Origin of the sequence: Burkholderia sp. BCC0397 (assembly GCF_902832865.1) — a bacterium.
GTDB lineage: Bacteria > Pseudomonadota > Gammaproteobacteria > Burkholderiales > Burkholderiaceae > Burkholderia.
In genome coordinates this window covers 57,672-113,873 of the sequence record NZ_CADFDL010000020.1, presented here as the reverse complement: position 1 = coordinate 113,873, position 56,202 = coordinate 57,672, and the positions used below count along the sequence as shown (strand labels likewise).

General features: G+C 66.0%; 52 protein-coding genes, 4 pseudogenes and 1 riboswitch (1 of these 57 cut by a window edge). Of the genes and pseudogenes, 23 read left to right on the top strand and 33 right to left on the bottom strand.

The window, feature by feature from the left end; all coding sequences use genetic code 11:
- The 11 genes from HWX03_RS35040 to HWX03_RS34990 all read right to left on the bottom strand — a co-directional run.
- A protein-coding gene (locus tag HWX03_RS35040) for a MipA/OmpV family protein (protein ID WP_175874443.1) crosses the window boundary here: on the bottom strand, positions 1–161 show its 5' end (the start). 655 nt of this gene lie to the left of the window's left edge; 161 of the gene's 816 nt are visible here — the first part of the coding sequence; its start codon is at positions 159–161; the stop codon falls past the left edge of the window.
- A 184-nt stretch (positions 162–345) separates the two neighbouring features.
- The gene (locus HWX03_RS35035; protein ID WP_175818820.1) at positions 346–1,434 is read right to left on the bottom strand and encodes a porin; all 1,089 of its coding nucleotides are present in this window, start codon (positions 1,432–1,434) and stop codon (positions 346–348) included.
- A 190-nt stretch (positions 1,435–1,624) separates the two neighbouring features.
- On the bottom strand, positions 1,625–1,960 hold the full coding sequence (locus HWX03_RS35030; protein ID WP_175874442.1) for a Rieske 2Fe-2S domain-containing protein: 336 nt from the start codon (positions 1,958–1,960) through the stop codon (positions 1,625–1,627).
- A 3-nt stretch (positions 1,961–1,963) separates the two neighbouring features.
- Positions 1,964–2,275, bottom strand: a complete 312-nt coding sequence (locus tag HWX03_RS35025) for a YciI family protein (RefSeq protein ID WP_059830296.1) — start codon at positions 2,273–2,275, stop codon at positions 1,964–1,966.
- Between the two features lie 108 nt (positions 2,276–2,383).
- Positions 2,384–3,451 (bottom strand): maleylacetate reductase, encoded by a 1,068-nt coding sequence (locus tag HWX03_RS35020; RefSeq protein WP_175874441.1) that lies wholly within the window; start codon positions 3,449–3,451, stop codon positions 2,384–2,386.
- Positions 3,452–3,458: 7 nt separating this feature from the next.
- Positions 3,459–4,925: an aldehyde dehydrogenase family protein gene (locus tag HWX03_RS35015; RefSeq protein ID WP_175874440.1), complete on the bottom strand. Its 1,467-nt coding sequence runs from the start codon at positions 4,923–4,925 to the stop codon at positions 3,459–3,461.
- Positions 4,926–4,987: 62 nt separating this feature from the next.
- The gene (locus tag HWX03_RS35010) at positions 4,988–6,007 is read right to left on the bottom strand and encodes a hydroxyquinol 1,2-dioxygenase (RefSeq protein ID WP_175874439.1); all 1,020 of its coding nucleotides are present in this window, start codon (positions 6,005–6,007) and stop codon (positions 4,988–4,990) included.
- Positions 6,008–6,044: 37 nt separating this feature from the next.
- On the bottom strand, positions 6,045–6,539 hold the full coding sequence (locus HWX03_RS35005) for a hydroxyquinol 1,2-dioxygenase (RefSeq protein ID WP_175874438.1): 495 nt from the start codon (positions 6,537–6,539) through the stop codon (positions 6,045–6,047).
- A gap of 115 nt (positions 6,540–6,654) precedes the next feature.
- On the bottom strand, positions 6,655–7,584 hold the full coding sequence (locus HWX03_RS35000) for a LysR family transcriptional regulator (RefSeq protein WP_174431902.1): 930 nt from the start codon (positions 7,582–7,584) through the stop codon (positions 6,655–6,657).
- A 174-nt stretch (positions 7,585–7,758) separates the two neighbouring features.
- Entirely contained in the window at positions 7,759–9,012 is a 1,254-nt protein-coding gene (locus HWX03_RS34995; protein WP_175874437.1) for an MFS transporter, read from the bottom strand.
- Between the two features lie 523 nt (positions 9,013–9,535).
- Positions 9,536–9,871, bottom strand: a complete 336-nt coding sequence (locus HWX03_RS34990; RefSeq protein WP_175818813.1) for a helix-turn-helix domain-containing protein — start codon at positions 9,869–9,871, stop codon at positions 9,536–9,538.
- Between the two features lie 141 nt (positions 9,872–10,012).
- Between HWX03_RS34990 and HWX03_RS34985 the strand changes: the two genes are divergently transcribed.
- On the top strand, positions 10,013–10,996 hold the full coding sequence (locus tag HWX03_RS34985; protein ID WP_175874436.1) for an NADPH:quinone reductase: 984 nt from the start codon (positions 10,013–10,015) through the stop codon (positions 10,994–10,996).
- 12 nt (positions 10,997–11,008) lie between these two features.
- Here the strand turns inward: HWX03_RS34985 and HWX03_RS34980 are convergent, their stop codons facing one another.
- Complete coding sequence (locus HWX03_RS34980) at positions 11,009–11,224, bottom strand: hypothetical protein (protein WP_175874435.1); 216 nt, start codon at positions 11,222–11,224, stop codon at positions 11,009–11,011.
- 356 nt (positions 11,225–11,580) lie between these two features.
- On the opposite strand from HWX03_RS34980, the gene HWX03_RS34975 reads away from it, so the two are divergent.
- The 6 genes from HWX03_RS34975 to HWX03_RS34950 all read left to right on the top strand — a co-directional run bounded on the left by HWX03_RS34975 (position 11,581) and on the right by HWX03_RS34950 (position 20,462).
- The gene (locus HWX03_RS34975) at positions 11,581–14,343 is read left to right on the top strand and encodes a type VI secretion system Vgr family protein (protein ID WP_175874467.1); all 2,763 of its coding nucleotides are present in this window, start codon (positions 11,581–11,583) and stop codon (positions 14,341–14,343) included.
- A gap of 160 nt (positions 14,344–14,503) precedes the next feature.
- Complete coding sequence (locus tag HWX03_RS34970; RefSeq protein WP_175874466.1) at positions 14,504–16,675, top strand: hypothetical protein; 2,172 nt, start codon at positions 14,504–14,506, stop codon at positions 16,673–16,675.
- On the top strand, positions 16,672–18,153 hold the full coding sequence (locus HWX03_RS34965) for a virulence factor (RefSeq protein ID WP_244132860.1): 1,482 nt from the start codon (positions 16,672–16,674) through the stop codon (positions 18,151–18,153). Before HWX03_RS34970 ends, HWX03_RS34965 begins: the two co-directional genes overlap by 4 nt.
- 72 nt (positions 18,154–18,225) lie before the next feature.
- The gene (locus tag HWX03_RS34960) at positions 18,226–18,483 is read left to right on the top strand and encodes a PAAR domain-containing protein (protein WP_175874434.1); all 258 of its coding nucleotides are present in this window, start codon (positions 18,226–18,228) and stop codon (positions 18,481–18,483) included.
- An 18-nt stretch (positions 18,484–18,501) separates the two neighbouring features.
- Positions 18,502–18,816: a TrfB-related DNA-binding protein gene (locus HWX03_RS34955; protein WP_244107103.1), complete on the top strand. Its 315-nt coding sequence runs from the start codon at positions 18,502–18,504 to the stop codon at positions 18,814–18,816.
- Between the two features lie 167 nt (positions 18,817–18,983).
- The gene (locus tag HWX03_RS34950) at positions 18,984–20,462 is read left to right on the top strand and encodes an aminotransferase class V-fold PLP-dependent enzyme (RefSeq protein ID WP_175874433.1); all 1,479 of its coding nucleotides are present in this window, start codon (positions 18,984–18,986) and stop codon (positions 20,460–20,462) included.
- A 92-nt stretch (positions 20,463–20,554) separates the two neighbouring features.
- Here HWX03_RS34950 and HWX03_RS34945 read toward each other — a convergent pair whose 3' ends face one another.
- Positions 20,555–21,346, bottom strand: coding sequence for a helix-turn-helix transcriptional regulator (locus HWX03_RS34945; RefSeq protein ID WP_175874432.1), 792 nt, complete (start codon positions 21,344–21,346; stop codon positions 20,555–20,557).
- A gap of 109 nt (positions 21,347–21,455) precedes the next feature.
- Between HWX03_RS34945 and HWX03_RS34940 the strand changes: the two genes are divergently transcribed.
- Entirely contained in the window at positions 21,456–22,535 is a 1,080-nt protein-coding gene (locus HWX03_RS34940) for a zinc-binding alcohol dehydrogenase family protein (protein WP_175874431.1), read from the top strand.
- Positions 22,536–22,630: 95 nt separating this feature from the next.
- Complete coding sequence (locus HWX03_RS34935) at positions 22,631–23,050, top strand: hypothetical protein (protein ID WP_175874430.1); 420 nt, start codon at positions 22,631–22,633, stop codon at positions 23,048–23,050.
- 142 nt (positions 23,051–23,192) lie between these two features.
- On the opposite strand, the gene HWX03_RS34930 is transcribed toward HWX03_RS34935, so the two are convergent.
- The 4 genes and pseudogenes from HWX03_RS34930 to HWX03_RS37140 all read right to left on the bottom strand — a co-directional run.
- Positions 23,193–23,585 (bottom strand): 2-oxoglutarate dehydrogenase, encoded by a 393-nt coding sequence (locus tag HWX03_RS34930; RefSeq protein ID WP_227789689.1) that lies wholly within the window; start codon positions 23,583–23,585, stop codon positions 23,193–23,195.
- A gap of 82 nt (positions 23,586–23,667) precedes the next feature.
- A complete protein-coding gene (locus tag HWX03_RS34925) occupies positions 23,668–25,515 on the bottom strand; it encodes a peptidase S10 (RefSeq protein WP_175874429.1) in 1,848 nt (615 codons plus the stop codon).
- A gap of 698 nt (positions 25,516–26,213) precedes the next feature.
- Positions 26,214–28,028 (bottom strand): ExeM/NucH family extracellular endonuclease, encoded by a 1,815-nt coding sequence (locus HWX03_RS34920; protein WP_175874428.1) that lies wholly within the window; start codon positions 28,026–28,028, stop codon positions 26,214–26,216.
- Positions 28,029–28,197: 169 nt separating this feature from the next.
- Positions 28,198–28,320 (bottom strand): annotated as a pseudogene (locus tag HWX03_RS37140) (copper resistance protein CopD); the annotation flags it as partial.
- A gap of 357 nt (positions 28,321–28,677) precedes the next feature.
- On the opposite strand from HWX03_RS37140, the gene HWX03_RS34910 reads away from it, so the two are divergent.
- Both HWX03_RS34910 and HWX03_RS34905 read left to right on the top strand, forming a co-directional pair.
- On the top strand, positions 28,678–29,349 hold the full coding sequence (locus tag HWX03_RS34910; protein ID WP_175818792.1) for a heavy metal response regulator transcription factor: 672 nt from the start codon (positions 28,678–28,680) through the stop codon (positions 29,347–29,349).
- On the top strand, positions 29,346–30,755 hold the full coding sequence (locus tag HWX03_RS34905) for a heavy metal sensor histidine kinase (protein WP_175874426.1): 1,410 nt from the start codon (positions 29,346–29,348) through the stop codon (positions 30,753–30,755). The genes HWX03_RS34910 and HWX03_RS34905 overlap by 4 nt, the downstream gene beginning before the upstream one ends.
- Before the next feature lie 17 nt (positions 30,756–30,772).
- On the opposite strand, the gene HWX03_RS34900 is transcribed toward HWX03_RS34905, so the two are convergent.
- The 4 genes from HWX03_RS34900 to HWX03_RS34885 all read right to left on the bottom strand — a co-directional run bounded on the left by HWX03_RS34900 (position 30,773) and on the right by HWX03_RS34885 (position 33,579).
- Positions 30,773–31,987, bottom strand: a complete 1,215-nt coding sequence (locus HWX03_RS34900; protein WP_175874425.1) for an MFS transporter — start codon at positions 31,985–31,987, stop codon at positions 30,773–30,775.
- A 99-nt stretch (positions 31,988–32,086) separates the two neighbouring features.
- A complete protein-coding gene (locus tag HWX03_RS34895) occupies positions 32,087–32,272 on the bottom strand; it encodes a DUF1289 domain-containing protein (RefSeq protein WP_175874424.1) in 186 nt (61 codons plus the stop codon).
- 2 nt (positions 32,273–32,274) lie between these two features.
- A complete protein-coding gene (gene dmeF, locus HWX03_RS34890; RefSeq protein WP_175874423.1) occupies positions 32,275–33,291 on the bottom strand; it encodes a CDF family Co(II)/Ni(II) efflux transporter DmeF in 1,017 nt (338 codons plus the stop codon).
- Positions 33,292–33,303: 12 nt separating this feature from the next.
- The gene (locus tag HWX03_RS34885) at positions 33,304–33,579 is read right to left on the bottom strand and encodes a metal/formaldehyde-sensitive transcriptional repressor (protein WP_012338822.1); all 276 of its coding nucleotides are present in this window, start codon (positions 33,577–33,579) and stop codon (positions 33,304–33,306) included.
- Positions 33,580–33,694: 115 nt separating this feature from the next.
- Positions 33,695–33,862, top strand: a riboswitch (yybP-ykoY riboswitch).
- Positions 33,863–33,931: 69 nt separating this feature from the next.
- On the opposite strand from HWX03_RS34885, the gene HWX03_RS34880 reads away from it, so the two are divergent.
- Positions 33,932–34,942, top strand: coding sequence for a sodium:calcium antiporter (locus HWX03_RS34880; protein WP_175874422.1), 1,011 nt, complete (start codon positions 33,932–33,934; stop codon positions 34,940–34,942).
- Positions 34,943–35,034: 92 nt separating this feature from the next.
- On the opposite strand, the gene HWX03_RS34875 is transcribed toward HWX03_RS34880, so the two are convergent.
- The 6 genes from HWX03_RS34875 to gstA form a co-directional block, all read right to left on the bottom strand.
- The gene (locus tag HWX03_RS34875) at positions 35,035–35,403 is read right to left on the bottom strand and encodes a copper-binding protein (protein ID WP_175818787.1); all 369 of its coding nucleotides are present in this window, start codon (positions 35,401–35,403) and stop codon (positions 35,035–35,037) included.
- On the bottom strand, positions 35,400–38,606 hold the full coding sequence (locus HWX03_RS34870; RefSeq protein WP_175874421.1) for an efflux RND transporter permease subunit: 3,207 nt from the start codon (positions 38,604–38,606) through the stop codon (positions 35,400–35,402). Before HWX03_RS34870 ends, HWX03_RS34875 begins: the two co-directional genes overlap by 4 nt.
- Positions 38,603–40,126, bottom strand: a complete 1,524-nt coding sequence (locus HWX03_RS34865) for an efflux RND transporter periplasmic adaptor subunit (protein ID WP_175874420.1) — start codon at positions 40,124–40,126, stop codon at positions 38,603–38,605. The genes HWX03_RS34870 and HWX03_RS34865 overlap by 4 nt, the downstream gene beginning before the upstream one ends.
- A gap of 11 nt (positions 40,127–40,137) precedes the next feature.
- Positions 40,138–41,430: a TolC family protein gene (locus HWX03_RS34860; RefSeq protein WP_175874419.1), complete on the bottom strand. Its 1,293-nt coding sequence runs from the start codon at positions 41,428–41,430 to the stop codon at positions 40,138–40,140.
- A 91-nt stretch (positions 41,431–41,521) separates the two neighbouring features.
- Positions 41,522–41,908 carry a hypothetical protein gene (locus HWX03_RS34855; RefSeq protein ID WP_175874418.1) on the bottom strand — a complete coding sequence of 129 codons (387 nt, stop codon included), beginning with the start codon at positions 41,906–41,908 and terminating at the stop codon, positions 41,522–41,524.
- Between the two features lie 87 nt (positions 41,909–41,995).
- Positions 41,996–42,628 (bottom strand): glutathione transferase GstA, encoded by a 633-nt coding sequence (gstA, locus tag HWX03_RS34850; RefSeq protein WP_175874417.1) that lies wholly within the window; start codon positions 42,626–42,628, stop codon positions 41,996–41,998.
- Between the two features lie 137 nt (positions 42,629–42,765).
- Here gstA and HWX03_RS34845 point away from each other — a divergent pair, with 137 nt between their 5' ends.
- Together HWX03_RS34845 and HWX03_RS34840 are read left to right on the top strand one after the other, a co-directional pair.
- Positions 42,766–43,146, top strand: coding sequence for a helix-turn-helix domain-containing protein (locus HWX03_RS34845; RefSeq protein WP_175818781.1), 381 nt, complete (start codon positions 42,766–42,768; stop codon positions 43,144–43,146).
- Positions 43,147–43,168: 22 nt separating this feature from the next.
- Positions 43,169–43,537: a hypothetical protein gene (locus HWX03_RS34840; RefSeq protein ID WP_175818780.1), complete on the top strand. Its 369-nt coding sequence runs from the start codon at positions 43,169–43,171 to the stop codon at positions 43,535–43,537.
- On the opposite strand, the gene HWX03_RS34835 is transcribed toward HWX03_RS34840, so the two are convergent.
- Entirely contained in the window at positions 43,534–44,088 is a 555-nt protein-coding gene (locus HWX03_RS34835; RefSeq protein WP_244132859.1) for a YbhB/YbcL family Raf kinase inhibitor-like protein, read from the bottom strand. The two genes, HWX03_RS34840 and HWX03_RS34835, sit on opposite strands and share 4 nt — an antisense overlap.
- A gap of 421 nt (positions 44,089–44,509) precedes the next feature.
- Between HWX03_RS34835 and HWX03_RS34830 the strand changes: the two genes are divergently transcribed.
- Positions 44,510–45,907: an MFS transporter gene (locus tag HWX03_RS34830; protein WP_175874416.1), complete on the top strand. Its 1,398-nt coding sequence runs from the start codon at positions 44,510–44,512 to the stop codon at positions 45,905–45,907.
- Positions 45,908–45,964: 57 nt separating this feature from the next.
- On the opposite strand, the gene HWX03_RS34825 is transcribed toward HWX03_RS34830, so the two are convergent.
- Positions 45,965–46,255: a hypothetical protein gene (locus HWX03_RS34825; protein ID WP_175874415.1), complete on the bottom strand. Its 291-nt coding sequence runs from the start codon at positions 46,253–46,255 to the stop codon at positions 45,965–45,967.
- A gap of 301 nt (positions 46,256–46,556) precedes the next feature.
- Here HWX03_RS34825 and HWX03_RS34820 point away from each other — a divergent pair, with 301 nt between their 5' ends.
- The 3 genes from HWX03_RS34820 (at position 46,557) to HWX03_RS34810 (ending at position 49,616) form a co-directional block, all read left to right on the top strand.
- Positions 46,557–47,408, top strand: coding sequence for a helix-turn-helix transcriptional regulator (locus HWX03_RS34820; protein ID WP_175874414.1), 852 nt, complete (start codon positions 46,557–46,559; stop codon positions 47,406–47,408).
- Positions 47,409–47,607: 199 nt separating this feature from the next.
- The gene (locus tag HWX03_RS34815; RefSeq protein WP_175874413.1) at positions 47,608–48,147 is read left to right on the top strand and encodes a hypothetical protein; all 540 of its coding nucleotides are present in this window, start codon (positions 47,608–47,610) and stop codon (positions 48,145–48,147) included.
- A 122-nt stretch (positions 48,148–48,269) separates the two neighbouring features.
- Positions 48,270–49,616 (top strand): DUF2325 domain-containing protein, encoded by a 1,347-nt coding sequence (locus HWX03_RS34810; RefSeq protein WP_175874412.1) that lies wholly within the window; start codon positions 48,270–48,272, stop codon positions 49,614–49,616.
- A 30-nt stretch (positions 49,617–49,646) separates the two neighbouring features.
- Here the strand turns inward: HWX03_RS34810 and HWX03_RS34805 are convergent, their stop codons facing one another.
- Positions 49,647–50,045, bottom strand: coding sequence for a winged helix-turn-helix domain-containing protein (locus HWX03_RS34805; RefSeq protein ID WP_244132858.1), 399 nt, complete (start codon positions 50,043–50,045; stop codon positions 49,647–49,649).
- 123 nt (positions 50,046–50,168) lie between these two features.
- On the opposite strand from HWX03_RS34805, the pseudogene HWX03_RS37135 reads away from it, so the two are divergent.
- The 3 genes and pseudogenes from HWX03_RS37135 to HWX03_RS34790 form a co-directional block, all read left to right on the top strand.
- Positions 50,169–50,309, top strand: a pseudogene (locus tag HWX03_RS37135) (HAD-IB family hydrolase); the annotation flags it as partial.
- A gap of 168 nt (positions 50,310–50,477) precedes the next feature.
- Positions 50,478–50,615, top strand: a complete 138-nt coding sequence (locus tag HWX03_RS37130; RefSeq protein ID WP_244132857.1) for a hypothetical protein — start codon at positions 50,478–50,480, stop codon at positions 50,613–50,615.
- A gap of 41 nt (positions 50,616–50,656) precedes the next feature.
- The gene (locus HWX03_RS34790; RefSeq protein ID WP_175874410.1) at positions 50,657–53,104 is read left to right on the top strand and encodes a phospholipase C, phosphocholine-specific; all 2,448 of its coding nucleotides are present in this window, start codon (positions 50,657–50,659) and stop codon (positions 53,102–53,104) included.
- 75 nt (positions 53,105–53,179) lie between these two features.
- Here the strand turns inward: HWX03_RS34790 and HWX03_RS34785 are convergent.
- A pseudogene (locus HWX03_RS34785) lies at positions 53,180–53,584 on the bottom strand (porin); the annotation flags it as partial.
- On the opposite strand from HWX03_RS34785, the pseudogene HWX03_RS37375 reads away from it, so the two are divergent.
- Positions 53,579–53,692, top strand: a pseudogene (locus HWX03_RS37375) (GNAT family N-acetyltransferase); the annotation flags it as partial. The pseudogenes HWX03_RS34785 and HWX03_RS37375 sit on opposite strands and share 6 nt — an antisense overlap.
- 41 nt (positions 53,693–53,733) lie before the next feature.
- On the opposite strand, the gene tam reads toward HWX03_RS37375, so the two are convergent.
- Complete coding sequence (gene tam / locus HWX03_RS34780; RefSeq protein ID WP_175874409.1) at positions 53,734–54,519, bottom strand: trans-aconitate 2-methyltransferase; 786 nt, start codon at positions 54,517–54,519, stop codon at positions 53,734–53,736.
- Positions 54,520–54,658: 139 nt separating this feature from the next.
- On the opposite strand from tam, the gene HWX03_RS34775 reads away from it, so the two are divergent.
- Positions 54,659–55,690, top strand: coding sequence for a LysR family transcriptional regulator (locus HWX03_RS34775; RefSeq protein ID WP_244132856.1), 1,032 nt, complete (start codon positions 54,659–54,661; stop codon positions 55,688–55,690).
- Here the strand turns inward: HWX03_RS34775 and HWX03_RS34770 are convergent.
- Positions 55,618–56,052, bottom strand: coding sequence for a GNAT family N-acetyltransferase (locus HWX03_RS34770; protein ID WP_089435884.1), 435 nt, complete (start codon positions 56,050–56,052; stop codon positions 55,618–55,620). The two genes, HWX03_RS34775 and HWX03_RS34770, sit on opposite strands and share 73 nt — an antisense overlap.
- Positions 56,053–56,202 lie beyond the last annotated feature (150 nt).

Here is a 56,202-nt window from a genome sequence, read left to right as displayed (position 1 = left end):
CCCCAGTGCGTGACGTTCGTCGCGTGGTTGAGGATGGTCAGCCCCGTATTGTCGGGGTCGGGCGGGCTCATGCCGTCGTCCGCCCACGCGGAAACAGATGAAAGTGCGAATGAAGCGGCAAGCAGCAATAACGGGCGTTCGCGGCGGGAGGCAATTTTCACAATCGTTTCCTGGAGTCGAGGGTCGAAACGGGGGCTACTGTAGGACCAGTCGACTTACCGCTCACTTACCAGGAAAAATATCGACGCACTGCGGACCGTGCGGGAAATTCAAATGGTGGGAAATATCGACGCAAGGCGAGCCTGTTTCGCCCTGCGTCCTCGAGGAACGTGGCAATGCGCGTCGTCAAAACACCGTATGCAACCCCACCCGCGCCACCGCCTGACTCGCGGAACTCGATGCCCCGTTCGGATCCAGCACGCCATTCACCTGCGCATTCGCGCCGCTATTCGCCCGCTGATAATCCGCCGACACATACACCATCGTCCGCTTCGACAACAGGTATTGAAGCGCGACGCTGACCTGATGCGCGTGGTTGTCGTTCACCGCTTCATTGCCCTTCATGTACATGTATTTCGCGCCCAGCACGACGTCCGGCCTGATCCGCCACAAGCCGCCGGCCTCGGCCATCCACACGCCCGCATCGTTGAACGAATTGCGCACGGTCGTCATCAGCGCCTTCGCTACAACGACACCAAAGTCGTAGTGCATCCCGACACCCCAGTTGCGCACGCTGGTCGACGGCACACCCGGCGCCGGGCCGTATTTCTCGTTCGTATAGGCCGCGCCCACGCCGAACGGCCCCAGCTCATAGTTCACGCCGGCACTGACGGCGTTGTCCGCGCCGACCGAGCCGGCCACGCCGCCGAACGCATACATCACGCCGCCGGAAAAACCGGCCACCGTCGGCGAGCTGTACTTGACCGAGTTCGCGATCGGCTTGCTGCCTGCCGTGCGGTCCCAGTCGAACGCGCCGGTCGGGTTGCCCGGAAGCGCAAGACGCTGGAACGGGCCGTTCCGAAAGCCGTACAACCCGGAAATGTCCCGCGAAATCGCATTGCCCTTTGAAAAGAGCGCATCCACCATGAAGTCGTACTGATTGCCCAGCGTGATGCTGCCGAACCGGTCGCTCTCGAGGCCCACGTATGCGTTGCGCCCGAAAATCCCGGTCCCGATGATGCTGCCGTTCGCCATCGAGAACTGGTTCACGAGCGCGAATGTCGCGCGATACCCGCCGCCGAGATCCTCGGTGCCGCGCAAGCCGAACAGGTTGGGCGCGAATATGCCGTCGTCGAACTTGACGTTCTTTCCGCCGCCCTCGTTGCTGACATACGTGATGCCGGAGTCGATCAGCCCGAACATCGTCACGCTGCCTTGCGCCCATGCGCCCTGCGCCACGGCAAGCACTGCGAATACGCCAAACCTGAGTTTCATGTCGTCTCCATCTTTTTTATGAACATACGCGTCCGCCACCCGCTGCTGGGCGGGGGCTCGCTCATTGCTTCGTAGAAAATCGCGTTGATTCAGGCAGTCACATCAACGCCAATAATTAGTTTTACTGATTTACCAATTCGAGGAATTCCCCGATGAACCGGTATCGATCCGCACGATTCAAGCCGGTGGATCAAACGCCCCGAGAAACGATCCACGCCGAGGCATCCACTTCGACCGCCACCGTTTCCAGTCCAGCCCCCGTGCAAGGCCCGTCGATACACACCCCATCATCGAACCGGAACAACGCACTGTGATGCGCACACATCAACACCTGCGACCGATAACAGGACACATGGCCCGGCACAAAATCGAGCGGCACCGAAAAGTGCGGGCACCGATTCACGTACGCCCACACCTGCTCGCCACGCCGCACCACGACGACGGGCCGTCCGATGCACGCTTCGTCGACGACCCGCGCGCCGCCGTCGGGCACATCGGACACGCGGCAGAGCTGTTTCGCTTCCATCGCTCACACCCTTTGCTCGGGGTTGCCGAGGCTCCAGTCCCACGGACGCACTTCGACATGCGAGAACAGGCCCTCCTTCACATACGGGTCGTTGCCGACGAACCGCATCACCGCGTGGATGTCGTCCGCCTCGACGACGAGCAGCGTGCCGTTCATCGCATCGCCTTGCGGGTCCAGCGTCGGACCGCCGAGCCGCACATACACGCCATGCTCGGCCGCCGAGCGCAGATACGTCCGGTGAATCGGTCGCATGCGGTCGCGCACATCGCGCATGCCCGGCTGGTCGGTGGCAAACACCGCAAAAAAACGCGCCATGGCGATCAGCTCCGATTGAGGACGAAGCCGGGCGTCGCTTCGCGGTGCAAGCCGTTCACGCCGATCTGGTCATTCATCACGTCGTTCTCCGTTGGCCCATCCGGCCGCTCACTGCGGCGCGCGCCCTTCCCATGCGTGCTGAAGCAACGCGCGAATCGCCGCGCGTTCGATCGGCCGCGGGTTCGCATACGGGTTCCTGCATGCAAGATCGGCCGCTTCATCGAGCCCCTGCTGCGGCATCCCGATATCGGCGAGCGCCGGCGCGATGCCGAGCTGCGCGTTCAGCCTGAACAGCAGCGGCCCGGCTTCCGCCGCGTCGTGCCCGCCCAGCGCCCGCGCGACGCGACGCAGCGCGTCGGGCGCCGCGGCGTGGTTGTAATGCGCGGTATGCGGCAACATCGCCGCGTGTGCCTGCGCGTGCGGCAGGTTGAACGTACCGCCGAGCGTGTGACAGAGCTTGTGGTGCAACGCCATGCCGACCGCCCCGAGGCAGGTGCCGGCGAGCCACGCGCCATACAGCGCACGGCTGCGCATCGCGCGGTCTTGCGGATCGCGCACCACGACGGGCAATGCTTCGCCGAGCGCACGAATCGATTCTTCCGCCATCAAGCTGATGACCGGGTTCGCGTCTTCCGCGTAGAGCGCCTCGACGGCGTGCGCGATCGCATTGACACCGGACGCCGCCGAAATGCCCGGCGGCAGCGACAACGTCAGCGAAGGGTCGTAAATCACGGTACGCGGCAGCACGCGCGCATCGCGCCCGGTGCGCTTCAACCGGCCTTCGGTGAGCCCGTAGATCGGCGTCATCTCCGAGCCCGCGTAGGTCGTCGGCACGGCGACGATCGGCAGCGACGATTCGAGCGCGATGGCCTTGCCCAGCCCGATCGTCGAGCCGCCGCCGATTGCGATGCAACAGTCCGCGCCGAGTTCGGCGGCCGTCTCGCGCGCCGCGCGTGCGACTTCGACCGGCACGTGCATGACGGCCTCAGCGCACACGCCGGCCGCACGTTCGCCCAACACGTCCTTCACGCGATCGGCAAGATGCCGTTGCTCAGGCGTCGACAGAATGAGCGCGCGGCGGGCGCCGAGCGCCGACAGCTCGTCCGGCAGCCGGGCCAGCGCGCCCCATTCGAAGACCACGCGCGACGGGGTGCCCTGATAGACGAAGCGCTCCATACGAGCCTCAGCGCTTGAAATGCGGCGGCACGTGGCCGTCGACGTTGACCCACACCGAGCGCGCTTCCGTGTAGTCGTGCATCGCCTCGAAGCCCATCTCGCGGCCGTAGCCCGACTTGCCCACCCCGCCGAACGGGCTGCCCGGATTGACGCGCTTGTAGCAGTTGATCCAGCACATGCCCGCGTTGATCTGTGCCGCCATCCGGTGTGCGCGCGAAAGGTCGTTGGTCCACAGGCCGCTGCCGAGCCCGTATTCGGTTGCGTTGGCAATGGCCAGCGCTTCTTCGTCGCTGCCGAAGCGCAGCACGGTGACGAACGGGCCGAACACTTCCTCCTGCGCGACGCGATCGGTCGCACGCCTCGCCTCGACGATCGTCGGGCGCACGTAGTAGCCATTGGCGAGCGCCGGGTCCTGCGGTGCGCTGCCGCCCGTCAGCACGCGGCCGCCCTGCTCGCGCGCGACGTCGACATACGACAGCACGCGATCGAGGTGCTGCTTCGACGTCAGCGGCCCCATCTCGGTGTCGGCGTCGAGCGGATTGCCGATCCGGATCGACGACGCGAGCGCGACGAAGCGCTCGAGGAACGCGTCCGCGATGCGTTCGTGCAGCACGAGACGCGACCCCGCGATACACGCCTGTCCCTGGTTGTGAAAAATCGCCCACGCGGCGCCGTTGATGGCCGCGTCGAGGTTGGCATCGTCGAACACGATGTTGGCGCCCTTGCCGCCCAGTTCCAGTTGCACGCGCTTCAGGTTGCCCTGCGATGCTTCGACGATTCGCCGGCCCGTCGCCGTCGATCCGGTGAACGTGATCTTGCCGACGCCCGGATGTTCGGCGAGCCGCTGGCCCGCCGTATGCCCGTAGCCGGGCACGATGTTGACGACGCCGGCAGGAAACCCGACCTCGGCCATCAGCTCGACGATCCGCAGCGTCGACAGCGGCGTGATTTCCGACGGCTTGAGCACCACCGTGTTGCCGGCCGCCAGCGCCGGGCCCATCTTCCAGCTCGTGAACATCAGCGGAAAATTCCACGGCACGATCTGGCCGACGACGCCGATCGGCGCGCGTTGCACGTAGTTCAGGAAACCGGTCTCGACCGGAATCACCGAGCCTTGCAGCTTGTCGGCCATGCCGCCGAAATAGCGGAAGCAGGCTGCCGTGCGCGGCACATCGAGCGCACGCGAATCGCGAATCGGGTGGCCGGTGTCCAGCGATTCGAGCTGCGCCAGCTCCTCCGTGTGGGCTTCGATCGCATCGGCCAGGCGCAGCAGCAGACGGCCGCGCTCGGCAGCCGGCATCGACGACCATGTCGGGAATGCGCGCGTCGCGGCTTCGACGGCCAGATCGACGTCCGCCGCGGTGGCCGCGGCGATCTTCGTGATGACGGAACCGTCGTGCGGGTTCAGCACGTCGATCGTGCCGCGATCGACGGCGTCAACGAAGCGCCCGTCGATGAAGAGTTGGGTTTGCATGAATCGTCCTCGGTGTGATGCGGAAGCGGAAGCGAAAGCGGAAGCTGAAACTGAAGCGCGGCCTAGAACGCGATCGGGTACGGCGCGAGCTCGCCGCTCTCGTAGCGTTGCGGCAGATCCGGCGTGGCGTTTTCCCAGACCAGCAGCATCGAGCGCTTCGTCGAATAGCCTTGGTGCCGGATATCGGCCGGCATCGCGCAGATGTCGCCGGCCCGCATCGTGATGCGCGCACGCGGCGCGCCGGTGTTCTTGTCGCCGATGTCCCATACGATTTCGTCGGACAGTTGCAGGAACCATTCGACGCGGTCGTTGCCGTGGAAGACCGGCAGGATGAATTCCTCGGTGGTCGGGCAGAACAGGCTGCGCCCGCACACCGACGTGACCGACGGATTCCACGTCACGTCGGAACGCGACAGGTACTTGAACAGGTTGAACGCGTGCAGCTCGCCTTCGAAGCCCGGCTCGACATGCACTTCCGGCTCGTCCTGCGCCACGTCGAGAAACGCGCGGTTGACCGGCAGTTCGTCGCGCAGCGGCGAGTCGCCTTCGAGGCCCGGCATGCGGCGCGTCGCGATACGCGTGCGCTCGATCGCCGAACCGTTCTCGCCGTGCTTGCGCCCGAACGCCGTGCCCGTTTCCTCGGGCGCCGCGAACGGGTCGAAGCCTTCGTTGGTCCAGTCGTGCAGCATCGCCTTGAAGGTCGCCATGATCGTCGGCGTATCGAAGGTCTCGGTGTAGTCGACGCCGGCGTCCTTCAGGATGCCGTTGAAGGTCCCCGCATACATGTCGACCTTGCCGTAGTGATTGCGCGTGCCGAATACGTGATCGAAATTCACCCAGCCGTAGAAGAAGCCCCACGCGACGTCGCGCATCATCGCACGCAGGAATGCGTCCGCCGGCATCGCATGCGTGCGCGTCCGGTCTTTTGCGGGCCAGCTGATCTTCACGAAATATTCGTCACGCTGGAATGCGAATTCGCCGAGCTGAAAGCGGCGGTAGCCGGTGACGGCATCGGCTTCGGTCGATCGCACCAGATCGGCGGCAAAGCCCGTGGAAAGGTCGAGGGTCTCGAGGGTGGCCATAACGTGTCTCCTGGAATAGTCGAATGCGGTCGGAAGGTCAGTGCAGGCAGATCTCGGCCCACTTCTCGACGGACAGCTCGCCGAGCACGGTCTGCACGAGCGCGACACCCGGGCGGCTCGCGGTGAAGCGATACGCACAGCCGGCCGGCAGCAGCGCCTGATGACCCTGGCGCAACACGACGTACCCCATGTTTCGGCCGGCCGGATGCGCGCCCGCGCTCACGGTGCCGCAGCCCGATTGCGGCGGATCGTCGAGCTTGATGAAGTCGATCCGGACTTCGCCGTCCATCTGGATCGTGAACTCGTCATGCGCGCACGCGAACCACGGCGACTGGCCGTCGGTCCGCAACACTTCGATCACGTATTCGAGGTTCTTGCCGGCGACGACCTTTTCGTAAGGGGCCGACTTCGACGCCACCTCGAAGACGTTCGAGAAGGCGTAATGCTGCGCGCTGCCGCTGGTGATTTCGATCTCGCCCTTCCGGTAGCCATCGAGCGAACCGAAGACGGTGTGGAATGCCGTGCTGGTCATTGCTGTCTCCTGAGTTGAACCGCTTGTTGGATTCAACTCTAGGGGCAACGAACAGCGGCAACAAGACAACAGATGGCGATTACGGCATTTGCGTTTCGCGAATAATCCGCGCGGGTCAACGCACCCAGCCGCGCGCCAGCAGCGGCAGATCCCACGGGGATTCGTCGCCGATGTACTCGGCGAGGAATTCGACCAGCGCCTTCACCTTCAACGCCTGTCGCTGCGTCGCGGGATAAACGGCGGCGAAGCTCAGCGGCGCGAGCTGGTAGTCGGTCAGGATCGGCACCAGGCGGCCCGCGACGAGCGCGTCGCTTGCCACCAGCGTCGGCAGGCAGACGACGCCGCCGCCGGTCAGCGCGTACTCGCGCAACAGATGAACGGAGTTCGAGCGAATCATGCCCGGCAACTCCATCTCGACGATCTCGTCGCCGCGCGTCATCGTCCAGCGGTTGCGCGACGGGTAGCCCGAATACAGCGCTGTCGTGTGCTGCAGCAGATCGCGTGGATGTTGTGGTGCACCATGCGCGTCGACATACGCGGGTGATGCGCAGAAGAGGCGCCTGACCGTGAACAGCCGTCGCTCGATCAGCGACTCGGAAATTGGCGGGAAGATCTGGAACGCGATGTCGAACCCTTCTTCGACAGGGTCGACGACGCGATCGTTGACGATGATGTCGAGCTGGATGCCCGGGTAGCGCTGATTGAATGCGGCGAGCGGCGTGCCGAAGTGATCGAGCGCGAAACCGGGCAGCATCTGGATGCGCAGCCGCCCGGTGGGCGTCGCGCGCAGCTCGCGCATCTGGTCCGTCAGCTCGTTGACGCGGCCCACCACCTCGGCGCACTCGCGATAGAACGTCTCGCCGACTTCGGACAGCCGCACGTGACGCGTGCTGCGGTGGAACAGCGGCGCGTTGACGAACTTCTCGAGCTGCTGGATGCGGTTCGTCACGACCGAACTCGTCACACCCAGCTGCCGCGCCGCCTCGGCGAAGCTGCTCGCCTCCGCGACCCTCACGAATGCCTCGATGCTCAGGAACCGGTCCATACCGCGCCCTTTTTCGACAGCGAAACCGGCAGTTTACCTGTGCGAACAAAGGGCTGTGTCATGCGAACGGCGTCACTGTGTCACCGAATCGATGTCAATCGACGGACGCACCGACACCGGCATTCGACGGTACGCCCGCGCCGGTATGCCCGCGCCGGTATGCCCGCGCCGGCATCACCGCGACTGCTCTCCGGTGGCCAGCCCCGGCTGCACGACCGTGCGGCGTTGCAGCACGGCCGGCGCGGTTTCCTTCAGCAACAGGCTGACCACGATGCCGAGCAGCACCGAGCCCATCGGCAGCCACAGAATGTTCTGGATCCCAAAGTGTGCGGCAACGTAGCCGCCCATCGCCGGCGCGATGCCGCCGCCGAAAATCTCGCCGACGCCGACCACCACGCCGATGGACGTCGACACGAGGCCGACCGGCGCGGCCTCGGTCGCCACCGGCCCGGACAGCAGCGACACCAGCCCGAGCGTGAAGAACGATGCGACGAACAGCACGCCGAACAGCGCGAGCGGCTGCGGGCCGAGGCCGCGAAAGACGTAGAGCATCACGGCCGTGCCCGCGAAGCCGACGATGCTCGCGATGCGGCGGCCGATCAGATCGGACAGGCCCGGTAACCCGAACTGTCCGAGAAAGCCGCCGAAGCCGATCGCCGATACGACGAGGCCCATCTTCTGCGTGCCGAGCGACAGGTAATCGGTCAGGTACAGCGGCAGCAGCGCGCCGAGCACGAAGACGCCGGTCATCGCGCAGCACAGCGCGGCCATCGCCACGAGGATGTTGCGGCTCTTGAGTACATGGCCGAGCGACGCGGGCGCATGCTCCGACGCGACGTCCTTCGCGACCTTCGGCTCGCGGATCACGAAGAACATGATCGCGCCGAGGATCAGGCCGGGCACGGCCACGAGCGCAAAGACCCAGCGCCACGACACGAAACCGAGCAACTGCGTGGCGATGATCGGCGACAGCGCGAGCCCGAACAGCGCGAAGCCGCTTTGCTGCAGGCCGAGGTTCAGGCCGCGCCGCCGCGGATGCGACGCATCGGCCGTCGCCGCGAAACTGGTCGGGCAGAACGAGCCCTCCGCGACGCCCATCAGCCCGCGAATCGCCATCAGGCCGAGCAGGCCGCCCGCGAGCCCCGAGAAGCCCGACAGCAGCGAGAACGCGACGATGGCCGGAATCAGCACCTTCCGGCGGCCGATCTTGTCCGAGATGCCGCCCATCAGCGCCGCGAAGATGCCCCATGACAAGCCGAGCACGCCGATGCAGTTGCCGACGTCCTGCGCGGTCAGGTTGAGGTCCTTCATGATCGAAGGAAACAGCGGCGCGATGAGCCAGCGGTCGAGGCCGACCAGCCCGAAACCGAGCGCCAGCAGCGTCACCGCCTTCCACTCGTATGAGGTATCCCACTCGTTTGCTTTCATGTCCGTCTCCGTGGACGCCGGTTCGCCTGCGCGCGCCGCAGCGCCTGCGCATGGGCGGGTCCGATGGTTTTTGTGTGCGACGCGAATCGCGAGGAAGTGCCGGCTGGCGTTCGGATTCGATGCACCGAACGGGCTCAGCCGACGCCACCACGATAGGTGCTAGGCCGCCAATCGGGTATGGAACAACCGGCGAACGCGCCATTCGCGAAACGCAAATAATCGGGAGGCGTGGGCGGGAAGGGGCGGCGGGAAAGCGCGGAGCGGGTGCGCGCGACGTGGATGGGGGGGTGCGCTCGTGCGTGACGGGGAAATCCCGCATGGACATTGCGAGCGTCCACGCAGGGCCGCGCTCGCGCGGGGCCATGCGATACCCGTCCGGCGCCGAGCCATCTTTCTCGTTCGTATAAGCCGCGCCCACGCCGAAGAGCCCCAGCGCATAGTTCACGCCGGCGCTCGTCGCCCTTCGGTCGCGACGCGGCAAGCCGCCGGCCCCTGGCGCCGGGCGGCCCGCATCCGCATGCACTTACCGCGACTCGCCTCGCGCAACGTAACGGTCGCCCCAGTTTTTCATCGCATCGAGCACGGGCGCGAGGGTGCGCCCCACGTCCGTCAACGAATATTCGACACGAGGCGGGACCTCTGCGAACACTTCGCGGGACACGATGCCGTGCGCTTCAAGCTCTCGAAGCTGCAGCGTCAGCGAGCGTTGCGTGACGCCGCCGATGACGGAACGCAACTCGCCGAAGCGCTTCGTCCCACCGAGCAGGTAGTAGATGATCAACGGTTTCCACTTCCCGCCAATCACGTCGACGGTCGCCTCCACCGTGCATCGGTATTCGTTCGTATCGGTTTTTTCCATAGGCCGATAGTATAAAAATTTGCCCTATATATCAAAGTCGTACTTACTTGCCATCGATATCCCTGCAGCCCAGAATTTTCCCGGGCTGCAGTCGAGACCGCGCTGCATGCCCCTTTTGCCAAACCAATCGGAGCACGACAAATGAAAGCAGCGTTCTACGAGCGCCAGGGTGCCGCCCGCGATGTCCTGATCGTCGGCGAATTGCCGATGCCGCAGCCCGGGCCGAACGAGGTGCGCGTTCGCATCGCGGTCTCGGGACTGAATCCGACCGATGTGAAGGCGCGTGGCGGGTTCTCGTCCGCGATGCCCTACCCGCGCATCACGCCTCATCAGGACGGTGCCGGTGTGATCGATGCCGTCGGCGTCGACGTATCGCCCGACCGGCTCGGCGAGCGGGTCTGGATCTACGAAGCGCAATATGGCCGCGCCGCGGGCACGGCGGCGGAGTTCGTCGTGGTGCCGTCGAGCCATGCGGTGCGCCTGCCCGACCACGTGTCGTTCGACGTGGGCGCGTCACTGGGCATTCCGGCGTTGACCGCGCATCACTGCCTGTTCGCCGACGGCAGCCTGGCGGGGCGGCATGTGCTGGTGCACGGTGGCGCGGGCGTGGTCGGCAGCGCGGCGATCCAGTTGGCGAAATGGGCGGGCGCATGGGTCTCGGCATCGGTCAGAACCGCCGAACAGGCAACCATCGCGACAGCAAACGGCGCCGATCTGGTGCTCGACCGACACGACGCGGAGCTGGCGCGCGCCATTCGCGACGCGACCGGCGGGCTCGGTGTCGACCGTATCGTCGACGTCGACCTGAAATCCAACCTCGACATCGACCTCGCGTGCCTGTCGCAGGGCGGCGTGATCAGCGCCTACGCAACGGCCCGGGCAACGGACGAACTGTCGGTGCCGCTGTTGAAGGCCATGACGCACGGTTGCGTGTTGCGTTTCGTCTATATCTATCATGTGGCCGCCGAGGCCAAACGGGCTGCCATCGCGGACATCAACGCATGCTTGGCCGCCGGCGCTTACGCGCCGCGCATCGGCATGAAGGTTCCGCTGGAACAGGTGATCGACGCGCACGAGGCGCTGGAATCCGGTCAGGTCATCGGGAAAGTGCTGGTGCACAACTGATTTGATTGGCCTTCACGCGTCATCGCCGACGCGGCTCGGGACGCACGGCGCATCGCTCGTATAGCGTGTGCGCGGCCACCGCGCGACCGGCCGGCTGACGACACGCGGCCGCTGCCAACTCCCCCCGCCCGCCCCCACCCCTTTCTGCCTGACAACACGCCGCGCGTCGAACGACGCGATCACGCGCGGCAGGAAGCCGGTGCCGAGCGCGGGCAGCGACGCTCCCATTCGCATCTTTTCGGATCCCGCAACGCGGCGTGATTTATTCGATACGGGACAAATACTATTTCTTAATAACCCACCTTCGATTAGTCAACAGAAAAACGCCTGTTCGATTGCCACACCCACCTACCAGACGCGACCAACACGCGCCGAATTAAGACCTTCATCAAATAAAATAATTATCAAAAACGTCAATAACCGTTTCGCCCTATATTAAAACCTATCTAAAAATAAAAATTCATTTCACAGCCGGTTCGAGATTGATATTCTTCACCGCGAATTTACGAGTGCATTCGTTTATCACCCTGAGAGACCAATTCGAACTAATACGAATCAAGAACATCAATCATGAGACTGCACTGATGTCGATAACAAAAACATTCCGAAATTTTGCGTCCGGCCTGGCCGTCGGGAACAAGCGGCCGGTCGATCTCCATTTCGGGCAGGCGCAACGCGCAGTCGGCCATCTGCTGGTGCTCCATCACGCCGATATCCGCGAGGGGCTGATGTCGGGCATCGAGGGGCAACTGACCTGCGTGTCGACCTATGATCATCTGCCGCCTGCGCTGTTTCTCGGTTTGCCCGTATCGGTCCGGCTGACGACCGATCGGGGCAACATCCAGGCCATCAACGCGATCGTGCACGAAGTGCGAACCGGTCAATCCGACGGCGAACTGACCGTCTATCAGCTGCATGTGTGCGACGCCCTGTCGCTGATGGACCGTCGCACGAATGCCCGCCTGTTCCGCTCGCGCAGCGTCCCGGAGATTCTGGCGACGCTGATGAACGAGTGGAAACAGCGTAGCCCCGCCCTCGCGCGAGCGTTCGATTTCGACCTGTCGACATTGCAGGTCGATCGCTATCCGGCACGCGAACTGACGCGACAGGTCAACGAATCCGACGCACGCTTCATCCGGCGTCTGCTGCGCCGGGAAGGCATCACGGTCTTTGCGAAGGCCGCCCCGGTCGACGGGAGACGCGGCCTGACCGATGAGCGGCCGATTCACACGCTCGTGTTCTGCGACGATCCGCATCGTCTGCCGGACGCACCGGCCGGCACCGTACGCCTTCACCCGCGCGACGCCAGCGTCGAGCAGCGTGACACCGTGACCCTCTTTGCGTACGACCAGAGCCTGTCGCCCGGCAAGGTCCGCCGCCCGTCGTGGGATTACAAGACCGCTCGTGTGGACGACTTCGCTGCCGTCGCCGGCATCGACCAAGGCGAATCGGGGAATGATCTTGCGCGCCTGCTGACCGACATCGCGATCGACATCCCGCACGTCGGCGATTCATGGAACGATCACGCGCGCATCACGCACGACCGGATGCTGGCCCATCAGTTCGCAGCCGCGCGCTGCGAAGGCATCGGCACCGTGCGCGACATGCTGGTGGGACACGGGTTCACGCTGGCGGGCGACCCCGAGCTGGATATGAAATCGATCGATCGTCGTCGGTTCCTCGTCACGTCGATTCGACACGTCGTCTGGAACAACCTGCCGACAGACCTGTCGAGCCGCGCGAGCGGGCTGTTCACGGCAAGCCGCAACCTGACGCCAACCGTCCCGCCGCCCGATGCATCGGGACAAACGGACACGCGCTACGAGAACAGTTTCACGTGCGTGCAACGCGGTGTGCCGCTCAAGCCGGCCTACGATCCGACGATCGACGTGCCGCCGGTTCACCTGCTGACCGGCACGATCGTCGGCACGCAGGGCGAAGAGGTGTTTTGCGACAAGGCCGGCCGCGTGCGTGTGCTGATTCACGGGCTGGATCCGGCAGACCATGCTCACGCGCAAGGCGCAGGAACGAACGGTCTGGCCGGCGACAGCGCACCGCTTCGCGTCGTGGCAAGTCTCGCGGGCGAATGCTTCGGTGCGCTGTTCCTGCCGCGTGTCGGCATGGAGGTCTTGCTGGGGAACCTGTCGGGCGATCCGGACCGTCTGGTGATCATCGGCGTGTTGAGCAACGGCGCGAACCCGCCCGCGACTTTCAGCGATACCGGCGGGCTTCCGGGCAATCGCTACGTGTCCGGAATCAAGACGCGGGAAATCAGGGGCCGCCGGCACAACCAGCTTCGCCTGGACGATACGCCGTCGCAAATCTCCGCGCAATTGGCAAGCGAACATGCGCATACCCAGTTGAATCTCGGCTACCTGACGCAGCCGCGCAAGGACGGACACGGGAGCGATCGGGGCGAAGGCGCGGAGCTGCGCACCGACGCCGCTGCGGCGTTGCGCGCCGCCCAAGGCATGCTGTTGACGACCTATGCGCGTTCGCGCGCAACCGGTGGTCAACTCGATCGCGATGAATTGATCCGCTTGCTCGATCAATGCATGGCGCTGTTCAAGTCGCTCGGCGATCACGCCGGCCAGCACGGCGGGCAATCGGCCGACACGGCCGGCCAGGACAACATCGCCAACGCATTCCGTCACTGGAAACCCGGCGGATCGGAATCCGGCGCCACCGGCGACGCATCCGCGTTCATGGCGTTCGGCGCACAAGCCGGGTCGCTGAACGTCACGCCGAAAACGCACGTCATGTATGCGGGCGAGAACATCGATCAGATCGCGCAGCAACACATGCAAATCACGAGCGGCGAGCGAATCAATCTGCATGCCGGACATGGCGTCGCGATGTTCGCGCACGGCGACGGCGTATCGGCGATCGCGCATCAGGGGAAGGTGGCCCTTCAATCGCAGAACGACGACACGCAAATCGAGTCCGGCAAAAACATCCAGTTGACTGCGGCCGACGGCAGGCTCGCCGGCACGGCAAGCGACGAAATCGTATTCGTCACGTCCGGCGGCGCGTATCTCAAGCTGCATGGCAGCGATATCGAACTGGGATGCCCCGGCAAATTCACCGTGAAATCCGATGGTCATGCGTGGGACGGCCCCGCCAGCATGAGCGTCGATCTACCGACATTCGATCAGCGTCCGCTCGGCCGCGTCCCGAAGCTGATTCGCCCGACGGACGGTAACGCGGCGCCGGGGTTCGAAGGACAGGTTCGAAAGGCATCGGGAACGCTGTCGAATTTGACGACCGACACGGCCGGAGAACTGCCGGCGGTCGACACCGACCGGTTCGAGCGGCTGGCGGTGCAGTTCACCAAGAAAAATGTTTAACGCAAGTGCAGGAGTCCGGATGAACGATTCATCTCTCGATCCTCGGGCGGAAAAGGACGCACACACCAACGAACACACCGCGAAGACCGATGTGCCCGATGCGGCTGTACCGCGCCCGGCGCCGCCTCAAATCGTCGTCGGCCGAAGCGACGGGGTCTCGATGTGGACGAAAGACACCCGGCTGATCTGCATCAAGCAAATGCCGTTGCCTGGCATTGTCATCTTCGTGCATGGCGTGAACTCCGAAGGCGAATGGTTCGAGGCCGCCGAGCAAGGATTGTGTGACGGCCTGAATCGCCGGCTCGGGCGGCTGGACGATCAGTTGAAGTATCGCGGCATCGATGCCGGTCAGTTGGTGCCCGCGAAGTACACGGAAAGCGTGACGCCGGACGGGTTTCTGAATCCGAAGCTTTGGCCCGGCAACTACATCAAATCTGACCCATCCTTCTCGCCCGTGATTCATTTCCGATGGGGCTATCGGGCAACCGCCGCAGAGCTGAAAGAGTATGGCGACAAGATTTTCCTGAACGAGAAGGACTATTGGGGTGGCGGTCCGTTCACGAACGGCTGCGCGAGCCTGCCCGATCTCTGGCATGGCGGCCTCGACGATCGCGCGGCCGGGTGGTTGACCGTCCAGGGGATCAACCCGACCAACCGGCCGCTGTATCGCGCACCGCCCCGTGCGTATGGCGTGCTCGCAGCTTTGCGCCTCGCGAAGCTGATCGAGTCGATTCGTCGCATGCAGGCCGACGTGCCGATTACCGTCGTATGCCATAGCCAGGGCAACATCGTGGGCCTGACGGCGGCGTTCTTCGGCGATGCACTGCCCGATGTCGAAGATCCGTGGGGACGTAGCGGGCATTGCGTGGCGGATGCCTACGTACTGGCGAATGCGCCGTACAGCCTTGCGCGCGCAGACGGCCCAAATCCATCCGATACGTTCATGGATACATGGTCGCAACGCGCGACCAGGGACGGCAGCGGTCGTCGCGGACGGCAGACCTACGCCGCCCGCACGAAAACGTTCGGCAAGTTTCTGTCGATCATCGGCACGCGCAAAGCCTACGAACTGCCCGCCGGCAAGATCGATGAAGATATGGCCAACGAACGGGTATCGCCGACCAGCAAGCGGTCTTATGCGGCACAAGAGGATCGGGCTCGCCACGGCCTGAACGAATCGACATATGGTCGCGTCACCGCGTATTGCTGCCCACACGACCAGGTGATTTCGGCGGTCACGGTTCAAGGCATCGGCTGGCGCGGCATCGACGAGAACGAGCTGAACGATATCAGCGTCCCCGGCGTGCTGACGCAGCGCGTCTTTGCCTCCGGCTTCCAGGTTGGCGTGCAGGAGCGTTATCAGTATTGGGAAGATGACTGGCGGCATGGCAAAAAGGGAACGACGTCGGGATTCTGGTATCCGCCTTCGCCGCCGGCCAAGTTCAATCTCATCGGTGCGCTCAAGGGAAACGAGTCCGTGTTCGGGGTGGCGGCCACGCTTGCATCCGCGCCGATCATGTTTTTCGTGACCCAGATCAGCTCGGCATTGAATATGTTCCGCGTGAACGCCCTTCCGCCGAAGGGCTGGACCGTGGTGGCGGACGCGCCGGCACTCGACGAACCGTTCCCGCCGAAGGCGTTGCGGTTCGGCAAGCCCATCGAAACGAAGGACGGCAATGCGAAAAGCGACTTCAACGAAGGCAACGACCCGCCGGCCGCGTGGCGAGACGCAAGCAAGACAGACGCCGACAAGCGCGCTGATGATCCCTACGATCAGTACAAGGCGAAGAACAATGACAGCGTCGCGCAAGGGACGGCAGAGAGCGAAGCCGGACAGCGTTACGAGGACCGCGCGCTGATGCGGATGGAGGCACGGCGCACGCTGAATACGGAATGGCTCGATGGTGATGGCCACGTGATCGGCGAGGACGGCAAGAGCGAAATGCCGGAGGGCTACAAGGAATGGCGCGACAAGCAGATTGTCGATTGGCTCGATCGTGGTTCGACCAACAGCCCGACGAATCACTCCACGACGATGACCAATCCGGAGCACGCCGAAAAGGCACTTGCGTACGACGTAGCGATCGGGGTTTGCTATCTGACGCCCGAGCAAATGAAAGCACTACGAATTGAGGCGGATTGGCGGATGGGAAAAGGCATCCCTGAATATCATCCTAATAGAAAGTACTACGACTATTTCGCACGCGGCGAACTTGACGATCTACCTATGGATGAGTGGGTACATGATGAGAAAAGCGAAGGTAGGATGCCGGCCTTGATCGTAGATGAGCGTGAAGATCAGCTCTATTTGAAAATCGGGGGAGCGATATGAAGGCGCTGATCGCTAAATGGCCGCGACGTGTTGCCGTTTCAGTGGCCTCTTGGTTGATCGCGGCCGTACTCATGGCCTCGCTGATGGCGCACGTAGAACAACCGGACCCGACACAATTGGAAATGGGAGATTGGATGAAACGATTTGTCGTCGTACCCAGCCTAGTGGCTCTCGTGGTGTTTGTGTTCACCACCGCCATGATGCGTTCGGCACATTCCGCACCCACCCCTGAGCCAGTAGCACGTGCGACACTAACCTCAGAAGAGCCGGTGAAGCCATTTATTGCTCAGGTTGTTGGCCTGATTTGGTTGAATCCGTTGCAACGGATGGACTATCCGACCGAATGGCAATTGTTGTGGACGCAAGGACTCGCGTCTCCGAACAAGAACGACGACATGGTGCGGACCGATCCGAAGTCCTTTACGACGCTCCAGTCGGTAGCGGGTATCGCATACGGCAACGAAGGCGCAGAAACGTTTAGAGGGTTCTATCGCAAGTACATGTTTGAGTTCCCTTTACTGCTTCGATCGCGCTATGCGTCCAATCCTAGGTATTTCTATACTGTTAATCCCGACAATAAAAACAACTGGCGCGAGTTGGCTGGAATCCGTGTCGAACTTGCAATTCCGGAACGACTTGACGCAGCCGAATCGCAAAGTTATTTGCAGGACTCGATTCGAAAGTCGTTTTCAATCGGCAACCCACATTTCCCGACGATGTGGAGCCGCAACACGCTCCCCGACGTACAAATCACGCAAGGCGGCGCGAACGCCGGATTCACATCCGTGAACAACGCATTGGACTACTTACAGGCGAACCCCGACAAGAGCGTCTGGGCAGTGAACTGGGACGCACCCAACTTCCCGCCCACGGACGCGCAGATCAATGAGAACCTTGTCGCGCTGTTCCTCGCCGGTCCGACGTTCAACACCGAACGCGAACCGCTCGCCTGGATTGGCAAGGCCGCAACCGGCAACACGCATGATTTTCCGCAGAAGGTCGGCACGACCCGCGCCGTGCAGGCGTGGAAGGCGACCATCGACCAAGCGGCACGCAACTCCGGCATCGCAGCCCCCGACCTCAACTACATCGTTCACGACGCAGGTAAAGGCAGCGATGCATCGTCGGCACGTCTTGCCGTGCTCGCGCAGACCTTGACCGAAACCCTTCCCGAATACGACCACCGCAAACAGACATTCAACACGGCCGCTCTACTCGGCGACATGGGAACCGGCAGCGCATTGACGGATGCCGCGCTCGCCATCGGCCGGATCAATCACTTTGGCGGCAACGCACTCGTCGCCGGCACGACCGATCCGGATCACCCGGTCGCGGTCGTTGTCCGGCCACCGTCGAAGCTCACGCCGATCGACCCCGACAAGGACTGGTTCCGGGCACGCGGCGGCAACAATGCCTACCTGCCGTGGTGGGGCCGCCGACACGATACAAATTACGGCATGCAAGGCTATTCATGGTGACGCACACCGGCGCGGCAAATCGCTTCGTCGGAACGTGATCGCCGCGTCAGACCATTTGGAGGATGGAATCCCATGCGGGGAATTATCCGGGTAGAAGATACGCACACCCACGGCGGCCGGGTCGAATCCGGCGCCCGAAAAAGCACGGTGATGGGGCGCGCGGTCGCCCGTAGCGGCGACCCGTGCTCGTGTCCGATTCATGGTGCCTGCGAGATTGCCGAAGGCGACCCGGCCTTCGACATCGAAGGCCAGGCCGCCGCGTTCGACGGTCACAAGACTTCGTGCGGCGCGGAATTGATCTCGTCGCTTCAACATTCGGGGCGGGTCTGAATGCCGACGACCCGACGCATGACCGCCGAACAGTTCCGGCTGTTGCGGATGCAGGATACGCGGATCAAGCCGCTGAACCAGTGGGCCTTGCATGAGATTTTCGTGAAGGGCAGATCACAACGGGCGCTGGCCGCCGAACTCGGCATGACGCACTCCGCGATGTCACAACTTGTGCGAAAAGCTTGGCGACGCTATCTGGAACTGCCGTGCAACGCCACCCGCCTCACGACGCTCACGGTCACAATTCCGTCGAAGTACGAGCACGCGCTGCTGGCATGGGTGCGGGATGCACACCGGTTATCGACCCAACCCGGCCCCGATACGGCGACGTAACCGCGACGATTCCGGCCCAGCGAATCCACGGAGAAACAAATTCCCCATTTCACCATACAAAGAAAATACAATTCCACATCAAGCTAAATCCCCAGCCAACTTTGGATCCTTTTTCCCTTCTGTCCCCCGTATCATTTCGGTCACTACGCAATGAGCAAGAGACGGACATGAGCGAACCCACCCCGCTGCACTACCTCGACTACGCAGCCACGACCCCTGCCGATCCCCGCGTGATCGAAGCGATGACGGTCTGCCTCGGCTTCGACGGCATCTTCGGCAACCCCGCATCCAGCTCGCACGCCGCCGGCCGGCTCGCGAAAGACAAGGTCGAGCACGCCCGCGCGCAAGTCGCCGCACTGATCGGCGCGGACGCCGACGAGATCGTCTGGACGTCGGGCGCCACCGAATCGAACAACCTCGCGCTGAAGGGCTATGCGGAAAACGCGACCGGCAAGCGCCACCTGATCACGAGCCGCCTCGAGCACAAGGCCGTTCTCGACACGATGGCGAACCTGTCGAAACACGGCATGCGGGTCACTTTCCTGACGCCCGACGCCCACGGCGAAATCACCGCCGACGCGGTGGCGGCCGCGATCGGCCCCGACACCGGCCTCGTGTCGCTGATGCTCGTGAACAACGAGATCGGCACGCTGACCGACATCGGCGCGATCGCCCGCATCGTGCACGCCGCCGGCGCGCTGCTCCACGTCGACGCCGCGCAGGCGCTCGGCAAGACGCCGATCGACGTGCGCGCGCTCGGCATCGACATGATGTCGATGTCCGCCCACAAGGTGTACGGCCCGAAGGGCATCGGCGCCCTGTTCGTCCGCCGCGAGATCGCCAGCCGGATCGCGCCGCAGATTCACGGCGGCGGCCACGAGCGCGGGTTGCGTTCGGGCACGCTCGCCACGCACCAGATCGTCGGCATGGGCGTCGCATGCGAACTCGCCGCTGAAAAACTCGACGGCGAAGCCGTGCGGATCGCGGCACTCGGCGCGCGGCTCACAGACGCGCTGTTCGCGCTCGGCGACGTCACGCAGAACGCGACCGCCGCCCGCCGCATCCCGCACACGCTGAGCCTGACGGTGCATGCGCCGGGCTTCTTCCCGTTCATGCTCGGCGAAGCGCTCGCCGTGTCGTCCACCTCCGCGTGCAATTCGACCAGCGGCGCACCGTCCCACGTGCTGACCGCGATCGGCCTCGATGCGGAAGCGGCCGGGCGCACCGTGCGCATCAGTTTCGGGCGTTTCACGACGGAGCAGGACGTCGACTTCGCGATCGGCTGTTTCGCGCGGGCGATCGAGCAATGTCGAGCGGCCGCGACGACCGGTTTCACCGCGTCGCGGCAGATCACGCCGGCCGACCTGAAGGCGATCCGCAACGCGGGCTTCCGTGCGGTGATCTGCAACCGGCCCGACGGCGAAGGCGCGGATCAGCCGGCGTTCGAGGAGATCGCTGCCGCCGCGCGCGAACTGGGCATGGACGCACGTTACCTGCCGGTCGAACGCGACCGCATCGGCGACGCGGAAGTCGACGCGTTCGGCGCACTGGTCGACACGCTGCCGAAGCCGGTGCTCGCGTATTGCCGCAGCGGCAGCCGCTCCGGCATGCTGTGGAATCGGCTGTCCGCTCGACGCGCGGCCTGAGCCGCCCCCGCCATTACGACTGACCACCTGCGTTCACGCATGAAGCCGATGCTTCGCTGCGTGGCCGCCCGGTGGCGCCGGTCACTGCCGCATCAGGTCTCTTCGTCGCCGTTCACCGGCGTATAGATCGCCAGCTTCAGCGCGGGATCGTCGTTCGCCTGGAACGTCGCGTACTCGTAGCGCTGCGTGCCGCGTTGCGCATGCACGAGCACCTTCTCGCCCGACACGCCGCTGCGCACGTCATGCGCATCCCACCATTGCGCGAACTCGCCGCTGCCGGCGCGCAAGCGCGCGACCAGTGCGACGAATGCCGGATCGCTCGCGTAGAGATCGTGGTTCGTGCGAAACAGCGCGATCATCCGGCGCGCCTCGTCGGCCCAGCTCGCGGCGAACAGCGCACGCGCGTGCGGCGTCTCGAACATGTAGACGAGGATGTTGCGATCGGCTGGCGCCAGCCGGTCGAAGCCGAGCAGATCGGCCGCGGCGGCATTCCACGCGAGGATGTCCCAGCGCCGGCCGGTCACGTAGGCCGGCTGCCGAAGATGCGCGACGAGCCGCGCGATGGTCGGCGGCACGCGTTCCGGCACGAACGCACGTGACCCGTCGCGCCGTGCGAGCGTGCGCAGATGGGCGGCTTCGGCCTTGTCGAGCCGCAACGCGCGCACCAGTGCGTCGAGCGTCGCATCCGACGGGCTGACGTCGCGCCCCTGCTCGAGCCGCACGTACCAGTCGACGCCGATGCCCGCCAGTTCCGCGACTTCCTCGCGCCGCAGGCCAGGCGTGCGCCGGCGCGGGCCGTCGTGCAGGCCGACGGCGTCCGGGCGCAGCTTCTTGCGCCGCGAGCGCAGGAAATCGCCGAACGGGGTTCGCGTGGTGACGGTCATCGGGTTCGCTCCGGGCAGGGTGGTATCGGCCGATCCTGGGCTCGCGCCGGGCCTTGTTGCCGATTCTAAGCCTGCCAGAATCGACGCGTCCTCACCATCGGGAGGCGTCATGAAAGCTGCGATTCTGAAGTCGCTCGGCCAGCCGCTCGCGATCGAAACGATGCCGGACCCCGTGCTCGGCACCGGCGAAGTCGTCGTGGACGTCGTCGCGACGCCGGTTCTGTCCTATGCGCGGGAAGTGTTCAGCGGCGAGCGCCGCTATCCGATCGAGCTGCCGATGGTGCCCGGTTGCGGCGCGATCGGCCGGGTCCAGCAAACCGGCCCCGATGCGACGCAGTTGCAGCCGGGCGACTGGGTGTTCTGCGACCCGACCGTGCGCTCGCGCGACGACGCGCGAATGCCCGACATCGTGCTGCAGGGCTGGAGCGCGCGCGGCGAAGGCGGCAAGCAGTTGCAGCGCTACTTTCACGACGGCCCGTTCGCCGAGCGGCTGCGCGTGCCGACCGAGAACGCGGTGCGCATCGGCGCGATCGCGCCGGCCGACGCCGCGCGCTGGTGTGCGCTCAATACGCTGCTCGTGCCTTACGGCGGGCTGCTTGCGTCCGACCTGCGCGCCGGCGAAATCCTGCTCGTCAGCGGCGCGACCGGTAATTTCGGCAGCGCGTGCATCGCGGTGGCGCTGGCGATGGGCGCGCAGTGCGTGATCGCGCCCGGCCGCAATGCGCGCGTGCTGGCGGATCTCGAACGCCGCTTCGGGGATCGCGTGCGCACGGTCGAGCTGACCGGCGACGAAACCGCGGACCGCATCCGCATGCAGCAGGCGGCGGCGGGGCCGATCGACTGCGTGATCGACCTGATGCCGCCGTCGGTGCCCGCGACGACGGTGCGGGCGGCCGTGATGGCCGTGCGTCCGTACGGGCGCGTGGTGCTGATGGGCGGCGTCGGCATGCTCGGCGGAGCCGGGCTCGAGCTGCCGTATCCGTGGATCATGCGCAACGACATCACGCTGCGCGGCAAATGGATGTACCCGACGGAAGCCGTGACGCTGATGACCGGGCTCGTTCGCGGCGGGCTGCTCGACCTCGGGCAATTCGACGTGACGGTCTTCGCGCTCGACGACGCGAACGATGCGGTCGCGCATGCGGCGGAGCACGGCGGGCCGTTCAGGATGACGGTGATCGCGCCTTAGCCCGCACGCCATCCACACCCAGGCATCGATCAACCCGGCCTTGGCGCCGGCGAAATCCGTCGCAATGGCCGGCGTGTTCCTCACGCGAAACCCGAATGCCCCGCCCGTCGAATTCCCGCACATGGAAACGCGCCGACACCGACGCACCTTCCGCCAACCGACCGTGCACTCGGCGCCGTACCAGCCGGGCCGTCGCGCTGTTGCTTGCCGCGAGCGTCGCCGCGTGCGACGCGACGCCGGTACCGGACCGGCTCTCGGACGCCGACGCGACCTACGCGATGCAGGAGCGGTTCGGCCTCGGCGACGTCATGGTGTTTCTCGGGTCCTGCATCGGCGCCAAAAACCCGACTTACCCGGGCCAGGCTGCCTGCACCGTTGCCATCCGTTCGAATGGCCGCGGGTCGGAAACGCAGGCCGATTTCCACTGGAACGGAAAGAAATGGGTGGCTGAGCCCACCGAGTCACGGGACCTGCTGCCCTATCCCGATCCCCAGCTCGCGGCGTTCCTGAAGTAAGCGCGACGGGCATTGTCCGCACCGCGCGTACGACGGTCGCTACTTCGGGTAGCGGACCCCACGCGATCCAGCGCACGCGCCGCCGACCATTCGGCGGCCCGCGCGATGGAAACCGCGCCGGCCGCCGCCCTGCGTTGCTACGTCACTCGTCCTGCTGTTCCTGCTGCGCCTGCACCTGCCGCTGCCGGATGAACTGCCGCACATCGCTCATCGTCACGCGGCCGGTGTGCTTCGCATCGATCTCGTCGAAGTGCTTCGACACGAAGCCGAGCCCGCTGCTCTGCGCCTGCGCCTTCGTCACGGCCGCGCCGTTGCTCAGCACGGTATTGCCGCCGAGCCTCGCGTCGACGCGCTGCTGCGCCTGCTGCTGCAACGCCGCGCCGGTCGACGGCAACACCGGCGCCGCCCGCGTGGCCGGAAAGAACGGGCCGTCGACACCGCGCCCGCCGTGCGGCAGCTTCACCGGCGCCACCGCCTGCGGCGGCAACGCGTAGGCACTGCTCATCACGGCACCGAGCACGATCAACGGAGACATACGCCGCATCAATTGGATTAGGGACATGATCGCTCGCATTCAATGGATGAAGAGAGGGTTCCTTTGATAAGGAGTCCGTCGCTCACGGGGCTGCCGCCAGCGTCGTCGCGGCCGTCGCGCCCGGGACGCTGCCGGTCGGCACGCTGGGCGGGTTTTCATCCGGCCACGGCGGCGGCAGCATGTGCAGCGTCAGCGCCGTCGGAATCCGCGCGCCCTTGTAGAACGTCTGCAAGTCCCGCTTCATCAGCGGACGGGCGACGTCGTCGAGGTAAGTCATGTGACCGCCCTGGAAGAAGTTCACCTGCAGCTTCGGATTCAGGCCCTTCACCGTCTGCAGCCGCGCGAGTTGCTTCTCGGTGCTGAAGAACGGCGTCGCGAGATCGTGGTAGCCGTTCTCCGCGAGCACGCGAAGCTTCGGGTTGAGCTGCAGCGCACCGAGCAGATCGGGGATCGTGTCCGGCATCGGCTGGCCGTCGTGCGAGAAGTCCCAGACGCCGATGATGTTGTCGTTCAGCGGCAGGTACGTCGCGTTCGGGGCCGTATAGCCGAGGTAGTCCGGCATCTGCGTCGCGAGCGCGTTCGTGAACGGCTGCGAGATCAGGATGTCGGACGGATCGCCGTCGTTCTGCAGCCGCGGGTCCGAGTTCGGCAACGACACGCGACCGTCATACCGGCCGATCGTCGTGCCCGGCAGCAGGCTCGTGCCGAACGGATTCGCGTTGAAGTAGCCGCGCAGCGCCTGCTGCGTGAGGCTCGACGGAATCGACCACAGCCTGAGCGTCGCATCGCTCGGGAACACCGGCGTGCCGAGCGCATCCGGAATGCCGAGTTGGCTCAACACCCACGATTGCGAATACTTCTGCAACTGGCTGTAGATCAGCGTCGTGAACAGTTCCGTCTGCAGTGCGTACAGATCCTGGTTCACCGGCGCCGGCGAGACCTGGTTGAAGTACGCCGCGACCGCCGCGTAGCCGGGCAGATAGCCGGCCACCGTATCGGTATCGAGCAGCAGCCCTTCGGTCGACTGCGTGATCGCCACCGCTTCCACCGCGTCCGCGAAGTAGTTCAGGATCGCCGACTGCAGCACGATGCCCGTCAGGTGCACGCCGGCCGATTCGAGCGCGAGCGCGAGCATGTCGGTACGCGGCGTGCCGTACGATTCGCCGTACAGATAGATCGGCGACGTGCCGCGGCTGTTGACGTTCAGGTAGCGCTGGATGAAGTCGCGCATGATGTTCACGTCCACGTCGGAACCCCAGTACTTCTGGTTGGTGTTCGGCAACACGGCTTCCGACAGCCCGGTGCCGGGCGGGTCGATGAACACGAGGTCGGTGGTGTCGATCAGGCTCTCCGCATTGTCGACGAGCGGATAGTTCGGCCAGTTGTTGCCGAACAGCGGATCGGGCGTGGCCACGCGGGTCGGCGCGAACGAGCCGAGCCGCAGCCAGATCGACGACGAGCCGGGCCCGCCGTTATAGACGAACGTGACCGGGCGCGGCTTGCCGTTCGTGCTGGGCGCGGTGTACGCGACATACGACATCGACGCTTCCGCATTGCCGTTCGCGTCCTGCGCGGTCAGGTGGCCGGTGGTCGTCGTGTAGTCGATCGTCTTGCCGCCGCCTTTCCACTGGTAATGCATGACGGCCGCTTTCTCGGACACCTGCGACGGCGCAAGGCCGTCGGTCGCGTTCATCGAATACGCGACCGGGTCGACGTATGGCTGGTTGGCCGCCGGCGTCTGGGTGCCGGCAGCCTGCGCGCTGGCCTGCTGGCTCGCGGTGGCCTGCGCGAGGCTCGACGCGCCGACGGACGACGAATCGTCGCCGCCGCATGCCGCGAGCGCCAGTGTCATGGCGGTCATTGCGCCTAGCCCGGCCAGCCGGCCACGATGAACACGGCGGCTGCCGGTACTGCTCCTGTCTGGTTTCATCTCTGCCCTTTGATTTCGGATACCGCTTCACAAAGGCCGCCGACGCCCGCGACACGCGCAGGCTGACCCGCCACTCGCGTTGCACGATCGGCAGTCGGCGGTTGGGGATGGGACTTCCAAGAGACTGAACTTGATACAGACACAGCAAACTGCTGGCGAGAATGATGCCCGGACGCGCCCCCTGCAGTTTGGACAACTTTTGTATGACTGAAACTTAGGCCATGACAAAAATAGGCGGTGCTGCGCCGCGTTGTCAAAGATCATTCGGATATTAAAAATCCCGCAATGATGCGAAGGGCGGACAGTGTCTGGAATTTGAAAGAAAAAAGGATTATTCGTGCAAGGTGGGCTTTGTCGGCAATGTCGCGTCGAATATTTTACTTTTCATGTACAACGCAGAAACCTTTCCCGCATTGGCGAAACGCATCGCAAGCCTTCATATCGACAGGATTTTTCTTTCATTTTTATTATCGTCGATCGATTAATGCAATACAGCGACATGCGCACATCACTCGATGACTCGATTCACCTCAATCATTCTTCAATTGCAGCATTGATGTGCACTGCATCATCCATAAAATGCCGGCTCGATTAATTATTCACGGCATTATTTACCCGGCATTCAAGCGGCTTTCCGGGACGGGCGCGACGTCCGGCGTTGCCGCACATCGCGCCCGTCGCAAAAACTCAAACCACGATTACTTCCCGCCGCCCGGCAGCGCGATATCGATCAGCACCGGATCGTGATCCGACGAACGATACGCATCCGCCGCGTAGAACGTCTTCTGCTGCTCGGCCGACTTGTACGCAAGCGTGTACTGCAGCGCGAGCGGCTCGTCCGCGTTGATGTGCCATTCATGCACGGCCTTCACATGCGACGCGAGCGGCAGCGTCGCGAGCGCGTGGTCGAGATAGCCGGCTTCGCCGTTGTACACGTAGCTGTACGCGTTCGCGCCGATCCAGCGCGCGACGAGGTTGCGGTAGCCGCGCGATTCGAGCGTGCGGATCGGGTCTTCGTACGTGTAGCTGTTGAAGTCGCCGATCAGCAGCACGCCCTGGCTCTTGACGCCCGTCGGGTTGCCGGCCAGCCAGTCGGCCACCTTCGCCGCCGCGCGCGTGCGCGTCGGGTTCCAGCAGCCTTGACCATCGCCCTGGTCGAGATCGTCGTTCGCGGCGTCCGGGCAGTTCTTCGACTTCAGGTGGTTCACGGCCACCGTCAGCGCCTGCTTGTTGCCGCCGACCAGCCGGAACGACTGCGCGAGCGGCTGGCGGTTCTTGTCGTCGATCGCGAGCGTCGCCGCGCGGCCGACCGGTTCGACCTTGCGGCTGTCGTAGATCAGCGCGACCGCGATCGCGTCGCCGCCGAGCCGCGACGTGCCCGGATCGACCACGCGCCACTGGTTGCCGAGCTTCGCCGCGAGCTGGCGCACCGCGCTCAGTTCGCCGTAGCCGTTGTTCTGGATTTCCATCAGGCCGATCACGTCGGCGTCGATGGCCTTCAGCGCGCTGACGATCTTCGCTTCCTGGCGCTGGAATTCCTGGAAGGTCTTCGCGCCGCGGTTGTTCGGATCGTCGAAGCCGCCGCCGAGACCGTTGCCGTTGAAATAGTTGAGCACGTTGAACGACGCGACGCGCAGGTTCGATTTCGGATCGCGCGCCGGAGCGTTGGTGCGCGGGTTCTCACGCGCGTCGAACGCCGGCACGGCCGCGCCGGGCAGCGGCTGCACGCGCCATGCGCCGTAACGCACTTCGAGCACGCCTTCGACGTCGCGCACGGTGTAGCCCGCACGCAGCGTGTTCGCGGCCGACAGGCCCGACGCCGGATACGGCACGGTCGCGGGATTCTGCTTGTTCGAGCCGTCGTCGAGGATCAGGCGGTTGCGCGCGTTCGCGTCGATCTGCGTCTGCGCCTGCGCGGGCGGCACGACGCTCGTCGGCGTACGCAGACGGCCGTTGCTGAGCATCACGCTGCCGTAGCGGCCGAGCTCGTAGTTGTCGGTGACGCTCAGCGTCTGCGGCAGGCGCACGAGCATCCCTTCGTACGCGGCGAACGCGTTCGGGCTGTCGACCGGCAGCGTGAGCGTCGCGGGCGTGACCGTCTGGCCGTTCGCGCACACCGCGATCGCGCCCGACAGCGTGAGCTGCGTCTGCCCGTATTTCTCCTCGACCTTGCCCGTCACGTGCACGAGATCGCCGGCCTTCGCACGCGCCTTCGGCGCATAGACGAACAGGCCTTCGGACACGCCCGGCTGGTTGCGGCGCTGCGCGTCGGCCTGCTGGACGAAGAAGCCGCCGAAGCCGTCCGTGCCGCCGAAATCGGCGGTGACGACGGCTTCGATCGACGCGTTCTGGCCGGCGAGCGGCGACGGCGCGCCCGGCCCCTGGATCTCGGCGATCGGCGTCGTGCTGCCGCCGCAGTTCGGGCTGACGGGCGCGGCGGTCGCGGCAAAGACCGGCGCGGCGAGCGTCGGGAGCAGCAATAGCGGGGCAAACAGGCGGATTGTCGAGCGCATGGCGGGGAATCCCGGTCGTGAGGGTGGCGAAAGCTTAGCGGCGCTCAATGACAGTTTTTGGTAATCGGCAGACAGGCCGATGTAATTGTCGTCATCACGCCGCAATTGCCATGCGTCGTACGGCCAAGCCGCGCAAATGCGGCGACGCTTCCGACGAAAACCCGCCGCGCTAGACCGTCCCCGGCAGCGCGCTCGACACGAGCACGGCCGCCACCATCAGCACGCCGCCGAGCACGACCGACTCGACGCGCAGCACCGTGCCGAACCGCTTCAACGCGCCGGCCGGCATCGCATGCGGTGCCTTCTCCTCATGCGGCACGGCGGCGCCCGCGCACTGCATCGACACAGCCGCGAACGACTGCATCGGCAGGCTCAGCGCCAGCAACACGACGACGAGGAAGGTGCGCCAGTACGACATGGATGCGAAATCAGGCAGACAGCGACCGTTGGGCCGGCGCGGCGCACGACGGCGCGCTCCGGGGACAAGACGGCCGCAGCTTATCGCCGCCGCGGTGACGACGACATGGCCGAAACATGGCCGGGTTCTCATGACAATTCCGTCATCCGCCGATCATCCTTCGCGCACGCGCGACACCGTAAGCTCTGGCGTTACACTGACCGGCTGGAATCACGGACAGCCTGCCTCACCATGCGGATACTGATAGTCGAAGACGAACCCAAGATGGCGTCATACCTCCGCAAGGGGTTGATGGAGGCGAGCTACACGGTCGACGTCGCGGAAAACGGCCAGGACGGGCTGTTCCTCGCGCTGCACGAGGATTTCGACCTGGTCGTGCTCGACGTGATGCTGCCGGAGCTGGACGGCTTCGAGGTGCTCAGGCGGCTGCGCGCGCAGAAGCAGACGCCCGTGCTGCTGCTCACGGCCCGCGACGCGATCGAGGACAAGGTTGCCGGGCTCGAACTCGGCGCCGACGATTACCTGCTCAAGCCGTTCGCGTATGCCGAATTCCTGGCGCGCATCCGCTCGCTGCTGCGGCGCGCGCCGCGCAACGTGCGCGACATCCTGCACGTCGCCGATCTCGAAATCGACCTGCTCAAGCGCCGCGTGCGGCGTGCCGACGCCCGCATCGACCTGACCGCGCAGGAATTCGCGCTGCTGCAGCTGCTCGCGGAACGCGAAGGCGAGGTGCTGACGCGCACCTTCATCACGTCACAGATCTGGGACATGAATTTCGACAGCGACACGAACGTCGTCGATGCGGCGATCAAGCGCCTGCGCGCAAAGATCGACAACGCGTACGAGACGAAGCTGATCCATACGATCCGCGGCATGGGCTACGTGCTCGAGGATCGTTCGTGATCGCAAGCCCCGCTTCGTATTCGCTGCTGCGGCGCCTGACGCTCGCGTTCGCCGCCGTCGCCGCGCTCGTGTTCGCGCTGACCGGCGCGTATCTCTACCGCTCGCTGTCCGCCGAACTGACGCGGCGCGACGACATCGAGATTTCCGGCAAGCTCAACCAGTTCCTGCAGCTCGCACGCGCCAGCGGCTCGACGGCCGCGCTGCGCGCCGATCCGGCCGTGTTCCATGACGTGCTGCTGTCGCATCCGGGCGTCTATCTCGGCATCTACGACGCACAACACCGCCCGCTCGTCGAGCATTCCGACGAAGCCGGCAACACGCTCGCGTCGGTGATCGCAACATCGCATCCGGCAGGCCGCGCCAGCGGCCCGTTCACGTGCGCGCCGCCCGGCATCGGCCCGTCGCGCTGCGTGTATGCGCGCGAAACGCTGCCGTCCGGCGAAGCGATCCAGGTCGCGCTCGCGCGCACGGCAACCGATCGGCAATCGCTGCTCGAAAGCTATCGCGTCGACATCTGGCTCGCGGCGGCCGTCGGTGCGCTGCTGGTCGGCGCGCTCGGCTACGCGGTCGCGTCGCGTGGCCTGCGCCCGGTCGAAAGCCTCGGCCGGCAAACGTCGCGTATCGAGGCGCACAACCTGAACGCGCGCCTCGACGCGCGCGGCGGCCCGGTCGAGTTGCACGAGCTCGCCACGTCGGTGAACCGGATGCTCGACCGGCTCGAGCGCGCGTTCGTGCGGCTGTCGCAGTTCTCATCCGATCTCGCGCACGACATGCGCACGCCGCTCGCGAACGTGATCAGCTCGTCGCAGGTCACGCTGTCGCGCGCCCGCACGTCCGACGAATACGAAGCGCTGATCGAATCGAACATCGAGGAATGCGAGCGGCTGCAGCGGATGATCGAGAACATGCTGTTTCTCGCGCGCACCGACAACGCGCGGCAGCACCTGAAGACCGCCGAACTCGACGCGGGCAACGAATTGCGCCGGCTCGCGTCGTATTTCCAGGCGCTGGCCGACGAAGCCGGCGTGCGTATCGACGTGCGTGGCGAAGCGCCGGTCGTCGCGGACGCGACGCTGTTCCGGCGCGCGGTGAGCAACCTCGCGTCGAATGCGCTCGAACACGCGGAAGCCGCGTCGACGATCGAGCTGGCCGTGTCAACCCAGGGCGGTTACGCGGTCGTCGAAGTCACGAATCGCGGCGTCGCGATTCCGCCCGAACAGGTCGACCGGATCTTCGAGCGCTTCTACCGGATTGATTCGTCACGGCACGGCGCGGCGCGCAACGCGGGGCTCGGGCTCGCGATCGTGAAGTCGATCATGGAGCTGCATCGCGGCAAGGTGGAGGTCGCGAGTTGCGACGGGCGCACGACGTTCGCGCTCTACTTTCCGCGCGGCACGGGCAGATAGGCCATGCGCCGCCGCATTCAGCGCTGGCGATCCTGCACGGCGCTAAACGACCTGCGAACGCAAACGAGCAGCAGGATGGTCGCCGCGCTGAATACGGCCCCCGCGTAGAACGTCGCGGCAGCGCCCGCCCGGTCCCACAGGACGCCCGCGACGACGCTCGATACGAGCGTCACGATGCCGCTGATCAGGTTGAACACGCCGAACGCCGTCCCTCTCAATTCGGCCGGCGCGGCCTGCGCGACCATCGTCGCGAGCAGCCCTTGCGTCATCCCCATATGGAGCCCCCACAGCGCGACGCCGACGAGCACGGTCGGCCAGTGCGCGGCGTGTGCCAACACGATATCGGCGGCGATCAGCAGGACGAGCCCGACCACCATCAGTTTCGTGTGGCTCGTCGTATCGGCGAGCTTGCCGAACGGGTAAGCCGACAATGCATACACGACGTTCATCGCAACCATCACGAGCGGCACGAGCGCGACGGGCACGCCGCTGCCCATCGCGCGCAGCACCAGAAACGCCTCGCTGAAACGCGCCAGCGCGAACACGCCGCCGACGGCCACGACCCACCAGTAGCGGGCGCCGAGTTGTGCGACGACTTCGCGGCGAATCGGGTTCACGCGCTTCTCGCCCGGCGCATGCGCCGGTTCGTCGATGCCGAACGCGAGCAGCGCCACGGCGAGCACGCCGGGAATCACGGCCAGCCAGAACGCGAGGCGGAAATCGTCGCGCCACACCAGCATGATGACGACGGCCAGCAGCGGCCCGAGGAACGCGCCCACCGTGTCGAGCGACTGGCGCAACCCGTACGCAGCGCCGCGCAGGTGAACGGGCGTGACGTCGGCGACGAGCGCATCGCGCGGCGCGCCGCGAATCCCCTTGCCGACCCGGTCGACGATCCGCGCGGTCACCACGACGCCGATCGTCGGCGCGATCGCGAACAGCGGCTTGCTGAGCGCGCCGAGCGCGTAGCCGGTCACCGCCAGCCATTTGCGATTGCGCAGGTAGTCGCTCAGCGTGCCGGAGAACACCTTGACGACCGGCGACGTCGCCTCGGCGATCCCTTCGATCAGGCCGATCGTCGTCGCGCTCGCGCCAAGACCCGCCATCAGGAACATCGGCAACAGGCTGTGGATGATTTCGGACGACACGTCCATCAGCAGGCTGACACAGCCGAGCACCCACACGCTGCGCGGAATCTGGCGAAGAATGCCGGTCGATGAGTCGGTCTGCATGGGTCGCTCCCCGGTTCAGGAATCCTGAAGCTGAATGCCTGTGATGCTACCGCACGCCCGTGACCCTGATCGCACGCCGCAGGAACGCGTGCGCCCTTGCTATTCCGCCATGTCGCGCCGCAGCTTCGCCTGCCGGCGCGTACGGTCGTTCAGTATCTGGTGCCGGCGATGGTCGGTCAGCTTCTTCCAGTCGCGTGCCTCGTCGCGCGTGCGCAGGCAGCCGACACAAAAGCCCGTGCGGCCGTCGAACGCGCAGAGATCGATACACGGCGATTTCACGGCCACGATCAGGCCGCCTTCGCAGGTGTCAGCACTTCGACGGTCACGTGAGACACGCCGTCGAAGCCCGCGACCAGCGCATGATAGAAACTCGCATCGCGCGCGGTGTCGCCCGATTCGACCGACACGATCGCGCTCATGTGCCCGGGGCCCACGCGCCACACATGGAGATCGTTGACCGTGTCGCCGAGCGCCTCGATCGCGCGGCGCACGTTGTCCGTCAGCTTGCGATCGACGTTGACGTCGAGCAAGACACCGCCCGTATCGCGTATCAGCCCGTACGCCCAGTTGGCGATCACCAGCGCGCCGACGATGCCCGCGAGCGGGTCCATCCAGACCCATCCGAACGCGCGCGCGAGCAGCAGGCCGACGATCGCCAGCACCGACACGGCCGCGTCGGCGATCACGTGAACGTAGGCCGACCGGATGTTGTGGTCGCGATGCGCGGCCGAGTGCGAACCGTGACCATGATGCGCGTGGTGCGCGTCGTCGTGGTCTTCGTCTTCGTGATGATGATCGTGCCCATGCGCATGATGATGGCCGTGCCCATGCCCGTGATGGTGATCGCCGCTCAGCAGCCACACGCTGGCGAGGTTCACGGCGAGCCCCAGCACGGCGATCGGAATCGCTTCGTCGAAGTGAATCGGCACCGGCGCCAGCAGGCGCGCGATCGCCTCATAGCCGATCAGCAACGCAATCATCGCCAGCACGATCGCGCTCGTGAAGCCGGCCAGGTCGCCGAGCTTGCCGGTGCCGAACACGAAGCGCGGATCGTCGGCGTAGCGGCGCGCATAGGTATAGGCCAGCGCGGCGATCAGCATCGCGCCCGCGTGCGTCGACATGTGCAGGCCGTCGGCGACCAGCGCGAGCGAGCCGAACAGCGTGCCGCCGACGATCTCGGCGATCATCATCGCCGTGCACAGGCCGATGACCATCCACGTCTTCCGCTCGTTGCGCGCGTGGGCGGCGCCCAGAAACGCGTGACTGTGCACGCCGCCGGCCGACGTGCCGTTGAATTCGTTCATGTTCCGATCCGTTTACTTGAAATAGCTGTGCACGACATCGATCAGCTGCTCGGTCGCGCTGCCTTCGTGGGCGTCGGGCGTGTCCGCATCGACGAGATGCGACCGGATGTGGTCTTCCAGCACGACGGCCAGCAGGCCATTCATCGCGCCGCGGCAGCTCGTGATCAGTTGCAGCACGTCGTTACAGCCGCGCTCGTCTTCCAGTGCCCGCTCGATCGCTTCGACCTGTCCCTTGATACGGCGCACGCGGTTCAGCAGCTTCTGTTTTTCGCGAACGGTATGACTCATCGATGGCTCCTGTATAGGGTAGGGGAGTATATCTTCGGAAGGCTACCCCTATAGGGTGGAGGGGTATATTTTTCGAGACGAAGGCTTGTCGAAAGAAAACCGCTCGGCTAGACTGCTTTCCGTCTTTGGGGAGTAGCCTGCTTTCCGTCCCCGGAAAGCGAACGCGTCAACACACTCGGCTTGCGGCCGTGGCGCGTTCGGCCTGATCGGCTTGGCGAGACCATCGGCACATCGCGTCGTTCCTGGTCGGACGGCGGCGGATGTGCCATGGTTCGTCAGCGTCCGACCACGGAGTCCCCATGTTCCTCCCCGCTCTCGTTCTCCACGCCACCGCTGCCTGCGGAGGTGCCGCATGACCTTCATGTTCGTCGAACTGGCGTTCATGCTGATCGTCATCCTCGTCGCGGCCGAACTCTTCACCAATGCGCTCGAACATCTCGGCGAACGCCTGAAGATTTCCGAAGGCGTGACCGGCTCGCTATTCGCGGCCGTCGGCACCGCGCTGCCCGAAACGATGGTGCCGCTGCTCGCGCTGGCCGGCGGCACGTCGAACCAGGCCGTGAACGAGGAGATCGGCGTCGGCGCGATTCTCGGCGCGCCGCTGATGCTCGCGACGCTCACCACGTTCCTGATGACGCTCGCCGTGATCCGCTCGCGCGGGCTGCGCGGCACGATCGCGCCCGAACGCACGGGCTTCGTGCGCGACATGAACACCTTCCTCGCCGCATTCTCGCTGGCGACCGTCGCGATGTTCGTCCCGCATCACAACTGGGCCGTGCGCGCGCTGCTCGCCGCGATGCTGGTCGGCCTCTACGTGATGTACGTCGTGATGACGTTCCGCGCGTCGACCCAGCTCGTCGATGCCGGGCACGGCACCGAGGCGCCGCACGCGATGTTCCTGTCGCGCGTCGGCCTGCCGACCAACCTGGCGACGATCGTGCTGCAACTGCTGATCGGCGTCGCGCTGCTGGTCGGCGGCGCGAAGGGCTTCATTCACGGCGTGGAAGGCGTATCGCACGTACTCGGCGTGTCGGCGCTGCTGCTGTCGCTGATCATCGTGCCGATCGCGACGGAACTGCCCGAGAAGGTCAACAGCGTGCTGTGGATCCGTCGTGGAAAGGACACGCTCGCGTTCGGCAACATCACCGGCGCGATGGTGTTCCAGGGTACGTTGCTGCCGGCGATCGGCATCATGCTGACGCCGTGGGAGCCGCGCCCCGAAGTGCTGACCGGCGTGATCATCACGCTCGCGGCGGCGGCGTGGCTGCGCGTCAATGCGCGCACGCGCGGGCTCGCGCTCTGGGCGTTGCTCGCGAACGGCGCGGGTTATGCGGGGTATCTGGTGTTGACGCTGACGCGATAAATGCCGGTCGGGCGCGCCGACCGGCGGACACGTCGGTGCGGCGCGTTTCATCGCGCCGGATGCGGGCGACGGCAACGCCCGCATCCGGACGATCAGGAACCCTTGACGAGCCTGACGATCGTCAACGTGCCATCGACCTTCTCGATCCGCACCTTGACCTTGTCGCCCGCATGCGCTTGCGCGAGCATCGCCGCGTCCTTCGCCTTGAACGCCATCGTCATCGGCGGCATCCCGACGTTCTCCAGCGCGCCGTGCTTCAACGTGATCCTGCCGCTCGCGGCATCGACCTTCTTCACCTCGGCGTCGGTCAGCGCGGCGTTCGATTCCGCCGCGCCGTCCGACGACATCTTCATGCCGGACATGTCCATGCCCGACATGTCGCCGGCGGCAACGGCCGGGACGGCGAAAGCGCCGCACGCGAGAACGGCGGCGGCAGTGGCGATCAGTTGATTCATCTTCATCGTGATTCTCCGGTGGGAATGGATGGCACGTTCGTGCCGGAAGGAACTGCATCGGAATGCCGCGTGCGGCCCGCGCTTCGCGCGCGACGGCGCTGAAGCAGAAGCCACGCGGCGGGAATGACGAACATCGACAGCAGCGGCGCCGTGACCATGCCGCCGACCATCGGCGCGGCGATGCGCTGCATGACTTCGGAACCGGCGCCGTGGCCGATCATGATCGGCACGAGCCCGGCGAGCACGACGGCGACCGTCATCGCCTTCGGGCGCACACGCAGCACCGCGCCTTCGCGAATGGCGTCGAGCAGCAACGCATCGGTCAGCGGTTCGCCGGCATCGAGCCGGCGCTGCAGCGCGCCCTTCAGGTACAGCAGCATCACGACGCCGAATTCGGCGGCCACGCCCGCCAGTGCGATGAAGCCGACCGACGTCGCGACGGACACCGCATGGCCGAGCGCCCACACGAGCCAGAACCCGCCGACCAGCGCGAACGGCACCGTCGACATCAGCAGCAGCGCGTCGGCCGCCGAATCGAACGTGACGAACAGCAGCACGAAGATCACGACGAGCGTGACGGGCACGACGGTGCGCAGCGTCGCCGCCGCGCGTTCGAGATACTCGAATTGCCCCGACCACGCGATCGAATAACCGGGCGGCAACGCGACCTGCCGTGCGACGGCCTGCTGCATCGCACGGACGGCCGTGCTCAGGTCGGCACCGCGGAGATCGACGTACACGTAGCCGGACAGCCGTGCGTTTTCGCTGCGGATCATCGGCGGCCCGTCGGCGATCGCGACATGTGCGACGTCGCCGAGGCGGATCTGCGCGCCGCGCGCGGTGACGATCGGCAGTTGCCGCAGGTTCTCGAGCGAATCGCGAATCTCGCGCGGATAGCGGATGTTGATCGGGAAGCGCTCGCGCCCCGCGATCACTTCGCCGATGTCCTCGCCGCCGATCGCCGACGACACGACCGCCTGGATATCGGCCACCGACAGCCCGTAACGCGCGGCGGCGAGCCGATCGATGTCGACGTCGATGTAGCGGCCGCCGTTCAGCCGCTCCGCGAGCGCGGACGTCACGCCCGGCACGCGCTTCACGGCTGCCTCGACCTGCGTCGCGATCGCGTCGATCCCCGCCAGGTCCGGCCCTGAAATCTTCACGCCGACCGGCGTCTTGATCCCGGTGGACAGCATGTCGAGCCGGTTGCGGATCGGCGGCACCCACACGTTCGACAGCCCCGGCACCTTCACCGTCCGGTCGAGTTCGTCGACGAGCTTCTCCGGCGTCATGCCGGGCCGCCACGCGCTGCGCGGCTTGAAGCGGATCGTCGTCTCGAACATCTCGAGCGGCGCCGGGTCGGTCGCCGTATCGGCGCGGCCCGACTTGCCGAACACCGTGTCGACTTCGGGCACGGTCTTGATCAGCCGGTCGGTCTGCTGCAGCAGCTCGCTCGCCTTGTCGGCCGAGATGCCCGGCAGCGCGGTCGGCATGTACAGCAAATCGCCTTCGTCGAGCGGCGGCATGAATTCGCCACCGAGCCGCGACAACGGCACGGCCGTCAGCACGAGCGCGACGACCGCGACGCCGATCGCGGCCCACGGGCGCCGCAGCGTCGCTTCGAGCAGCGGCCGGTACAGGCGGATCAGCACGCGGTTGATCGGGTTCGCGTGCTCGTGCGGAATGCGGCCGCGCACCAGATAGCCCATCAGTACCGGCACCAGCGTCACCGACAGCCCGGCGGCGGCCGCGATCGTATAGGTCTTCGTGAACGCCAGCGGCGCGAACAGCTTGCCCTCCTGCCCTTCCAGCGAAAACACCGGAACGAACGACAGCGTGATGATCAGCAGCGAGAAGAACAGCGCGGGCCCGACTTCCACTGCCGACGCCGCGACGAGTTCCCAGCGGCGCGCGGCCGTGATCGGCTCGCCGGGATGCGCGCGGTCGTACGCTTCCAGATGCTTGTGCGCGTTCTCGATCATCACGATCGCGGCGTCGATCATTGCGCCGATCGCGATCGCGATCCCGCCGAGCGACATCAGGTTGGCGTTCACGCCCTGGTAGCGCATCACGATGAACGCGGCCAATACCCCGAGCGGCAGCGACAGGATCGCGACCAGCGCGCTGCGCAGATGGAACAGGAACACCGCGCAGACGATCCCGACGATGACGAATTCCTCGATCAGCTTGTCCGTCAGGTTGTCGACCGCGCGCGCGATCAGTTGCGAACGGTCGTAGGTCGTGACGATTTCGACGCCGGCCGGCAGCGAACGCTTCAGGTCGGCGAGCTTCGCCTTCACCGCGTCGATCGTCGTCAGCGCGTTCTTGCCCGAGCGCATCACGACGACGCCGCCCGTCACCTCGCCCTGCCCGTTCAGTTCCGCGATGCCGCGCCGCATCGCCGGGCCGACCTGGATGCGTGCGACGTCGCCGAGCAGGACCGGCGTGCCGGTGTCGTCGGTGCGCAGCACGACGTGCCGGAAATCGTCGAGCGTGCGCAGGTAGCCTGACGATCGCACCATGTACTCCGACTCGGCCAGCTCGACGACCGAGCCGCCGGATGCCTGGTTGGCCTTGGCGAGCGCATCCGCGACCGCCGCCTGCGTGATGCCGTATGCGCGCAGCTTGTCCGGATCCAGCACGACCTGGTACTGGCGCACCATGCCGCCGATGCTCGCCACTTCCGATACGTCCGGCACGGCCTTCAGCTCGAACTTCAGGAACCAGTCGTTGAGCGCGCGCAGTTGCCCGAGATCGTGACGGCCGGTGCGATCGACGAGCGCGTACTCGTATACCCAGCCGACGCCGGTCGCATCCGGGCCGAGCGACACGGTCGCGCCCGCCGGCAGGCGGCTCTGCACCTGGCTCAGGTATTCGAGCACGCGCGAGCGCGCCCAGTACGGATCGGTGTGGTCGTCGAACAGCACATAGACGAACGCGTCGCCGAACGACGAGTACGCACGCACGGTTTTCGCGCCCGGCACGCCGAGCAGCGTCGTCGTCAGCGGATAGGTCACCTGGTCCTCGACGACCTGCGGCGCCTTGCCCGGATACGACGCCTTCACGATCACCTGCGTGTCCGACAGGTCGGGCAATGCGTCGAGCGGCGTCTGTCGCAGCGAATGCACGCCCCATGCCGCCAGCAGCACGGTGGCCAGCAGCACCAGAAACCGGTGATGGACGGACCAGTGAATGATGCGCGCGATCATCGCTCACCTCCCTGCGACTCGACCTTCGTCAGCCGGTAACCGTCGTCGGTCTGCGTGAACGCGAAGCGCACGGTCTGGCCCGGCTTCACGTCCGGAAACGCGTGCGCCGACGGCTTGCCGAACGCCATCGTCATCGCGCCCCAGCCGAGCGCCGGCACCGGCTGATGCGAGAACGTGATGTCGTCGGCCGTGACCTTCTCCACCTTGCCGGTGGTTTCGTAGACCGGCGCGGTTGCCGTCGTGGACGATGCGGCCGCGCTTGCCCCTGCCGCCCGCTCCAGCCGCGGCAACACGCTTTTCAGGCTGGCCTCCGAATCGATCAGGAACTGCCCCGACGTGACGACCGTGTCGCCTTCGTTCAACCCGTCGAGCACTTCCGTGTCGCCGCCGACGTCGTTGCCGACCGTCACCGAGACCGGCTGGAGCCGGCCGTCGCCGTGCTTCGCGATGACGATCGTGCGCTGGCCGGTCGCGATCACGGCCTCGGACGGCACGAGCAGGCGCGACACCGTCTCCTTCGCGGCAACGCGTACGCGCATCAGCATGCCGGGCGTGAGCTTCAGCGACGCGTTGTCGATCTCCACGCGCGCCTGCAGCGTGCGGCTGCCCGTGCTGATGCCGGGCAGCACTTCGCGGATGCGTCCGCTGAAATGCCGGGCCGGATCGCCCGCGAACGTCGCGTCGACCGACATGCCCGGCTGCACGCTCAAAGCGAGCGCTTCCGGCACCTCGACGATCAGCCACAGCGTCGCCAGCCCGGCGATCTTCGCGAGCGTCTGGCCGGGCGAAACCATCGCGCCGTCGCGCACGTTCAGCTCGCTGACGACGCCGGCCTCCGGTGCGCTCAACACGACGTGCGTCTGCGCGCGGTCGGTGCGGTCGAGGTTCGCGATCACGCCGTCCGGAATCGACAGCGCCCGCATCCGTGCGCGCGCCGCATCGAGCAGGCTGCCGTCCATCCCGCCGCGCTTCAGCGCGAGATATTCCTCCTGCGGCGCGAGCCAGTCGGGCACGAACAGCGAGGCGACCGGCGCGCCCTTCGCGATGCGCTGCATCGGCGCGCGTGCATACAGATGGTCGATGTAGCCCGTGACGCGTGACTGCACGACCTCCGCGCGCGCTTCGTCGAACTGCGTGGTGCCCACCGCGTCAAAACCGGTCGCCGTTTGCTGCCGGCGCACGGTCGCATAGCGGATGCCGAGGTTCTGCTGCAGGCCCGGATCGATCCGGATGCCCGCCGCGGCGCCGCCTTCGTCCGCATAGACCGGCTGCAACTGCATGTCCATGAACGGCGATTTGCCCGGCTTGTCGAAGTGCTGGTTCGGCACCATCGGGTCGTGCCAGTACAGCACCTTGCGTGCGGCCTGCGGCGCCGGCATGTCCGGCGGCGCAGCGGCGGGCATGCCGGCCGTCGCCGCGCCGCCCGTCGCATGGCGGACGCCCGCGAAATAGCCGGCGCCGACGAGCGTCGCGCCGGCGAACGCGATCAGCGCCGCCCGCGTCAGTGATTGTCTTGTCATGAGCGTCTCCGTCACTGCGCGGCGGCCATAGCCGACGGCACGACCTGATATTCGAGCTGCGCCCAGGTCTGCGATACCTCGCGCCTGAGATCGAGCACCTGCAACTGCGCCTCGAGTTGCGCACGCCGCGCGGCGAACGTGTCGGCGAGCGACCCCGTGCCGGCCCGGTACGCGGCCGTCGCGAGCTGCACGCGCTGGTCGGCGGCCGGCAACAGCGCAGCGCCGAGGTTCGCGAGGCGTTCGCGGCCGCTCGCCAGCGTGTCGGATTGCGTGCGGATGTCGGCCTGTACCTGGCGCAGCGTGTCCTCGTACATCAGGCGCGCCTTCGTCGCGAGCGCAGCCTTTTCGGCGACGTCGCGGTTCTGGCGATTCTTGCGATTGAGCGGCAGCGGGATCGAGACGCCGACCGACACCATGTTCGAATACGCGCCGCCGCGCTGCTGGTACGCGATTTCCCACGTCCAGTTGGGGCTGCGCTCGCTGTTCGCGACCGCGGCGTCGGCTTCGGCCACCGCGATATCGTCCGCGGCGGCGACGAGTGCCGGCTGCGACAGGCGCAGCTCGTCCGGCGGCAACGACGATACGAAGGATTCGGGCGCGGGCGGCGTACCCGTCACGTCGGTCACGGGCGCCGCCGTCCAGCGGCCCAACGCGATGAGCGCGGTGCGATACGCCTGCTGCGCCTTGAGCATCTGGTCCTGCGTCTGCGCGAGCATCGCGCGAGCCTGCACGACGTCGCCCGCGCTCGCTTTTGCGCCTCGATACGACGCCTGCATCGCGTCGAGTTCATGGTTCATGTGACCGAGCAGCGCCTGCTGAAGCGCGAGCGCCTGTTTTGCATAGACGGCATCGAGCCACGCCGTCGCGGTCTGCCGGCGCACGGCCGCCAGCTGCACGAGATAGCCGGCGCGCTCGCGGCCAACCTGCTCGTCGGCCAGCGCGGTACGCAGCCGCCGCTTGTCGCCGGACACCCATTCCTGCTCGATGCCGATGCGGCGCATCGTCATGAAGTCCTGGCCGACGGTGAAGCGCTGCCCGCCGTTGACCGGCAGGTTGTCGATGCCGGCCTTGAGCATCGGGTCCGGCAACTGCCCGGCCCTGACGGCCGCTTCGGAACGCGCAAGCACGGAAGCCTGCGCGGCCTGCATCGACGCGGAACGATCGGTGGCGGACTGCAGCGCGGCGTCCAGCGTAAGCGGCGACTGCTGCGCGTGAACGGCGCCCGCCACCAGCAGCGCGGCCCACGGTACGGGCGTGCGCCGACATGCACGCGGCATGCGCAGCGTGCGGAAAGCGAATGACATGGTGTAACCCCAAATCGGAACCCAAAGGGATTCCACGTCCTGCGCACAGGACGAACCTCACCGCATGCGCGGCGAACCGGTCAAATCGGGATCAGCTGATGCGTGGAGGGCGCCACAACCCGTTCGGGTCGCGGACCGGGACGGACTGCGTGTAGTGGAAGACGATCGTGCTGGCGAATGCAGCGGGACGGCTGACGTCGGCGCGGCCGGCCGGGTGGTAGAGACTGCCGAACTGGCATTGGGCCGTCACCTTGCAGGCCATGCCCTTGGCTTTGGCCTTCGCGTGATCGGCGGATGACGGCTGCATCGAATCGCAGCCGCTCATGTCGGCGGACATGGCCATGTTCATGCCCGTGTCCGCCTCCATCGACATCGTGTGCTGCATCGGACATTCACCGGTCAGGCCGCTGGCTGCCAGCCCGCTGATGGGCAGCACCGCGCACAGCAGCAGCAGGATGAAGGTCCGAAGCCATTTCATGGCGGCGATTATAGCGCGGCCCGTTGCGGCATGACGCTGCGTCGCTACGGCGAAACGACGCGCGTTCCCTGCCGCGGCCGCCGCGCGTCATCGCAGCAGGTTGTCCGCCGCCAGCACCTGCTGCACCGCCGGCCGCTCGCGCACCCGCTCGTACCACGCACGCAGATGCGCGTGCCGGCTCAGGTCGATATCCGCGTTGTACACCGAGCGCATCCAGTCGGCCTTGCCCCAGCCGGTCAGCGCGAACAGGTACGCATCGGCGACCGTGAACGTGTCGCCGGTGACGAACGTCCTGCCGTCGAGCTGGCGGTCGATCCACGCGAAACCGCTGTCGAGCTTCTGCCGAACGGGCTCCACGTACTTCCCCGCCTGCACCGCATACAGCAGCGGGATGAAGCCCTTGTGGATCTCGGTGCCGAGAAAGTTGAGCCATTCCATCAGCCGGTAGCGCGCGAGCGTGCCGTAAGCGGGCGCAAGCGCGGCGTCCGGGCGCTGGTCCGCGAGATACTGCGCGATCACCGGCCCTTCGCGCAGCATCGTGCCGTCGTCGAGTTCGAGCAGCGGCACGTAGCCGAGTTCGGTCACGTCGTAGTAGTTGCGGCCGTCTTCGACGACATGCTTGCGCGCGTCGACCTTGACGATCTCGGCGTCGAACCCGCCTTCGCGCAGCACGATGCAGATCGCCTGCGAACAGCTGCCGGGAGCGTGATAGAGCTTCATGCGTTTCCTTCGTGGGTTGTCCATGTATCGATTCGCCGCGACGCGGGCGCTAATATCTCGCATCGGCGCAGCGCCGGGAAGACGGCAGTCGTTTGTGCCGTAGTCACAAAAAATTTACCGACCAGGATTCGGCCACGATGAAAACGAGTGCGACAGGATGTTCCGTTGAAGAAGCGATGCGCGTGCTCGGCGGCCGCTGGCGGCTGCTGCTGGTGTCGTATCTGCTCGACGGGCCGCGCCGCTTCAGCGACCTGCGGCGCGACATGCCGGGCATCTCGCAGCGCATGCTGACGCTCGACCTGCGCGCGCTGGAAGACGCGGGGCTCGTGCGGCGCACCGTCTATCCGGAAGTGCCGGTGCGCGTCGAGTACGATCTCACCGCGGACGGCGACCGGCTGCGGCCGGTGGTCGACGTCATGCGCGAATTCGGGCTGTGGCTGAAGGCGCGCGACGCGCAGGCCGACGCGATGCCCGACACCGCGGCTGCGATCGAAACGACGATGCACGCTCACAAATAACCGTTCAGCAGGAACTACGTTCATGGAACTTCACGCTACCGTCGGCGCGGCCACGTCCGACCTCGACGACGACGAAAGCTTCGCCAACATCTACTGTCACGATGCGGAGCAGGACTATTGCTTCGCGCTGTCGCGCTTTCCGGACGACACGCTGATCGAAGTGATGGTGCGCGACCAGCTCAACCTGCGCGTCAAGGATCTGTCGGTGCGGCTGACCGACGATACGATCGACGTCGAGATCGAGCCGGGCATCGCCGCGCGTCTCGACGGCCAGACGCGTTACGTGATCCATCTCGCGCCCGGTCAGTACGATCCGGTCGCGCTGCGCGCCGCGTTGAAGGAAATCTTCGTCGGCAAGAGCGGCTATCGCGACGACAGCACGCACGGCTAGCGGCTCATTCGAACGGTCATCGTCGCTTTCGCAAGCTGCTGATCGTGCGCAGCAAAGCCGACGACCGCCGGCGTCGCGTCCCGATCGACCGGCAACTTCGCGACCTTGAGCGCCGTCAGCGTAATGACGTAGCGATGCGTTGCGCCTTGCGGTGGACACGGACCAAGATAGCCGGCATGCCCGGTGTCGTTCTTCATCTCGACGGCACCCGCCGGCAATCGGGACACGTCATTGCCGGAACGCAACGCAATGCGATGAACGGACACCGGTATGTCGGCGATGACCCAATGCCAGAATCCCGACCCGGTCGGTGCGTCGGCATCGAACATCGTCAGCAGGTAGCTTTGCGTCCCCTCGGGCTCACCGCGCCATTGGATGGATGGCGAAATGTTGTTGCCGCGACACCCGAAACTATCGGATACCTGTGCATCACCGAATGTGCGACCGGCCAGTTCCGCGCTATCGATCGAGAAATCCGCGGCGCGCGCCGGGCCGACGACGCTCAGCACGGCACAGAGGGTGAAACCGGCTTCGAATATTTTCATTTTCATTGAGCATCTCATCAGTGAGCAGAATCGGAACGGGCATTCTTGCGTTCATGCGGATCCGCAACAAGGCGAGCAAAGGTACTGGTATCACGGCTACCCGGCAGCGTCCGGCGCGCACCTCCGCTCCCGCATGAAATTTCGGCGTCGGGAAACCGGGCGGACCTGCCGGCTCCGTCCTCATCCACGACCATCGTTAGACGCGCGCTCATGACGCGCTCCCCGCGACTTCACCCGCTCCCTCGCCTCGCCGCGCTGCCGCTCGCCGCATTTCCCACATACTGAGCGTCCGACGTCCCATTAATAGGGATGCCTGCCCAAATGTTGACGCACGCCGCGCCCCGGCTCTAACGTTCGCCCCAACGCCATTCGATTCGGCCGCCTCGTCCGCGAGCGCCGGCCGAGGCATAGAACACAGGAGACGACCGTGGCCCAATCCGCGTCACGCACCCACGCCAACCCGCCGGCGCGCTCATCCGCGCACACCGGCGCCTCATCCGAATCCGCCACGCGCTCAGCCGCAGCCGCGGCCTCGGCCTCGGCCACGCCGCCGAGCCGCAAGCGGCTGCTGATCCTCGCGCTGCTGTTCGTCACGGTCGTGATCAACTATCTCGACCGCAGCAACCTGTCGATCGCGGCGCCCGAGCTGTTCAAGGAACTGAACATCGATCCGGTTCGCGCGGGCCTCGTGTTCTCCGCATTCGGCTGGACCTATGCGCTGATGCAGATTCCGGGCGGCTGGCTCGTCGACAAGGTGTCGCCGCGCGTGCTGTATGCGGGTGCGCTCGCCCTGTGGTCGGCCGCGACGCTGCTGCTCGGTTTCGCCGGTTCGTTCGTCGGACTGATCGTGCTGCGCCTTGCGGTCGGCGCGCTGGAAGCGCCGGCCTACCCGATCAACAACCGCGTGGTGACGACGTGGTTCCCGACCCGCGAACGCGCGAGCGCGATCGGCGGCTACACGTCAGGCCAGTTCGTCGGCCTCGCGTTCCTCACGCCGGTGCTCGCGTGGCTGCAGGTGCATCTCGGCTGGCACATGGTGTTCGTCGCGACCGGCCTCGCCGGCATCGCATGGGCCGCGATCTGGTATGCGGTGTATCGCGAGCCGCGCGCATTTCGCGGCGTCAATGTGGCCGAAATCGCGCTGATCCGCGACGGCGGCGGCCTCGTCGATCTCGAGGACCGCGTCGCGGCGCACAGCGAACGCGCGCCGTCGACGTGGCGCGACCTCGGCGTCGTGCTCGGCCGGCGCAAGCTGTGGGGCATCTACCTCGGCCAGTTCGCGCTGAACTCGACGCTGTGGTTCTTCCTTACGTGGTTCCCGACCTACCTCGTCAAGTATCGCGGGATGGACTTCATCAAGTCGGGCTTGCTCGCGTCGCTGCCGTTCCTCGCCGCGTTCGTCGGCGTGCTCTGCTCGGGCGTGCTGTCGGACTGGCTGATGCGACGCGGCGCCTCGCAAGGCTTCGCGCGCAAGCTGCCGATCATCTCGGGGCTGCCGATCTCGACCTGCATCATCGGCGCGAACTACGTGAGCTCCACCGGCTGGGTGATCGCGTTCATGACGATCGCGTTCTTCGGCAACGGCTTCGCGTCGATCACGTGGTCGCTCGTGTCGGGGCTCGCGCCCGCGCGGCTGCTTGGCCTCACGGGCGGCGTGTTCAACCTGATCGGCAACCTGTCCGCGATCGCGACGCCGATCGTGATCGGGCTGCTGGTCGACGGCGCGGACTTCTCGCGCGCGATCACCTACATCGCCGCAATGGCGCTCGCGGGCAGCCTGTCGTACGGGCTGCTCGTCGGCAAGGTGGAGCGCATCGACGCATAGACGCACAAGGGCGGCACACCTGCGCCGCCCTGCTTGACCGCTGCCCCGTGCGGCGTCCTAACCGCCGAAACCCGTCACGCGCGAGGTCGTGAGGATGGCCGGCTGAGTAGGCGTGCGCACATGTATCGGTATCGATGCCGATGGTGCGCAGGTCGGCCGCCACGTCACCGACGCGGTCGACTCCGGAAACGCCACCGAGCTGCCGTTGTCTTCCCGCCAGCCGTCGATGCAGCTACCGCGCTTGCCTTCGGCCGCGCGCCACTCGCTTTCGCCCCTCCCGAAGTCGAGCGTCTTGAATTCGCCCATGCGTGCGCCCGGCGACAGGATGTCCGTGATCAGGTCGGTCATCGGAATCGTTTGTCACTCGATTGAAAAAGGCGGATACGCAGTGACTCGTTTACACTGCCCCGATATGCCCTCGTCAGGGTGACACGCGACGTTTTACGGGGCAAACGGATCGACAGGACGCCTGCCGGTATTTCCCCCTGATGACGTCCGTCGCGGCAAACGCTAGAATCCAGCCGCTTCAAGGGCCTGCTCCCGCTGACAACGGGCTTGCGGTCGGCCGTTCCGATGGCCAGCCCCACACATGCTTTTTTCGTATCAGGGGAACGCGCGTCAATGGGCGAAATAGGCCCTGGGTAACCGCATGCTGCTCAACGTGAACTCCTTCCACCGCGACAACAATCGCTTCAACGTGTCGTTCAAGGCATTGGGCGAGCTGATCGAGACGGTCGGCACGCCGCACTTCGTGCCGCGCCTCACGCAACTGCTGAACGACATCGTGCCGCTCGACGTCGCACACGTCGAACGCTCGCGCGTCGACGGCACGATGCCCACCGGCTACCGTTGCGAATGGATCGGCAGCAGCGGCATCGGCGCCGCGTCCACCGAAATCTCCGACGTGATGACGCTCTACTACGAGCGCTTTCTCGACAGCGACCCACTGTTCGCTGGCCTGCGCGGCAAGACCGGCACGATGCTCGTCGTGCGCGACATCGCGGCGATCCCGCCTGGCGAATTCCGCCAGCGGCTGTTCGACGACGTGCATATCGGCCATGAATGCGTGCTCGCACGCGGCACGCGCTATTCGCAGCATTCGATCGCACTGGAGCGCGGCCGCGACCGGCCGCCGTTCACGCTCGCCGAGATGAACCGCTTCCGCAACATCAGCGACGTGCTGTTTCCGCTGCTCGAACTGCATGCGTCGACCACCGCCGCGCGGCGCATCGCGCACGCGCCGCCCGACGTCCATCCGCTCGCGCAATTCGATGCGCGGCTCGCGGCCGACGGCGTGAAGCTGTCGAAGCGCGAATACGAAACCTGCAAGCACCTGCTCTCCGGCAAGACCGTGCCGGAAACCGCCGGGATTCTCGGCGTGCGCGTCGCGTCGGCCGAGTCGTACGTGAAGCGCGCATTCGCGAAGCTCGGCGTGCGCACGAAGCGTGAACTCGCCGCGTGGGGCTCGGCCGCGACCGCGCTCCCTTCTGCCGGAACTTGACCCGCCCTGGCCGCGGCCGCCCCCGGCTACGCCGTGTCGATACGGCGCCGCTCGCATCGAGCCCCGTCGAGCAATCGACTGACGAGCGAGGCCGTTACGGTCGTTTTCGACCTCGCGTCTTGCGGTATGGCATCGCCTTTTTTGCGCGTTCGATATATTCAGTAGAATATATCGACATCTGCCTATCCGGAGAAACGTCATGCCCCGCCCGTCGACGGATCGCACCCCGCTGCCCAGCGCTCGAGAACTGCCGTTCGTGCGCAAGATCAGCGCGCTCAAGCCGCTGTCGAGCGACGCGCGTGCGCAGCAGGTCACCGATGTCGTCGACGCGTTCCGCCGCCTGCGCGGCAGCGTCGCGCGTTTCATCCGGATGTTCTCGGCCGCGCACGCCGAAGCCGTGCCGGACGACGCGCTGTCGGCCATGAGCTTTCGTGAACTCCTGTCGGCGCTCGAACACGAAGCCCGCACCGCCCGCTTCACGCGGCTGCCCGAACTCGAACGCGCGATCGGCCACGCGCGCCGCCTCGAACGCACGCGCGACGACGTGTTTTCCGACGCGTTCAGCAACGACCCGGCCGCGATGCGCCGCGCGGTCATCGCGCTGGAGCACGTCGACGTGCTGTTCGTCGGGTTGTGCGTCGAATCGGTGATGGCGCGTCATGCGCCGGCATTGCACCCTGTTCCGCCTACGACACCTGCCGCCCGGCCTCAAACGAGCCGTTCGACGGCGCCGTGCTGACCGCGCGATCCCGCATTGCCCGGCGGTTTCCCCGGAATTTCCCCCGTTATATTCCGTGGTATATTTCGCTCCATCTTTCGCGCATCCGTCTCCGGCTCGATCGTGCCGGATAGAGGTCAACCATGCACGCTCCGCCCTTTCGCCTGGCCCGCACGGCGGATCTCTCGTCGTCCGGCGGCCATTCGCCCGCGGCAACCGGCGCGCGGGACGCCTGCTGCGCGCCGTCCCGCGCGCAACAGGTCGAGCTGAAGCGTCGCGCTCGCCTGTCCGAACTCGATGCGAACCTGCACTGCTCGATCATCGGCACCTGCCTGACCACGCATGAACTGCGCAAGCTCGTGCCGAAATTCGCCGATGTCGACCGCCAGCGCGCGACCGATCTGGAGATTCATCACGCGGCCGTCGAGCTCGCGATCGGCGGCACGGCCGGCGCCAAGGCGTTGCACAAGACACTCGACGAGCGCTATGCCGGAGCGATCCGCGCGTTCGACGGCGCGAACGACGCGGACGCGCTCCTCGCGCGCTGGAAGGACGCGCTCGCGAGCGGCGACATTCCGCCCGCGTACTGGGCGCTGATGACGCATCCGCGCGCGACGATGGCCGTGCGTCAGGCCGCGTTCGGCGATCTGCACATGCTGTCGCACCTGGTCGGCGCGGCCAATCGCGCCGATATCCGGCGGCTGGTCGCGCTCGAACAAGAGAATGCGGAACTCCACGCGAAGATCGAGCGGCAGCAGGCACGCCTGCACGAGATGAGCATGCAGCGCGACGCGGCGCTGCAGGAGCGGGATGCGCTCCACGCGCACCGGAACGCGCAACCGCCGGCGGACGAAAGCCTGCTGCACGACGAAATACACGCGCTGCGCGAAGCGCTGGCTGCGCGCGACGAACGGCTCGCGCTGCACACGAGCCGCCGCGAGGCGGCCGAGCAGCGGATCGCCGCGGAACAGGCGAGCGCCCGCGCGATGCGCGCGCGGCTCGACGACCTGATGGCGATGGTGAAGACGCTGCGCGCCGAGGCAAGCGCGCTCGAGCAGGCGGTGCAGGCGTCAACGGACGACCCGGCCGGGCATGCGGCGAATTCGCTGTCGATGCTGCGGGGCATGCGCGTCGTCTATGTCGGCGGGCGGCCCGGCTCGAATCGCGCGATCCGGCGGATCGTCGAAACGGCGGGCGGCGAAGTGACGCTGCACGATGGCGGCATCGAGGATCGCAAGGGCCTGCTGGCCGCGGCGCTGCCGGGCGCGCAGATGGTCGTGTTTCCGGTCGACTGCATCGACCACGATTCGATGAACCTGCTCAAGCGCATCTGCGAACGACACCACGTCGCGTACTACCCGCTGCGGACCGCCAGCGTGGCCAGCTTCGTCGAACTGATCGGGCGGCTCGATGCGCAGGCGCGCGACGTCATCGTGCCGGATGCCGCCGCGGGCGACACGTCGTCACGCTTCTGCCTGCGGCACGGGTAGGCCGGCACGAGGATTGATGCCCCCTGCCTTTCAGCGGCGCACCATTTTCGTGAGCGCGGCGATCTCGTCCGCGCAAGCTGCATACGCCCGTTCCTCGATCCCGCGATAAAGGCGGATGATTTTCTCGCCGACCGGCGTCAGCACGCTGCCGCCGCCGCTCTGCCCGCCATGCTCGGACACCATCGCCGGCGATTTCAGCGAACGGTTCAGTTCGTCCATCAGCAGCCACGCACGCCGGTACGACATGTTCAGGCTGCGCGCCGCCGCCGAAATCGACCCATGCTCGCGCACTGCTTCGAGCAGCGCGACCTTGCCCGGGCCGAGCGCGATCGTGTCGGCCTGCTGGATACGCATCCTGAACCGCACCTCAGGCTTGGGGTGTGCCGAAGTCTTCATGTTGTCCGCCGTTAGATCGATGCGGGCAAGCATACACGATGGCCGACGCGGCGAACGCCGGCAGCACACCCGCCTCGCCCAGATCTCGAGCACGCGCGCGACGATGCCCGCCAGCCGCTTCCCGTGGCGCGGCGCGGGCAGCAGGTCGGCGCCCGAGAACGACCCTACTTCTACAGCGATTCGATCAACGACGTGCCGCTGCTCGACTACGTCACGCATCCGGTCGCGCCCCATCCCGACTCGAAGCTTTCCCGGGTGGCCGGCACGCGCGGCTGGCCTGTCATGAAGTTGTTCTGATTCGGGCGATATTCTCTGCTGTCCATTTTCATGTCTGGAGGGGAAATGAAATACAGCGCACGCAGCATTCATTCCGATCATTCAGGAATCCGACTCGATCCGGATCGTCAACAAGCCGTACCGCCGCGCCATGCGGCAAGCCGCATTCCACACTGGCGCAGCGTTTTCATGATCGCGCTCCTGTGCACGCTGGCCGCTTGCGGCGACGGCGACTCGAGCCCGGCGGGCAACGTCGCCGCCGCGCGGGCATCGGCACCGGCCTCGACGTCCGCACCGGTCGTGCATTGCGCGACCGCGTGCCACTGACCGACGCACGCCCCATCCGTCATCCACGACAGAGAGCGATCATGCAAAACAAACCCACGACACGACGTCAGTTCCTCGCCGATGCGCTGAAACTCGCGGGCGCCACCGCGGTGACCGGCATGCTGCCCGAAAGCATCCTGCGCGCGCAGTCGATCCCGGCTGCGAGCGTCACCGGCACCCTCCAGGACGTCAAGCACGTCGTCATCCTGATGCAGGAAAACCGGTCGTTCGACCACTATCTCGGCACGCTGCGCGGCGCGCGCGGCTTCGGCGACCCGCGGCCGGTCGTGATTTCCAGCGGCTATCCGGTGTGGCGCCAGCCGGCGCCGTTGTCCTACGTGTTTCCGTTCAACCCGTCGCCGCCCGTTTCCGGCGTCGCGAACGGCGACACGTACTATGGCGATCTCGATCACAGCTGGAACGGCACGCACAGCGCATGGAACAACGGCCGCTACGACAACTGGGTCGCGGCGAAGAGCAGCGGCACGATGTACTACTTCACGCAGAACGACATTCCGTTCTATTACGCGCTGGCGAGCGCGTTCACCGTGTGCGACGCGTACCACTGCTCGATGCTCGGCCCGACGGACCCGAACCGCCTGTATCTGTGGACCGGCTGCTGCGGCAACGTCGCCGGCTATTCGCCCTACACGACCAACACGATGACCGGCACCGGCTGGACCACGATGCCGGAACGCCTGAACACGGCCGGCGTCACGTGGAAGTTCTACCAGGACAAGGGCAACGGGCTCGATGCCGGCCACGGCTACGGCGAATACAACGGCTCGAAGAGCGATCTCTGGTGGAACGGCAACTACGGCGACAACGTCATCCTGAACTTCAGGCAGTACCAGAACCTCGGCGCCAACGATCCGCTCGCGCCGGCGCTCAACGGCACGCAGATCGATCCGACCGGCGGCGGCAAGGAATACGACACGGCCCTCTTCAGCCAGTTGCGGACCGACGTCGCGAACGGCACGCTGCCGCAGGTGTCGTGGATCACCGCGCCTTACGCCTATTGCGAGCATCCGTCGTGGGCCGCGAGCGGCGGCGAATGGTACGTGAGCAACGTGCTCAATGCGCTGACGTCGAATCCGGCCGTGTGGGCCAGCACCGTGCTGCTCGTGATGTACGACGAGAACGACGGCCTGTTCGATCACGTGCCGCCGGCCGTTCCGGCGAGCGCCGCCGCCGGCACCGGCCGCTCGACGGTCTCGACCGCCGCTGAATTCGTCGCCAGCGGCGGTGCCGCATCGGATGGCTCGGCGAGCGGCGACGCGCCGATCGGGCTCGGCCCGCGCGTGCCGATGTTCGTGATCTCGCCGTGGTCGAAGGGCGGCAAGGTCAATTCGCAGGTGTTCGACCATACGTCGGTGATCCGCTTCCTGGAAGCGCGCTTCGGGTTGCAGGAAACCAACATCACGCCGTGGCGGCGTGCCGTGTGCGGCGATCTGACGTCGGCGTTCGATTTCGCGAATGCGGACCAGACGATTCCCGCCATCCCCGCCGCGACCAGCAACATGGACCCGAACGGTTCGACGGTCCTGATTCCCCCGGCCACCACCACGGCGGTCCCGGCACAGACCACCGGCCGCAACACCGCGTGCCGGCTGCCGTACGAGTTCTTCGTCCAGGGCAAAGTCAACCGCTCGGGCAAGACGCTCGGGTTGACGATGGCGAACACGGGTGCGGCCGCCGTGCATCTGCAAGCGTGGATCGACGGCACGAGCACCACGCCGCGGCAATATACGATCGGCGCCGGCACGGGCACGTGTCTCACGGATGCGCTCGCGCTGAATTCGGGCGGCGGCTACGACTACTCGATCTACGGCCCGAACGGCTTCCTGCAGACGTTCCGCGGCAACATCGGCGCGTCGGGCAACGCGGGGGCGACGGCCGAAGTCAGCCTCTGCTACGACGTGCAGAACGGCAACGTGCAGATCACGCTGGACAACACCGCCGGCGCGAGCGCGACGACGTTCCAGCTCGTCGACAACGCCTACGGGATGAACCGCGCGCAGTCGGTCAGCGTACCGGCCGGCGCGACGCGGACCATCACGTGGTACGGTGACGCCGGCTGGTACGACGCGAGCATCCGCGACGCGAACGACCCGACCTTCCTGCGCCGTGTCGCCGGCTGCGTCCAGGCGCAATCGGGCACGTTGCTGACGGATTCGGCGATCGGCAATACGAACGGCAAGTTCGTCGCGGCGCTTTCGTCGCAGGGCGCGTCGTACGGCACGCTGCGGTTCGACTACGTCGTGCCGCCGTGGCGCCACAGCCCGAAGAACTGGGTCGGCATCTATCCGCGCGGCGCGCAGCCGACCAAGGGCGGCTACAAGTCGTGGGCGTACCTGCCCAAGAGCACCGGCTCGCTGCTGTTCTCGTCGACCGCGAACAGCACGCTCGCATCGGGCCAGTACGATGCGTGGTATCTGTTCGACGACGGCTACACGCCGCTCGCCGGCCCTGTTGCGATCAGTCTCTGAGGTCGCGGCCATCCATCCCGGCCGGCGCGCAAACATGATGCGCGCCGCCGGGCGCGCGCCCGGGTCATGCGTCGATCAGAACTTGTGACGCAAGCCGATCCGCGTGACGAACTGCGTGTTCGCACCGGCGCGGCCGACGAACGACGGCGACGAGCCGATCTCGGCCTGCACCGGCACGGCACGCCCGTTGATCGTGTTGCTGCCCGACGCCTTCTGATAGGCCGCGCTCACGTACACGTCGGTGCGCTTCGACAGCGCATAGTCGGCCACGGCGTTGACCTGGTGCCACTTGCCTTCATAACGGCCGTCGAGCTTCGCGAACGTATAGCCGAGACCGCCGCTCAACGCCGGCGAGAACGCATAGCGGCCGCCGATTTCGTCGTTGTTCAGCTTCGACGATTCGCCCGACAGCGGCGTGAACTTCGTATGCGTCCAGTTCGCCCACACGAGGCCGGCCGCGATCGCATAACGCGCGCCGATGGGGAGAACGCCGGGGAAGTCGCACTGTTCTGGTACAAGGACCTGCGCGACGGCCAGACCGCGCGAAGCCGCACGGTCGACTCCGCATCGGTGCCACCGGTGCGCTGACGCACCGCCATCCGTCGCGTCAATGCCGGGTCACTGCCGCGTTACTTGCGCGTCGCCACGATGAACAGGCGCGGAAACGGCAGCAGCACCGTGCCGTCGCCCTGTGTCGGATAGCCGTTCGGCCCGGCCAGCGCGTCACGATAGCGCGCGAGGAACGCGCGCCGTTCGGTGTCGTCGAGCGCCGCGAGGAACGGCCGCAGCGCGCTGCCCTTGAACCATTCGACGACCGCATCCGCGCCGCCGCGCAGCGGGTGGTAATAGGTCGTGCGCCACACGTCCACGCGCGAACACAGCGGCGCGAGCAGCGCATGGTAATAGCGCGCATCGAACCGCTCGGTGCGCGCCGCGCCTTTCAGCTTGTCGGCCCACGGGCCGGCCGCGGCGACTTCGCGCATCAGCCGGTGCGCCGGTTCGTCGAGATTGTCGGGCATCTGCACCGCAAGATGACCGCCCGGCGCGAGCCGGCCGACGAGCATCGGGAACAGCGTGTCGTGCGCGGGCACCCATTGCAGCACCGCATTCGACAGGATCAGGTCGTAGCCGCCCGGATCGTCCCAGGTGCTGACATCGGCAAGGTCGAAACGCAGCGCCGGCAGGCGCTGGCGCGCGGCCGCGATCATGTCCGCCGACGCGTCGATTCCGTGGATCGTCGCGTCCGGTGCGCGTGCGATCAGCGCTTCCGTCGAATTGCCCGGCCCGCAGCCGATATCGATCGCGGTCTGGATCGGCGTGTTCGGCACGGCGGCCAGCAGGTCGCGCACCGGACGCGTGCGTTCGTCCTCGAACTGCACGTACTGGGTCGCATATTGATCGAGCGGGGTCGTCACGATAGGTCTCCTTGTCGGCATGAGCGGCCGCCGCGCTTCCGCGCAAGGGAATGCAGCAGGCCGTCGATGCAGCGCATTCTGCGACGGCCTGCGACCTTAAGTAAAATGAATTTAATATCGTGATTGATTCAAGATTCTGATGAAGATCGATACGCTCGGTGTCCAGGCTTTCGTCGCGATCGCCGACGGCGGCAGCTTCAGGCAGGCAGCCGATACGCTGCACGTCACGCAAACGGCGATCACGCAGCGGCTGCGCAAGCTCGAAGCGTATCTCGGCGTCGCGCTGGTCGAGCGTACGACGCGCCGCACCACGCTGACCGAGATCGGCCGACGTTTCCTGCCGCAGGCGCGCCGGCTGCTGAACGAACTCGCCGACGCGCTGACCGAAATCCGCGAGACGGGCCTGAGCCAGCGCGGCGACGTCACGATCGCGTGCGTGCCGACGGTCGGCGTGCAATACCTGCCGCGCATCCTGCGCGCATTCTCCGGGCGCCGGCCGCACGATCGCGTGAAGATTCTCGATCACGCGTCGGCGTCGGTGCTGCAGGCCGTGCTGCGGCGCGAGGCGGAATTCGGCATCAGCATCGCCGGCGACCAGCACCCGGAACTCGTCAGCGTGCCGCTCACGCACGATCCTTACGTGCTCGTATGCCGCGACGATCATCCGCTCGCGAAGCGGCGGCGCATCCGCTGGGCCGCGCTGCAGCCGCATCCGCTGATCTTCGCCGGCGAAGTGAGCGGCAATCGCGGGCTGCTCGAAGGCGCGCTGAAGACGAGCGGTGTGTCGCTGCATTCGTTCTACGAGGTGCAGCGCAGCTCGACGGCGCTCGGGCTCGTCGCGGAAGGGCTCGGCGCGGCCGTCGTTGCCGAAGCTCGCGATCCAGAAGAACGCGTATCCGATGATCCGCACGATCGAGCTCGTCGAGCCGTCGGTGTCGCGCTCACTCGTGCTCGTCACGCGCAGGAACGCGCAACTGTCGCCCGCCGCGCGGGCGCTGTACGACATGATCATCGAGCGTGCTACGCCCGGGCGGTGATGCGAGAGCGATACGGGGCGACCGGCGTGTCACGAGATGTCAGGACGCTGCCCGTTGCCGCTCACAGCACCTTGACCATGAACACGCGCGCCGCGCCTTCCGGCTCGCACGGCACTTCGCCGAACGTCTCGTAACCGTGCTTCCGGTAGAAGTCCGGCGCCTGGAACGAGATCGTGTACAGCACCGCACGCGCGCAACCGCGCCGCTTCGCTTCCGCTTCGGCCTCGCGCAGCAGCCGGCTGCCGAAGCCGCCGCCGCGCAGCGATTCGGGCAGATAGAACAGATCGATGAAGAACAGGCCGAGCGACGTCCGGCCGGTGAGGCCGCCCAAGACCTCGCCGGTCGCGGGATCGGTCACGTAGACGTCGAGCGCGGCCGTGTCGGCGCGCCCTGTCATCGCATGGTTGAATTCGCCGAGCTTGCGGCTGATGAAGTCGCGGGCAGCCGGCTGCTCGGTGTCGGTCAGTTGAAGGGTGACGTCGGGATGGGCTGTCATCGAAGCGAACGTGTACGTGAAAAGACCGCCGGGTATGCGGCACCTGCGGCGGGCGTCGCACGACTATAGCGCGTCAGGCCACAACGATCACAGCGAACTGATCGCGCCACCTCGCGTTCAGTTCCTTCCCGCGCCGGTACACGTCGATCC

What these genes read in the sequence shown, in the direction of transcription:
- HWX03_RS35035 (WP_175818820.1), bottom strand. Translation starts at nt 1,434, where the DNA reads ATGAAACTCAGGTTTGGCGTATTCGCAGTGCTTGCCGTGGCGCAGGGC.
- HWX03_RS35030 (WP_175874442.1), bottom strand. Translation starts at nt 1,960, where the DNA reads ATGGAAGCGAAACAGCTCTGCCGCGTGTCCGATGTGCCCGACGGCGGC.
- HWX03_RS35025 (WP_059830296.1), bottom strand. Translation starts at nt 2,275, where the DNA reads ATGGCGCGTTTTTTTGCGGTGTTTGCCACCGACCAGCCGGGCATGCGC.
- HWX03_RS35020 (WP_175874441.1), bottom strand. Translation starts at nt 3,451, where the DNA reads ATGGAGCGCTTCGTCTATCAGGGCACCCCGTCGCGCGTGGTCTTCGAA.
- HWX03_RS35015 (WP_175874440.1), bottom strand. Translation starts at nt 4,925, where the DNA reads ATGCAAACCCAACTCTTCATCGACGGGCGCTTCGTTGACGCCGTCGAT.
- HWX03_RS35010 (WP_175874439.1), bottom strand. Translation starts at nt 6,007, where the DNA reads ATGGCCACCCTCGAGACCCTCGACCTTTCCACGGGCTTTGCCGCCGAT.
- HWX03_RS35005 (WP_175874438.1), bottom strand. Translation starts at nt 6,539, where the DNA reads ATGACCAGCACGGCATTCCACACCGTCTTCGGTTCGCTCGATGGCTAC.
- HWX03_RS35000 (WP_174431902.1), bottom strand. Translation starts at nt 7,584, where the DNA reads ATGGACCGGTTCCTGAGCATCGAGGCATTCGTGAGGGTCGCGGAGGCG.
- HWX03_RS34995 (WP_175874437.1), bottom strand. Translation starts at nt 9,012, where the DNA reads ATGAAAGCAAACGAGTGGGATACCTCATACGAGTGGAAGGCGGTGACG.
- HWX03_RS34990 (WP_175818813.1), bottom strand. Translation starts at nt 9,871, where the DNA reads ATGGAAAAAACCGATACGAACGAATACCGATGCACGGTGGAGGCGACC.
- HWX03_RS34985 (WP_175874436.1), top strand. Translation starts at nt 10,013, where the DNA reads ATGAAAGCAGCGTTCTACGAGCGCCAGGGTGCCGCCCGCGATGTCCTG.
- HWX03_RS34980 (WP_175874435.1), bottom strand. Translation starts at nt 11,224, where the DNA reads ATGGGAGCGTCGCTGCCCGCGCTCGGCACCGGCTTCCTGCCGCGCGTG.
- HWX03_RS34975 (WP_175874467.1), top strand. Translation starts at nt 11,581, where the DNA reads ATGTCGATAACAAAAACATTCCGAAATTTTGCGTCCGGCCTGGCCGTC.
- HWX03_RS34970 (WP_175874466.1), top strand. Translation starts at nt 14,504, where the DNA reads ATGTGGACGAAAGACACCCGGCTGATCTGCATCAAGCAAATGCCGTTG.
- HWX03_RS34965 (WP_244132860.1), top strand. Translation starts at nt 16,672, where the DNA reads ATGAAGGCGCTGATCGCTAAATGGCCGCGACGTGTTGCCGTTTCAGTG.
- HWX03_RS34960 (WP_175874434.1), top strand. Translation starts at nt 18,226, where the DNA reads ATGCGGGGAATTATCCGGGTAGAAGATACGCACACCCACGGCGGCCGG.
- HWX03_RS34955 (WP_244107103.1), top strand. Translation starts at nt 18,502, where the DNA reads ATGACCGCCGAACAGTTCCGGCTGTTGCGGATGCAGGATACGCGGATC.
- HWX03_RS34950 (WP_175874433.1), top strand. Translation starts at nt 18,984, where the DNA reads ATGAGCGAACCCACCCCGCTGCACTACCTCGACTACGCAGCCACGACC.
- HWX03_RS34945 (WP_175874432.1), bottom strand. Translation starts at nt 21,346, where the DNA reads ATGACCGTCACCACGCGAACCCCGTTCGGCGATTTCCTGCGCTCGCGG.
- HWX03_RS34940 (WP_175874431.1), top strand. Translation starts at nt 21,456, where the DNA reads ATGAAAGCTGCGATTCTGAAGTCGCTCGGCCAGCCGCTCGCGATCGAA.
- HWX03_RS34935 (WP_175874430.1), top strand. Translation starts at nt 22,631, where the DNA reads ATGCCCCGCCCGTCGAATTCCCGCACATGGAAACGCGCCGACACCGAC.
- HWX03_RS34930 (WP_227789689.1), bottom strand. Translation starts at nt 23,585, where the DNA reads ATGTCTCCGTTGATCGTGCTCGGTGCCGTGATGAGCAGTGCCTACGCG.
- HWX03_RS34925 (WP_175874429.1), bottom strand. Translation starts at nt 25,515, where the DNA reads ATGAAACCAGACAGGAGCAGTACCGGCAGCCGCCGTGTTCATCGTGGC.
- HWX03_RS34920 (WP_175874428.1), bottom strand. Translation starts at nt 28,028, where the DNA reads ATGCGCTCGACAATCCGCCTGTTTGCCCCGCTATTGCTGCTCCCGACG.
- HWX03_RS34910 (WP_175818792.1), top strand. Translation starts at nt 28,678, where the DNA reads ATGCGGATACTGATAGTCGAAGACGAACCCAAGATGGCGTCATACCTC.
- HWX03_RS34900 (WP_175874425.1), bottom strand. Translation starts at nt 31,987, where the DNA reads ATGCAGACCGACTCATCGACCGGCATTCTTCGCCAGATTCCGCGCAGC.
- dmeF (WP_175874423.1), bottom strand. Translation starts at nt 33,291, where the DNA reads ATGAACGAATTCAACGGCACGTCGGCCGGCGGCGTGCACAGTCACGCG.
- HWX03_RS34885 (WP_012338822.1), bottom strand. Translation starts at nt 33,579, where the DNA reads ATGAGTCATACCGTTCGCGAAAAACAGAAGCTGCTGAACCGCGTGCGC.
- HWX03_RS34880 (WP_175874422.1), top strand. Translation starts at nt 33,932, where the DNA reads ATGACCTTCATGTTCGTCGAACTGGCGTTCATGCTGATCGTCATCCTC.
- HWX03_RS34875 (WP_175818787.1), bottom strand. Translation starts at nt 35,403, where the DNA reads ATGAAGATGAATCAACTGATCGCCACTGCCGCCGCCGTTCTCGCGTGC.
- HWX03_RS34870 (WP_175874421.1), bottom strand. Translation starts at nt 38,606, where the DNA reads ATGATCGCGCGCATCATTCACTGGTCCGTCCATCACCGGTTTCTGGTG.
- HWX03_RS34865 (WP_175874420.1), bottom strand. Translation starts at nt 40,126, where the DNA reads ATGACAAGACAATCACTGACGCGGGCGGCGCTGATCGCGTTCGCCGGC.
- HWX03_RS34860 (WP_175874419.1), bottom strand. Translation starts at nt 41,430, where the DNA reads ATGTCATTCGCTTTCCGCACGCTGCGCATGCCGCGTGCATGTCGGCGC.
- HWX03_RS34855 (WP_175874418.1), bottom strand. Translation starts at nt 41,908, where the DNA reads ATGAAATGGCTTCGGACCTTCATCCTGCTGCTGCTGTGCGCGGTGCTG.
- gstA (WP_175874417.1), bottom strand. Translation starts at nt 42,628, where the DNA reads ATGAAGCTCTATCACGCTCCCGGCAGCTGTTCGCAGGCGATCTGCATC.
- HWX03_RS34845 (WP_175818781.1), top strand. Translation starts at nt 42,766, where the DNA reads ATGAAAACGAGTGCGACAGGATGTTCCGTTGAAGAAGCGATGCGCGTG.
- HWX03_RS34840 (WP_175818780.1), top strand. Translation starts at nt 43,169, where the DNA reads ATGGAACTTCACGCTACCGTCGGCGCGGCCACGTCCGACCTCGACGAC.
- HWX03_RS34835 (WP_244132859.1), bottom strand. Translation starts at nt 44,088, where the DNA reads ATGAAAATGAAAATATTCGAAGCCGGTTTCACCCTCTGTGCCGTGCTG.
- HWX03_RS34825 (WP_175874415.1), bottom strand. Translation starts at nt 46,255, where the DNA reads ATGACCGACCTGATCACGGACATCCTGTCGCCGGGCGCACGCATGGGC.
- HWX03_RS34820 (WP_175874414.1), top strand. Translation starts at nt 46,557, where the DNA reads ATGCTGCTCAACGTGAACTCCTTCCACCGCGACAACAATCGCTTCAAC.
- HWX03_RS34815 (WP_175874413.1), top strand. Translation starts at nt 47,608, where the DNA reads ATGCCCCGCCCGTCGACGGATCGCACCCCGCTGCCCAGCGCTCGAGAA.
- HWX03_RS34810 (WP_175874412.1), top strand. Translation starts at nt 48,270, where the DNA reads ATGCACGCTCCGCCCTTTCGCCTGGCCCGCACGGCGGATCTCTCGTCG.
- HWX03_RS34805 (WP_244132858.1), bottom strand. Translation starts at nt 50,045, where the DNA reads ATGCTTGCCCGCATCGATCTAACGGCGGACAACATGAAGACTTCGGCA.
- HWX03_RS37130 (WP_244132857.1), top strand. Translation starts at nt 50,478, where the DNA reads ATGATCGCGCTCCTGTGCACGCTGGCCGCTTGCGGCGACGGCGACTCG.
- HWX03_RS34790 (WP_175874410.1), top strand. Translation starts at nt 50,657, where the DNA reads ATGCAAAACAAACCCACGACACGACGTCAGTTCCTCGCCGATGCGCTG.
- HWX03_RS34775 (WP_244132856.1), top strand. Translation starts at nt 54,659, where the DNA reads ATGAAGATCGATACGCTCGGTGTCCAGGCTTTCGTCGCGATCGCCGAC.
- HWX03_RS34770 (WP_089435884.1), bottom strand. Translation starts at nt 56,052, where the DNA reads ATGACAGCCCATCCCGACGTCACCCTTCAACTGACCGACACCGAGCAG.